Origin of the sequence: Streptomyces sp. NPDC059169, from assembly GCF_042755225.1 — a bacterium.
Lineage (GTDB): Bacteria > Actinomycetota > Actinomycetes > Streptomycetales > Streptomycetaceae > Streptomyces.
Genome location: NZ_JBHZCF010000029.1, coordinates 1 through 50,450, shown reverse-complemented (window position 1 = coordinate 50,450; position 50,450 = coordinate 1). Strand labels below are relative to the sequence as shown.

At 71.0% G+C, this 50,450-nt stretch carries 44 protein-coding genes and 1 pseudogene; 19 read left to right on the top strand and 26 right to left on the bottom strand.

The features are described from left to right. The 6 genes and pseudogenes from ACFXOM_RS34570 to ACFXOM_RS34545 form a co-directional block, all read left to right on the top strand. Positions 1-260 (top strand): annotated as a pseudogene (locus tag ACFXOM_RS34570) (glutamate dehydrogenase); the annotation flags it as partial. A 146-nt stretch (positions 261-406) separates the two neighbouring features. Further along, complete coding sequence (locus ACFXOM_RS34565; protein WP_384943229.1) at positions 407-1,171, top strand: SDR family oxidoreductase; 765 nt, start codon at positions 407-409, stop codon at positions 1,169-1,171. Positions 1,172-1,205: 34 nt separating this feature from the next. After that, complete coding sequence (locus ACFXOM_RS34560) at positions 1,206-1,385, top strand: hypothetical protein (RefSeq protein WP_384949282.1); 180 nt, start codon at positions 1,206-1,208, stop codon at positions 1,383-1,385. A 572-nt stretch (positions 1,386-1,957) separates the two neighbouring features. Next, on the top strand, positions 1,958-2,914 hold the full coding sequence (locus tag ACFXOM_RS34555) for an aldo/keto reductase (RefSeq protein ID WP_384943233.1): 957 nt from the start codon (positions 1,958-1,960) through the stop codon (positions 2,912-2,914). Further along, entirely contained in the window at positions 2,907-3,527 is a 621-nt protein-coding gene (locus ACFXOM_RS34550; RefSeq protein WP_384943235.1) for a hypothetical protein, read from the top strand. The genes ACFXOM_RS34555 and ACFXOM_RS34550 overlap by 8 nt, the downstream gene beginning before the upstream one ends. Before the next feature lie 338 nt (positions 3,528-3,865). Beyond that, complete coding sequence (locus ACFXOM_RS34545; protein WP_385041368.1) at positions 3,866-4,822, top strand: aldo/keto reductase family oxidoreductase; 957 nt, start codon at positions 3,866-3,868, stop codon at positions 4,820-4,822. A 721-nt stretch (positions 4,823-5,543) separates the two neighbouring features. Here ACFXOM_RS34545 and ACFXOM_RS34540 read toward each other — a convergent pair. Further along, a complete protein-coding gene (locus ACFXOM_RS34540) occupies positions 5,544-6,314 on the bottom strand; it encodes a LysR substrate-binding domain-containing protein (protein WP_384949284.1) in 771 nt (256 codons plus the stop codon). Positions 6,315-6,371: 57 nt separating this feature from the next. On the opposite strand from ACFXOM_RS34540, the gene ACFXOM_RS34535 reads away from it, so the two are divergent. The 3 genes from ACFXOM_RS34535 to ACFXOM_RS34525 all read left to right on the top strand — a co-directional run bounded on the left by ACFXOM_RS34535 (position 6,372) and on the right by ACFXOM_RS34525 (position 9,688). Next, on the top strand, positions 6,372-6,767 hold the full coding sequence (locus ACFXOM_RS34535; RefSeq protein WP_384949287.1) for a DUF5997 family protein: 396 nt from the start codon (positions 6,372-6,374) through the stop codon (positions 6,765-6,767). A gap of 307 nt (positions 6,768-7,074) precedes the next feature. Next, positions 7,075-9,012, top strand: coding sequence for a DUF1996 domain-containing protein (locus tag ACFXOM_RS34530; RefSeq protein WP_385041374.1), 1,938 nt, complete (start codon positions 7,075-7,077; stop codon positions 9,010-9,012). Between the two features lie 196 nt (positions 9,013-9,208). Further along, positions 9,209-9,688: a VOC family protein gene (locus tag ACFXOM_RS34525; RefSeq protein WP_384942284.1), complete on the top strand. Its 480-nt coding sequence runs from the start codon at positions 9,209-9,211 to the stop codon at positions 9,686-9,688. 306 nt (positions 9,689-9,994) lie between these two features. Here ACFXOM_RS34525 and ACFXOM_RS34520 read toward each other — a convergent pair whose 3' ends face one another. The 6 genes from ACFXOM_RS34520 to ACFXOM_RS34495 all read right to left on the bottom strand — a co-directional run bounded on the left by ACFXOM_RS34520 (position 9,995) and on the right by ACFXOM_RS34495 (position 18,638). Continuing rightward, a complete protein-coding gene (locus ACFXOM_RS34520) occupies positions 9,995-10,489 on the bottom strand; it encodes a peptidylprolyl isomerase (protein ID WP_384942286.1) in 495 nt (164 codons plus the stop codon). Between the two features lie 434 nt (positions 10,490-10,923). Continuing rightward, complete coding sequence (locus ACFXOM_RS34515; protein ID WP_384942288.1) at positions 10,924-12,051, bottom strand: substrate-binding domain-containing protein; 1,128 nt, start codon at positions 12,049-12,051, stop codon at positions 10,924-10,926. 38 nt (positions 12,052-12,089) lie between these two features. After that, complete coding sequence (locus ACFXOM_RS34510) at positions 12,090-13,145, bottom strand: ABC transporter permease (RefSeq protein ID WP_385041365.1); 1,056 nt, start codon at positions 13,143-13,145, stop codon at positions 12,090-12,092. Continuing rightward, positions 13,142-14,692, bottom strand: a complete 1,551-nt coding sequence (locus tag ACFXOM_RS34505; RefSeq protein WP_384942291.1) for a sugar ABC transporter ATP-binding protein — start codon at positions 14,690-14,692, stop codon at positions 13,142-13,144. The genes ACFXOM_RS34510 and ACFXOM_RS34505 overlap by 4 nt, the downstream gene beginning before the upstream one ends. Before the next feature lie 166 nt (positions 14,693-14,858). Further along, positions 14,859-17,690: a SpoIIE family protein phosphatase gene (locus ACFXOM_RS34500; protein WP_384948867.1), complete on the bottom strand. Its 2,832-nt coding sequence runs from the start codon at positions 17,688-17,690 to the stop codon at positions 14,859-14,861. Between the two features lie 402 nt (positions 17,691-18,092). After that, positions 18,093-18,638: a flavoprotein gene (locus ACFXOM_RS34495; protein WP_385041362.1), complete on the bottom strand. Its 546-nt coding sequence runs from the start codon at positions 18,636-18,638 to the stop codon at positions 18,093-18,095. A 98-nt stretch (positions 18,639-18,736) separates the two neighbouring features. On the opposite strand from ACFXOM_RS34495, the gene ACFXOM_RS34490 reads away from it, so the two are divergent. Together ACFXOM_RS34490 and ACFXOM_RS34485 are read left to right on the top strand one after the other, a co-directional pair. Further along, positions 18,737-18,865: a hypothetical protein gene (locus ACFXOM_RS34490; protein WP_384942296.1), complete on the top strand. Its 129-nt coding sequence runs from the start codon at positions 18,737-18,739 to the stop codon at positions 18,863-18,865. Positions 18,866-19,003: 138 nt separating this feature from the next. Continuing rightward, entirely contained in the window at positions 19,004-19,342 is a 339-nt protein-coding gene (locus ACFXOM_RS34485; RefSeq protein ID WP_384942298.1) for a DUF6415 family natural product biosynthesis protein, read from the top strand. 530 nt (positions 19,343-19,872) lie between these two features. Here ACFXOM_RS34485 and ACFXOM_RS34480 read toward each other — a convergent pair. The 8 genes from ACFXOM_RS34480 to ACFXOM_RS34445 all read right to left on the bottom strand — a co-directional run bounded on the left by ACFXOM_RS34480 (position 19,873) and on the right by ACFXOM_RS34445 (position 31,886). Further along, the gene (locus ACFXOM_RS34480) at positions 19,873-20,577 is read right to left on the bottom strand and encodes a formyltransferase family protein (RefSeq protein ID WP_384942300.1); all 705 of its coding nucleotides are present in this window, start codon (positions 20,575-20,577) and stop codon (positions 19,873-19,875) included. Next, positions 20,574-23,705 carry an amino acid adenylation domain-containing protein gene (locus ACFXOM_RS34475; protein WP_385041359.1) on the bottom strand — a complete coding sequence of 1,044 codons (3,132 nt, stop codon included), beginning with the start codon at positions 23,703-23,705 and terminating at the stop codon, positions 20,574-20,576. Before ACFXOM_RS34475 ends, ACFXOM_RS34480 begins: the two co-directional genes overlap by 4 nt. A 2-nt stretch (positions 23,706-23,707) precedes the next feature. Continuing rightward, positions 23,708-24,742 carry an NAD-dependent epimerase/dehydratase family protein gene (locus tag ACFXOM_RS34470; RefSeq protein ID WP_384942304.1) on the bottom strand — a complete coding sequence of 345 codons (1,035 nt, stop codon included), beginning with the start codon at positions 24,740-24,742 and terminating at the stop codon, positions 23,708-23,710. Then, on the bottom strand, positions 24,739-26,706 hold the full coding sequence (locus tag ACFXOM_RS34465) for a fatty acid CoA ligase family protein (protein ID WP_384942306.1): 1,968 nt from the start codon (positions 26,704-26,706) through the stop codon (positions 24,739-24,741). The genes ACFXOM_RS34470 and ACFXOM_RS34465 overlap by 4 nt, the downstream gene beginning before the upstream one ends. Continuing rightward, positions 26,706-27,671: a hypothetical protein gene (locus ACFXOM_RS34460; RefSeq protein WP_384942308.1), complete on the bottom strand. Its 966-nt coding sequence runs from the start codon at positions 27,669-27,671 to the stop codon at positions 26,706-26,708. The genes ACFXOM_RS34465 and ACFXOM_RS34460 overlap by 1 nt, the downstream gene beginning before the upstream one ends. A 2-nt stretch (positions 27,672-27,673) precedes the next feature. Then, complete coding sequence (locus ACFXOM_RS34455; RefSeq protein ID WP_384942310.1) at positions 27,674-28,723, bottom strand: 3-oxoacyl-ACP synthase III family protein; 1,050 nt, start codon at positions 28,721-28,723, stop codon at positions 27,674-27,676. Between the two features lie 751 nt (positions 28,724-29,474). Next, positions 29,475-30,578, bottom strand: a complete 1,104-nt coding sequence (locus ACFXOM_RS34450) for a mechanosensitive ion channel family protein (RefSeq protein WP_384942311.1) — start codon at positions 30,576-30,578, stop codon at positions 29,475-29,477. 321 nt (positions 30,579-30,899) lie between these two features. Further along, positions 30,900-31,886: a LysR family transcriptional regulator gene (locus ACFXOM_RS34445; RefSeq protein ID WP_385041357.1), complete on the bottom strand. Its 987-nt coding sequence runs from the start codon at positions 31,884-31,886 to the stop codon at positions 30,900-30,902. A 315-nt stretch (positions 31,887-32,201) separates the two neighbouring features. On the opposite strand from ACFXOM_RS34445, the gene ACFXOM_RS34440 reads away from it, so the two are divergent. Further along, positions 32,202-33,251, top strand: a complete 1,050-nt coding sequence (locus tag ACFXOM_RS34440) for an alpha/beta hydrolase family protein (RefSeq protein WP_384948862.1) — start codon at positions 32,202-32,204, stop codon at positions 33,249-33,251. 424 nt (positions 33,252-33,675) lie between these two features. Here the strand turns inward: ACFXOM_RS34440 and ACFXOM_RS34435 are convergent, their stop codons facing one another. Beyond that, entirely contained in the window at positions 33,676-34,692 is a 1,017-nt protein-coding gene (locus ACFXOM_RS34435; RefSeq protein WP_384942317.1) for a DUF5937 family protein, read from the bottom strand. Between the two features lie 75 nt (positions 34,693-34,767). On the opposite strand from ACFXOM_RS34435, the gene ACFXOM_RS34430 reads away from it, so the two are divergent. Next, on the top strand, positions 34,768-35,997 hold the full coding sequence (locus ACFXOM_RS34430; RefSeq protein ID WP_385041354.1) for an MFS transporter: 1,230 nt from the start codon (positions 34,768-34,770) through the stop codon (positions 35,995-35,997). A gap of 253 nt (positions 35,998-36,250) precedes the next feature. Here ACFXOM_RS34430 and ACFXOM_RS34425 read toward each other — a convergent pair whose 3' ends face one another. Beyond that, the gene (locus ACFXOM_RS34425; protein WP_384942321.1) at positions 36,251-36,796 is read right to left on the bottom strand and encodes a hypothetical protein; all 546 of its coding nucleotides are present in this window, start codon (positions 36,794-36,796) and stop codon (positions 36,251-36,253) included. 625 nt (positions 36,797-37,421) lie between these two features. On the opposite strand from ACFXOM_RS34425, the gene ACFXOM_RS34420 reads away from it, so the two are divergent. The 4 genes from ACFXOM_RS34420 to ACFXOM_RS34405 all read left to right on the top strand — a co-directional run bounded on the left by ACFXOM_RS34420 (position 37,422) and on the right by ACFXOM_RS34405 (position 42,158). Continuing rightward, entirely contained in the window at positions 37,422-38,639 is a 1,218-nt protein-coding gene (locus tag ACFXOM_RS34420) for a PP2C family protein-serine/threonine phosphatase (protein ID WP_384942323.1), read from the top strand. A gap of 29 nt (positions 38,640-38,668) precedes the next feature. Then, entirely contained in the window at positions 38,669-40,330 is a 1,662-nt protein-coding gene (locus ACFXOM_RS34415; RefSeq protein ID WP_384942346.1) for a CHASE3 domain-containing protein, read from the top strand. Beyond that, positions 40,327-40,767: a response regulator gene (locus ACFXOM_RS34410; RefSeq protein ID WP_384942325.1), complete on the top strand. Its 441-nt coding sequence runs from the start codon at positions 40,327-40,329 to the stop codon at positions 40,765-40,767. Before ACFXOM_RS34415 ends, ACFXOM_RS34410 begins: the two co-directional genes overlap by 4 nt. A gap of 155 nt (positions 40,768-40,922) precedes the next feature. Next, entirely contained in the window at positions 40,923-42,158 is a 1,236-nt protein-coding gene (locus ACFXOM_RS34405; RefSeq protein WP_384942348.1) for a PP2C family protein-serine/threonine phosphatase, read from the top strand. 59 nt (positions 42,159-42,217) lie between these two features. On the opposite strand, the gene ACFXOM_RS34400 is transcribed toward ACFXOM_RS34405, so the two are convergent. Continuing rightward, complete coding sequence (locus tag ACFXOM_RS34400) at positions 42,218-42,730, bottom strand: MarR family winged helix-turn-helix transcriptional regulator (protein WP_385041351.1); 513 nt, start codon at positions 42,728-42,730, stop codon at positions 42,218-42,220. Between the two features lie 186 nt (positions 42,731-42,916). Next, a complete protein-coding gene (locus tag ACFXOM_RS34395) occupies positions 42,917-43,354 on the bottom strand; it encodes an STAS domain-containing protein (RefSeq protein ID WP_385041371.1) in 438 nt (145 codons plus the stop codon). 170 nt (positions 43,355-43,524) lie between these two features. Here ACFXOM_RS34395 and ACFXOM_RS34390 point away from each other — a divergent pair, with 170 nt between their 5' ends. Next, on the top strand, positions 43,525-43,842 hold the full coding sequence (locus tag ACFXOM_RS34390) for a hypothetical protein (RefSeq protein WP_384942331.1): 318 nt from the start codon (positions 43,525-43,527) through the stop codon (positions 43,840-43,842). A gap of 151 nt (positions 43,843-43,993) precedes the next feature. Here the strand turns inward: ACFXOM_RS34390 and ACFXOM_RS34385 are convergent, their stop codons facing one another. The 4 genes from ACFXOM_RS34385 to ACFXOM_RS34370 form a co-directional block, all read right to left on the bottom strand. Then, entirely contained in the window at positions 43,994-44,404 is a 411-nt protein-coding gene (locus tag ACFXOM_RS34385; protein ID WP_384949319.1) for an ATP-binding protein, read from the bottom strand. A gap of 127 nt (positions 44,405-44,531) precedes the next feature. Then, positions 44,532-44,705, bottom strand: coding sequence for a CsbD family protein (locus ACFXOM_RS34380; RefSeq protein ID WP_384942334.1), 174 nt, complete (start codon positions 44,703-44,705; stop codon positions 44,532-44,534). Positions 44,706-44,839: 134 nt separating this feature from the next. Continuing rightward, positions 44,840-45,211: an STAS domain-containing protein gene (locus ACFXOM_RS34375; RefSeq protein ID WP_384942336.1), complete on the bottom strand. Its 372-nt coding sequence runs from the start codon at positions 45,209-45,211 to the stop codon at positions 44,840-44,842. A 146-nt stretch (positions 45,212-45,357) separates the two neighbouring features. Further along, on the bottom strand, positions 45,358-45,792 hold the full coding sequence (locus ACFXOM_RS34370) for an ATP-binding protein (protein ID WP_384942338.1): 435 nt from the start codon (positions 45,790-45,792) through the stop codon (positions 45,358-45,360). 232 nt (positions 45,793-46,024) lie between these two features. On the opposite strand from ACFXOM_RS34370, the gene ACFXOM_RS34365 reads away from it, so the two are divergent. Further along, complete coding sequence (locus tag ACFXOM_RS34365) at positions 46,025-46,900, top strand: RNA polymerase sigma factor SigF (protein ID WP_384942340.1); 876 nt, start codon at positions 46,025-46,027, stop codon at positions 46,898-46,900. A 139-nt stretch (positions 46,901-47,039) separates the two neighbouring features. On the opposite strand, the gene ACFXOM_RS34360 is transcribed toward ACFXOM_RS34365, so the two are convergent. The 3 genes from ACFXOM_RS34360 to ACFXOM_RS34350 all read right to left on the bottom strand — a co-directional run bounded on the left by ACFXOM_RS34360 (position 47,040) and on the right by ACFXOM_RS34350 (position 50,303). Further along, entirely contained in the window at positions 47,040-48,380 is a 1,341-nt protein-coding gene (locus ACFXOM_RS34360) for a helix-turn-helix domain-containing protein (protein WP_384942342.1), read from the bottom strand. A gap of 460 nt (positions 48,381-48,840) precedes the next feature. Next, complete coding sequence (locus ACFXOM_RS34355) at positions 48,841-50,085, bottom strand: cytochrome P450 (protein ID WP_384943244.1); 1,245 nt, start codon at positions 50,083-50,085, stop codon at positions 48,841-48,843. Then, positions 50,082-50,303 carry an amidohydrolase family protein gene (locus ACFXOM_RS34350; protein ID WP_385041349.1) on the bottom strand — a complete coding sequence of 74 codons (222 nt, stop codon included), beginning with the start codon at positions 50,301-50,303 and terminating at the stop codon, positions 50,082-50,084. The genes ACFXOM_RS34355 and ACFXOM_RS34350 overlap by 4 nt, the downstream gene beginning before the upstream one ends. Positions 50,304-50,450: the final 147 nt, after the last annotated feature.

The window sequence follows — 50,450 nt, the reverse complement described above, 5'->3', positions numbered from 1 at the left end:
GAGTCGCCTTCGGCCCGGCGAAAGCCGCCAACGCGGGCGGGGTGGCCACCAGCGCCCTGGAGATGCGGCAGAACGCCGGACGGGACAGCTGGCCCTTCGCACGGGTCGAGGACCAACTCGCCGTCATCATGCGGGACGTCCACCGCACCTGCTACGAGACCGCCGAGCGGTACGGTGCCCCGGGCGACTACGTCACCGGTGCCAACATCGCCGGCTTCGAACGCGTGGCGGACGCGATGCTCGCGCAGGGCGTCGTCTGAGACGCCTTCCCACTCTCGCGCGGAAGGGGGAACGGGACCGGCGCCGACACCCGCCCGGGATCGGGATCCGACGCGCAATGAACCGCGTCACCGGTCGGGCCGTCCTCAGAGTTGCTGCGCAGGGGAGCGCAGGGGAGGAGAAGCACATGAACGGATTGCAGGGGAAGACCGCTCTGGTCACGGGAGCCAGCCGTGGCATAGGGAGGGACATCGCCCGTCGACTCGCTGCGGACGGGGCACTCGTCGCGGTCCACTACGGCAGCAGTGAGGCAGCGGCACACGACACCGTGGCCCGGATCGAAAAGGACGGGGGGCGGGCCTTCCCGGTCCCGGCCGAGCTCGGTGTCCCGGGCGATGTCGAGACGCTCTTCGAGCGCCTGGACCGCGCGTTGCTGGAAAACGGTGAGGAACCGGCGGTCGACATCCTCGTCAACAATGCCGGGACCAGCGGTTCCGCTTCCGTCGCCGAGGTGACACCGGAACTGTTCGACCGCCTCGTCGCGGTCAACACCAAGGCACCGCTGTTCCTCGTTCAACACGGTTTGAAGCGGTTGCGTCACGGTGGCCGCGTCATCAACATCACCTCGGCCGCCGCCCGAGTGGCATTCCCGGAGTCGATCGCCTACGCGATGACCAAGGGAGCCGTAGAGACCCTCACCCGGGCATTGGCGAAGGACCTCGGCCCTCGTGGCGTCACCGTCAATTCCGTCGCCCCCGGCTTCGTGGCGACGGATATGAACGCGCGTCGTTGGTCGACTCCCGAGGGCGAGGCCGCCTTGGCCTCCTTCTCCGTGTTCAACCGCATGGGGCGCCCCTCCGACGTCGCCGACATCGTCGCCTTCCTCGCCTCGGACGCCTCGCGGTGGGTCACCGGACAGTGCATCGACGCCACGGGCGGCTCGATGCTCTGACGGAGCGACCGTCGGGGAGCCGGGTGCGGGGGCGATGTCCGACACGGGCTCGCGCCGTGAAGTCCGGGTGACGGAGCCGCGCCGTTCTCGGGGCACGTCCGTCACCCGGGCGACCGGATCGGCCGACCAGTGCAGTGAGAGTGGCGAGGACCGTCCCGTGCTGTACGCGGACGCCGAAGGACGTGCGGCGCTGATTGCGGTGGTCGAGGGTTGAGCCGAGCCATGGTGCCGAACACCGGCGTTGTGGTCGACTCCTGAACTGCCCTCGCCCTGTACGGGTTTCGTACCGCACCGGACTCGTATTGACTTACGAATTCCCGCTAGTAAAGTTGCGCAAGATCGCGAGATGCTGGGATGGGGCGAGGTGGCGACGGCTCACGCGGAGGGGAAGGGCTGGACTGGGTGCTGCAGCCATACGAGCAACGGCTCCCGCAGTGACCACGGATCCTCCCGCCTCCTGCCGGAGCACGCGAGAGGCCTGCCCTTTCGTAGCGGTGTGAGCGTGACCGGCTGGGTGCCCGCCGGGAGTCACCCCCTTGCACCGGTCCGGCGGACGCACCGCGGGAACTGTCGTGCCGAGCCGGCGCCCGAACCCTCGGCACCCGTGACCCGGTTGCCCGATGCCTTCGCGTCAGCGACGCCGACCGTGGTTTCCCGCGGCGGAGGCGATGGCCGTCGGATCCACCGCGCGACGCGACCGACCCGATCGCCCCGCCTCGCGTCCGCAGGCATCCCGCTCCTCGCGTGCGCGCGATTGCGGTGGACTACCCCAGATAGGAACCCAACGTGACATTAATACCCGAAACCGACCTCGACGTGTTCCCCCTGTGCCTCGGCGGCAACGTCTTCGGCTGGACCGCGGACGAGCCGACCTCCTTCGACATCCTCGACGCGTATGCCGAAGCCGGCGGCAACTTCATCGACACGGCGGACTCCTATTCCCAGTGGGCGCCCGGAAACGAGGGGGGTGAGTCGGAGACGATCATCGGCCGATGGATGGCGTCGCGCAAGAACCGGGACCAGGTCCTCATAGCCACCAAGGTCGGCCGCCTCGGAGGGCTCACCGGTTTGGGCGCGAAGGTCATCGAGGAGGCGGTGGAAGCCTCGCTCAGGCGTCTCGGGACCGACCGGATCGACCTCTACTACGCGCACGCCGACGATCCCGGGACGCCGTTGGAGGAGACGCTATCGGCGTTCGACGCACTGGTGCGCGCCGGGAAGGTGCGCCACATCGCCGCCTCCAACATCAGTGGCGCGCGGCTGGCGGAGGCGATCGAGGTGGCCGACCGCCTGGGAGTGGCCCGCTACGTGGCGGTGCAACCGCCGTACAACCTCTTGGACCGCACCCCGTTCGAGACCGACCTAGCGCCGGTCTGTTCCGACGAAGCAGTGGCGTGCGTACCGTACTTCGGCCTGGCCCAAGGATTCCTCACCGGCAAGTACCGCAAGGGCGCACCGCAGGTGGAGAGCGTACGCAACGCCGCTGCCTCCCGCTACGCGACCGTCCGAGGCCACGAGGTGGTGGCGGTGCTGGACGCCATCGCGGCGCAGTCCAACACGACCTGCGCCGCCGTGGCGCTCGCATGGTTGGCGGCCCAGCCGCACGTCGTCGCTCCCCTTGCGAGCAGTCGGACACCGGGCCAGCTCGCCGAGATCCTGCCCGCGGTGGACCTGGTGCTGTCGCCGGCCGAACTGCACGCACTGGACGTGGCCTCACGCGGTGGGGAAGAGAACCGTGACTGACGCCGTCCCCGGGCACTCGGCGGACGACGTCACCCCGACGGCCGTCATGCTGAGCTTCGACACCCTCAAGTCCTTCATCGGGGTGGCGCGCGACGAGTACGACACCTGCACACCCGCGGAACCGCCGTGCTGCTTCGCCGTGTTGATCGGCCGGGTGCAGAACAGGTGCGCCAAGGTCACCGGAATGGAGTTCGCCAGCAACGTGCGCGCCGTCGACCCGGCGGCCGTCGAGGAGTTCAACACGGCCGTCGCTCCCTGTTTCGGGGCGGCGTACCGGAACACCCGCAGGGGCTTCTGGTGCAGTCCGAAGGATCTGTTGCGCATCTACCGGCAGGCGGAACGCGAGGACGTCGACGTCCTGGGCTCGATCCACCTCCACCCTGATTGGCACCGCATAGGCCCGCCCGCCGAACGGGGACTGACCATCAGTGAGCGACCCACGCCGATGGACCGCTACATGTTCCACAACACGCGCTATCCGCTGAACATGATCTGCTACCTGGAGTCCGCGGCGGACGACGTGGCTGCGACCCTGGCCGCCTGGGGCCCTCCGCCGGAGGACGAACCGGACGGCCCCTGTCCCGAGCTGACGGTGCGGTTCAGTTCGTCCTGAGCACCGCGACACACAGCGGGACCGCACGCGTCCGCGTCCGTACACAGGGCCCAACGCCGCCGGGCAGCCGTGGTCGGCGAGCCTCCCGTGGTCGGTCCGGTTCGCTGCACCCTGCCCGACGACGCGATCGGTGCCGGGCCGCCCCCGCTGTGCACCGGTCCTCTCCAGCGCGAACGTCGCCCGGCGGCCGTGACCGGCTACCGACGGAACGCCTCCTGGGTCCCCGCGCGCGGTGGACGAGGCGGTACGCCGCGGAAGCGACGGTGGCCGGTACGCCCGCGGAACGACCGTGCTCCCCGCCGGCCGGCCGCCGGGAGCGCCCCCCGTAAGGTGGTGTGGTGACGACGAACACGGGCCAGAGCGGCGGACGCCTGCTGTACGGATGCATGGGACTGGGCGGGAGCTGGACGCCCGATCCCTACGGGGCAGAGGACATCGCCGAGGCGGAGGCGGCGGTCGTCGCGGCGCTGGAGATCGGTGTCACCACCTTCGACCACGCGGACATCTATCGCCACGGCAAGTCCGAGGCGGTCTTCGGCGAGGTCCTCGCCCGTGCGCCCGGACTCCGCGAACGCATCGTGGTGCAGACGAAGTGCGGTATCCGCCTACCCGACGGCGTGCGTCCGGGGATCTACGACCTGCGGGGGCCCACCATAGAGCGCCGCGTGGAAGAAAGCCTCACACGGCTGCGCACCGACGTCATCGACATTCTCCTCCTGCACCGCCCGGACCCCCTCGCCGATCCCGACGACATCGTCGAGACGCTCACCTCACTGCACCGGCAGGGGCTGGTACGGCGGTTCGGCGTGTCGAACATGTCCGGCGAGCAGATCGCCCCGTTGGCCGCCCGTCTGGACGTGCCCCTCGTCAGCAACCAACTGGAGATGAGTCTCGGACGTCGTGACTGGCTCGAGGCGGGCGTCCTGGTGAACACCGGCGCGGCGGCTGCCAACGGATTCCCGCTCGGCACCCTCGAGTACTGCCGTGCGCACGGCATCGAACTCCAAGCCTGGGGCGCCCTGGCGCAGGGGCGCTTCACGGGACGCCAGGAGACGCCGCAGGAACGAGCCACCGCGCAGCGGATCGCCTCCCTGGCGGAGGAGAAGGGCACCACTGCGGAGGCCGTCCTGCTGTGGTGGCTGATGCGCCACCCGGCCCGCATCGCCCCGGTCGTCGGTACGGCGAATCCCGATCGCATCCGCGCCTGCCGGGACGCCGCGCGCCGGGAGCCGGACCTCGGCCACGAGGAATGGTACGAGCTCTGGCTGGCGGCACGTGGCGAACCGCTGCCCTGAGCCGGGGCGACCGCCTTGCGCGGCCACCTCCCGGGCAGCACGCTGCGGCCGGACCGTGTCGGAGGGGAGCGCCCTACCGCCCGCAGGTAGGTGTTGTGCCGGTGGGATGGACCATGGCGCAACGGCGACCGGACGACGCCCCGGCCTCCTGCAACGATGCGGGCGGCGCCGGTCGAGGCCGTAGGGGCGACGGCGTGCCGCATCCGCCCAGACCACCGAGGGTCGGGCGGGACGACGGCCTGCCGGGGCGGGGCGGGCGGTCCCGGAGCCGTCGGGTTACCCGTCCGCTGCCACGCGCGCGATCCGGGCGGGACCTCCGCCGGCCGGAGCCGTCAGCTCCCGATGCCCCGGGTGAGCGTGCTTCCGCAATGATCTCGGGAGCCGTCACCCGTGGCGTTCGCCCATGCGCGCTGCGTCCCCGGTGGCACGAGAGCGGTCCCCAGCCGCAGCACCGGCCGGCCGACCGTCGCGTGCCGCGTGCTCGCGACCGCACCGCGACGCTCGACGAGAACGAACCGGTCGCGACCGTCGGGTATCGGGTGCCTTTCCGTCGCCCCGCGATCGGCCGGGTGACGGCGTGGCCGAACTCCACGGCAAGGGACCGGGCCGATCGGCGCGGCCCACGGGCCGGGGGAGGAGGCGCCGAGGGGAGACGTCACCCCGACGGAAACCACCTCCTCGGCCACTCGGGTGCCGCCGCCCGCCCGCGGGGCACTTCGGGCTACGACCGGCGGCGGGGCTTGCCGCGCCTGGCGCTCCGTGAGCCGCCACTCCGCTGGCTCCTACCGGCCGACGTCCCGGACGACCTCCCGGCCGCGGGCTTGCGGCGGGCACCGCCGGCGGCCTGGCGTTGCTCCTGCGGCTGCGCCGGAGCAGCGGGACGGCGTCCCCGGGTGCTGTTGACGGTCCGCCCGCGCACGATCCCGATGAACTCCTCGACCTCGTCGGTGGTCTCGTCCTCGGGCCACGACAGCGCCACGCGCGATTGGGGGGCGTCCGTCAGCGGACGGTACGTGAGGTCCCGCCGGTGGTGCAGACGGGCGAGCGACTGGGGGACGACGAGCACCCCCACTCCCGCCGCCACCAGTTCGATGGCGTCCCCGGTCGTGGCCGGCCGCTCGATCGCGGGCCGACCAGGCCTTCCCCCCCAGTCCAGGGTGTCGTCGAGGGGGTGGAGCACCACGTCGTCCGCGAGGTCCTCGGGGGACACCTCGTCGACCGCCGTCACGACGTGGTCCTTCGGGACCACGACCACGGTCGTCTCGGTGTAGAGAGGGATCGCACTGAGGCCCTCCCGGTCGATGGGCAACCTTACGAGGCCTGCGTCGGCGTCCCCCCGGCGCAGGACATCGGGCGCCTCGGCCGCGGACACCGCCACGAGGTCGAGTGGGACGTCGGGCATCCGCTCGTGCCAGGTCCGCACCCACTTCGTGGGTGTCACGCCCGGGACGTACGCGAGCCGGAACGAACGGGGTGCTTCCGTGCCTGTCACCCGGCCAGGTTACCGGGCGTGGTCAGCGGTCGCGCACACGCTCTATATCCTGGGGTGATGAAGTCGCAGCAGAGCTCCCAGACCATGAAGCCCGCAACGGCGGCGAAGAAGCTGGGCGTGTACCTCGAAGCCACTCCCGAAGAGTTCCGGAAGGGCGTGGTCTCGCGGGACGAGCTGAGCGCGCTGCAGACCGACCCGCCCGAGTGGCTCCAGGAGCTGCGGCGCAACGGCCCCCACCCCCGTCCGGTGGTCGCGGCCAAGCTCGGCATTTCGATCTCGGGCCTGGCGCGCGGAGGAATCACCGAACCCCTCACCACGGAGCAGATCGACGAGCTGAAGCGGGAGTCCCCCGAGTGGCTCGAGAAGGAGCGCGCCACCCAGGCGGAAGTCCGCAAGGAAGCAGTCCGCATCAAGAAGAAGCAGGCCGAGCGCACCGACCGGCCCCGCTCCTGAACCCCGCCCGCTCGGAACGCTAGCGGTACGACCGCTCTCCACACAGGCAGCCCCTCCCCAGGGTGGGGCTGCCGTCTGATGCCGTCTCATGCGCCTTCGATTCTTGGAGGTTGCTACGAATTCCTCTGCTCGCTGAACGCGCCGTGCGCGTCCTCCGTATTCCACTCAGCTGTAGCTCAGCGCTTCTCCCTCACCCGGTGCGGCGCACACGGCGGACCGGCAACGAAGCATAGGAGTTCCATTGAGACATTCAGTTCGGAGACGCTCAAGGAAAGGCAGAAGGGCCGTCGTCGCCTCGATCGCCCTGATGTTGGGCGGGGGTGGTCTCATCGGGGTCAACACCTACGCCTCCGCCGGCGAGGGTTGGGGGCAAGGGTCCGGTGACGGCAACGAGCAACAGCAGAACCAGACGCTGAACGCCGGATCCGCGTCGACCATCAAGTGCCCCGAGGTGGCGAACGGGCTGCCCGCGGTGCCGGACGGCGCCAAGCAGCAGGTCGACCGCGAACTGGCCACCCTGGACAGCCAGATCACCGAGGCCTACAAGCGGTTCGCCGACGAAAAGGCGCGGATGGTCGAGGACCCGTCGTACGCCGAGAAGACCGTCCTCGGCCCCCTGGAGGACAAGCGCTCGGCATCCATCGAGCGCATCGTCGGCACCATCAGTCGCGCGGCGGGGAAGAGTCCCAAGGGGATGGAGTCCATGGCTCCTTGCACCCTGCAGGTGGACCGCCCCGACAAGGGTGACGGCGGGCAGAACAACGACCAGGGGCAGGGACAGAACGACGGCGGTCAGAACAACGGCGACGGCGGAGGGAACCAGGACCAGGCACCGGGTCAGGCCGGTAACGGGCCCGACCAGGGCGACTTCGTCGACATCCGGTCCGTACGGCCCAACGTCCAGGAACCGCGCAAGCTCCGCAACGCCTCGCGCGGTACGTTCACCACGGACTGCGGCACCAACCAGAACGGCAAGTTCAACCCGGACAACGTGATCGTCGCGCCCGGTGTGAGCAACGGCGCCCACCACGTGCACGACTACGTGGGCAACCAGGCCAACGACGCCTTCGCCAGTGACGACGACCTCGCGGCCGGTCAGACCACCTGCCAGGACCAGGGGGACAAGTCGACCTACTACTGGCCCGTGCTGCGCCTGCAGAACGGGCAGGAGGAGGACGACGCCCAGGAGGACGGCGGCGGCAAGGACAAGAACGTCGGCGAGATCCAGAAGCCGTCGCAGGTGACGCTGAACTTCGTGGGAAGCCCGGTCTCCAAGGTCACGGCGATGCCGAAGTTCCTGCGCATCATCACCGGTGACGCCAAGGCATTCGTCAACGGCGACAAGAACGCCAACGCCTCCTGGAGCTGCACCGGCTTCGAGAACCGCCAGCTGAAGGACAAGTACCCGATCTGTCCGCAGGGCAGCAAGGTGGTTCGCAGCTTCAAGTTCCAGAGCTGCTGGGATGGTCAGAACACCGACAGCGCCAACCACCGCACGCACGTGGCCTTCGCGGACCAGAACGGCCGCTGCCCGAACGGCTTCAAGGCCATTCCGCAGCTGGTGCAGCGCATCGTCTACGACGTTCCGCCCCCGTCCTTCGGCGGCAACAACCCGAGCGTCTTCGCGGTCGACTCCTTCCCGGAGCAACTGCACAAGCCGATCACCGACCACGGCGACTTCATCAACGTCTTCGACGACAACCTGATGCAGACCATGGTCACGTGTGTCAACGAGGGGCGCCAGTGCGGACCCGGAGGCGCCGGCGCGCCACCTGCCAATGGTGGTGATCAGCAGACTGGTGGTGGTGACGAGCAGGCTGGCGGTGGTGATCAGCAGGCTGGTGGTGGTGACGAGCAGGCTGGTGGTGGTGACGAGCAGGCTGGCGGTGGTGACGAGCAGGCTGGTGGTGGTGACGAGCAGGCTGGTGGTGGTGATCAGCAGCCTGGAGCCGGGTCGGATGCCGACACCTTCGGAGCCACGGCCAAGCCGGACGCTGCGGACAGTGGGCAGAAGTCCGAGTCCGAAGCCGGGACCACCGCCGATACGACCGCCTCGCAAGGCACGTCGGGCAGCGGCGGCAGCAGCCTCGTCACGGACGGCGGTGGCAAGCCGCAGGCCGTGGAGGGCGGACTCGCCTCGACGGGCGCCCAGCTGTGGCCCTCTGCGGCCGGTGCGGTGCTGCTGATCGCCGGCATCGTGCTCCTCCGGACGCGCAACCGGGCGGAGCCCTCCGGCCGCCGGTGACGCACACCCCGCTCGGCCCCGGTCGGTCCCGCCTCAGGGGCTCCGACCGGGGCCGAGCAGTGGGGCGGCGGCCGTGTACCCAAGCCGGCGAGTGCGCCGATCTCGATCGTGGGAGTGTGCGACGCGGAGGTGGGCGATGACTTTGCGACCCTGGACCGGTCGACAGTGGTACACGCCCGACTGCGAGGAGGTACCGATGAGCACTGACGGATTCACCACGTGCCTGTGGTTCGATGGGCAGGCCGAGGAGGCCGCGCACCACTACGTCTCCATCTTCAAGAACTCCAGGATGGGACGCATCGGCCGTTACAACGAGGCCGGCCCGGGTCCCGCGGGATCCGTCATGGTCGTCGAGTTCGAGGCCAACGGCCAGAAGTTCGTGGCCCTCAACGGCGGGCCGCAGTTCGTCTTCACCGAGGCCATCTCGTTCCAGGTCTTCTGTGACGACCAGGAGGAACTCGACCACTACTGGAACAAGCTCGCGGAGGGAGGGCAGGAGGTCCAGTGCGGCTGGCTGAAGGACAAGTACGGCGTCTCCTGGCAGCTCATCCCCAAGGGCCTCATCGAGATGATCAGTGATCCCGATCCCGAGAAGGCGAACAGGACCACGCGAGCCATGCTCTCGATGGTGAAGCTCGACTTCGCCGCCTTGCAGAAGGCCCACTCCGGGGAATAGACCCGGCGCAGCGCCCCGCGTGCCAGGACGTCCGTGCCGTCCCACGCGGTGCCTGCGCGTGATCGCCGTGCGGCTCGGAGCGACGACGGCTCGGGCCGCACGTCACGATGCGTAGCGGGACGAGAGGGGCGGTTGGGAGCGTGAAACGTCCAGACAGCCCAGACAGCTCCAGACCGCGGCGGGCGCGTCGACGAGCGTGTGCGCCGTTGTCGTGCGTGCCCCGGCGAACCGCGGTGGACGGTTGTGGGCCGCGGCACGCCCGGGCCGGGCGAGCTTCCTCGCCCGGACCTGAGCGCCCTGCCTCGATCAGGCTTCCACGACACCCGACTTGGCTATGGTGATCTTCGCCTTGGTCGCGCCGCTGCGCGAACCGAGGGTCTCGATCTGCTTCACGACGTCCATTCCCTCGACGACTTCGCCGAAGACGACGTGCTTGTTGTCCAGCCAGTCGGTGACGATGGTCGTGATGAAGAACTGCGAGCCGTTGGTGTTCGGGCCCGCGTTGGCCATGGACAGCTGACCCGGCTTGGTGTGCTTGATCTGGAAGTTCTCGTCGGCGAACTTCTCGCCGTAGATGCTCTTGCCGCCCGTGCCGTTGCCGGCGGTGAAGTCGCCGCCCTGCAGCATGAAGTCCGGGATGACGCGGTGGAAGGAAGATCCCTCGTAACCGTAGCCGTGCTCGCCCGTGGCGAGCTCGCGGAAGTTCCGCGCGGTCTTGGGGACCACGTCGTCGAACAGGGTGAAGACGATACGGCCGGCGGGCTGGTCGTCGATGGTGATGTCGAAGAACACATTACTCATGTCGTTCATCCTGACACTCTCAGCCGCGGAACTCACATCGGGCCGAGCGGACGGTGTTCCGATCGCGCCGTGATGGGCCCTGCACGGCCCGGGAAGCTGTGGTTCTCAGGAGGCCCCGCAGGCCGCACCGGCTGCGGTGGACCCTCGCAAGAGGGCGACGGAGTCCTCAGCAGTCGAGCGCGTGCCGCCACGGTCTTCGGTGAGCCGCCGATGCCAGTGGCCAGGTGCCGTCAGCCATCTCGTGGTCAGGTGGCGACCGTGCGCCCGGGCGTTGGCGTCAGCGGAGAAGCGCATTCCGCAGTCGGCGGTTCCTCGGGTCCCGGACCAGTTGCGGCTATGGCGGTGCCGGTCCCCTCCCGCCGCCCCTGGTGCGCGTCGGGTGATCCCTGACACGCCGGGAGTCCGACCCCTCGCGCACCGCCCGCACCGGAGCCTCACCCGCGCCAGATCCGCCGGTACGCCTCGCGGTAGCCTTCCGGGTCCCATGCCGTGGCTCCGACGCTGTTGGCGGCCGTGGCGACGTGGACGGGTGCGACGTAGCCGCTCGGCGGCCGACCGGCGAAGGAGCGGTTGAACTCGTCGACGATCTGCCAACCCTGTTGGTTCAGCGGTTCGGGGACGGTGGCGGACTGGTACTTCCTGCCGTTGATGCGCTGGAAGGCGGAGGGATCGCCGTCCCCCGCACCGATGTTGAAGGGAGGCCCTGAGCCGGGCTTCCCGGCCGCGCGCAGGGCCGGAGCGGCGTCGGCGAAGTACAGGTCGTTGATGGCGACCGAGTACGTCCAGCGCCCCCCGAAGCGGGAGAGGAGGGACGAGACCTCCTGCGGGGTGCGCTGGCTGGCGTCCGGGATCGGAATGTTCTCGTAGGCCAGGACTCTGACGCCCGCGCAGGTGCCGAGCTCCCGCTTGATCAGCTCGGCCTTGTTCCTGGCGAACGGGATCGAGTCGTCGGTGAAGAGGACGGTCCCCGCATCGCCCCCGGAGCGGGCGATCACCCAGTCCGCACTGATCCTCGCCACGTCCTCCACCTTGGTGGTGATGTTGGTGAAGAGCTTCGGGTCCGCGCTCGGGCCGGGCGACGGGACCGCGTGCCAGCCGATGAGCGGGATGCCGGCCGCTTCGGCCCGCGCCAACTGCTGAGCCGTCAGGAGGGGGTCGAAGCCGCCGACGACGATCCCCGACGGCTTCAGCGTGATCGCCTGGCTGAGGGCGGCCTGGATGCCCGCGGGCGTACCGTCGCCGTCGATCACCCGCACCTTCCACCCGACCACGCTCGCCGCCTCCAGCAGACCGCGGGCCACGCCGGCGACGCCCGGGTTGGTCATGGTCTGCGCGACGTAGACCAAGGACCTTCCGGGAGCCGCAGCAGGGCCGCTGGTCGGGCCGTTCCAAGCGGTACCGGGTCGCTCCGCCTGCCGCACGGCCGCGGTGGCCTTGGCGAGGGCGGCGGGGCAACCGGTCTCGGACGTAACGGTGTTGGGCGACGGGCCGCGCTCACAGCCGGCGACAGCGGCCATGACCCACACCAGGACCACGGCCTCGCGAGTGGTCTTGCGCTTCATGTACACGGTGCTCCTGACCGGGTGGGGTTCGAAGGTTCCTAGTCGGTGCCGCCGTTCACGGGGCCGGCGGGGGGCTGTGTACCGGCCGGCCGGATCGTCCGCGGGCCCACGCGCAGTCGGCGGCGCGCGGAGTATCCGGCCAACCCCACCGCGATGAGCAGGGTGGCGCCGTTGAACAGCGGGGTGGCCCAGAACTGCGCGCCCAACTGGCCGATGCCGGCCAGGCCCACGGCGAGCACGGCGACGGCGACCAGGGTCCCCCAGGCGTTCGCGCGGCCCGGCTTGATCGCGGTGGACCCGAGCAGCGCACCCACGAACGCGGGCAGCAGGTAGTCCAGGCCCACGCTGGGGTTGCCCGTCTGCTGCTGTGCGGCGAGGAGCACACCGGCGAAGCCGACCACCAGGCTCGAACCGGCGAAGGCGTAGACGGAGTACCGGTGGGTGCGGATGCCGAGGATGCCCGCGGCGCGGGGGTTGGACCCGATGACGTACAGGTACCGGCCGAGCGGCAGCCGCTCCAGCACCAGCCAGAGCACCACGACCACGGCGAGGACGTAGAAGGCGGGTAGCGGCAGGCCGAGGAAGCGGGAGTCGTAGACGTCGGTGAAGCCCGGTGGCAGCCCCTGGGGACCGGGGACGATACGGGTGCCGTCGGTGATCCAGCCGGTGAAGGCGTACATGATGCTGCCGGTGCCCAGGGTGGCGATGAGCGAGTCGATCCGTGCGAACTCGACGATGACCCCGTTGAGCGCACCGACGACCGCTCCGCCGAGGACCACGGTGAGGCAGGCGAGCGGCCACGGCCATGCTTCGTTGACGATCAACTGCATCACCATGACGTGCGCCAGCCCAAGTCCGTAGCCGATGGACAGGTCGAACCTGCCGGTGACGATGGGCAGGGTGGCACCGAGCGCCAGGATGGCGGGGATCGACTGGTTGGACAGGATCGAGGAAACGTTGTCGACGGTGGGGAAGGTCTCCGGCAGCGCCAGGGAGAAGACCAGGAACAGCAGCGCCGTGAGGGCCAACAGGCCGTACGTGCCGAGGACGTGCCCGCGCACGGTGCCCGGCGGGGTTCGGGGTGGGCGGGTCATCGGCCGGTCGTGGTTCCCGTGATGGGGGGCATGGCAGAGGCGGTGCGGGTGAGTTCGGTGACCGTCAGGGCCGCTCCGGTCAGCTCGGCCGCAACGGTTCCGCGGACGAACACCAGGGCGCGGTGGCACACGTCGGCGACCTCCTCGAAGTCGGTGGAGATGAGCAGGACCGCCAGTCCGGCGGCCACGGTGTCGTCGAGCAGCCGGTGGATCGCGGCCTTGGCTCCGACATCCACGCTCGCGGTCGGCTCCTCGAGGATCAGCAGGCGTAGGTGCGCACCGAGCCACCGACCGACCATCACCTTCTGCTGGTTGCCTCCGGACAGCGTGGCGATCGGGGCCTCGGTGTCCGCCGGACGCACCGCGAAGCGCCGAACCAGGGCGGCGGCACCGGTGCGTTCCCGACGGGGACTGATCCACTGCAGCGCGGTCACGCCCGCTGCCCGCGGGTTGGCCAGGAAGTTCTCCCGTACGGTCAGGTCGGCGGCGCAGCCCTCCTCCTGGCGGTTGGCCGCCACGAGCCCCACGCCGGACGCGACCGCGGCAGCGACCGTGCGGGGACGGTACGGCCTGTCGTCGAGCAGGGCCCGCCCGCCGAGGAACGGCCGGGCACCGGCGATGGCGCGCCCGAGGTCCATGTGGCCCGCCCCGGTCAAACCCACCGCGCCGAGGATCTCCCCCGCGTGTACCTCCGTGGTCACCGGACCCGCGTACCGGGTCCGCACGCCGTCGAGGCTGAGGACCGGTGGACCGCAGGGAGGGCGGGTGGCGGGACGCCGGCCGGCGGGCTCGTGGCCCACGATGTCCCGCACCAGAAGGGCGGGCCCGCGGTCGGCGAGACGGCCCCGGCTCACGACGCGACCGTCGCGGAGCACGGCGAAGGCGTCCGCGACCTTGTAGACCTCGTCGAGCCGGTGGCTGACGTAGAGGATGCCGTTCCCCCGGTCGCGCAGCGCGTGGAGGACGTCGAACAGCCGGGCGCTGTCCGCCGCGGGGAGGGTCGCGGTCGGCTCGTCGAGGACGAAGAGCTCGGCCCTCCTGGCGAGGGCGCGGGCGATGGCGACCAGCGAGCGCTCGGCCGGGGCGAGATCCGCCACGGGTGAGTCCGCGTCCAGGTGCCCGGCGACGATTCGCAGTGCCTCGGCGCAGCGTTCCCGGGTCCGTCGCCACGAGAGCAGTCCGCACCGGCGCGGGTACCCCGTGCCCAGGGCGATGTTTTCGGCGACCGTCATCCACTCGACGAGACCGAGGTCCTGGTGGATGAACGACATCCGCTGCGCTGCGGCCTCGGAGCCGAGCGGGTGCCCTGCCACGGTCACCTCGCCTCCGTCGGCGTGGTGGACGCCCGCCAGTACCTTGATGAGGGTCGACTTGCCGGCCCCGTTGGGACCGAGCAGGGCGAGGACGCTGCCACGGTGGACGTCGAGGTCGACGCCGTCGAGCGCGACGGTACCGCCGAACCGCTTGCTGAGACCACGCACGCGGACGAGGGGAGTCCCGCCGGGGCGCGGGTGCTCGCTCAGCGAGGTACCGGGAGCGTCATGCACGGACTTCTCCGGGGGTCGGCCTCCGAGTCCTTCCCTGTTGCACGAGGGATGCTACTGGGAGCGGTCACCGCATCCGCGGCACGTCGTCGCCCTCGGTGATCCCAATGGCGGATTCGGTCGGCGTCGGGACCCGCCCGGCCCGACTTCCGTGCCCGCCGAGTGGTGCTCACGCGGCCTCCAGGGCGCACTCGGCCCAGATGACCTTCCCGTCGGGGGTGTAGCGGGTGCCCCAGGCCTGCGCGAGCTGGGCGACGAGGAACAGCCCGCGGCCGCCCTCGTCGGTCGAGGCAGCCCGCCGAAGCCGGGGAGCGGTGCTGCTGGTGTCGGAGACCTCGCAGATGAGCGTGCGGTCGTGGATCAAGCGGACCCGGATGGGTTCGGCCCCGTAGCGAACGGCATTGGTGACCAGCTCGCTGAGCAGCAGTTCCGTGGCGAACGACGTCTCCTCCAGGCCCCACCGGTCCAACTGCCGGAGGGCGGCGGCGCGGACGTCGGCGACCCGCGCGGGGTCGGCGGGCAGCTCCCAGGTGGCGATCCGGTCGGGCGGTAGTGCGTGGGTCCGGGCGACGAGGAGGGCGATGTCGTCGCCCGGGTGGTCGGGTGCCACAGTGCCCATGACCGCGTCGCACGTGTCCTCGGGATCGCGGCCGGGTCGGGCCAGCGCTCCCCGTAGCCGGTCGAGGGCCACGTCGACGTCGCGATGGCGGTCCTCGATGAGCCCGTCGGTGTAGAGCACGAGCCGGCTGCCCTCGGGGAGGTGGATCTCAGCCGTCTCGAAGGGCAGTCCGCCCAGGCCGAGCGGGGGCCCGGCCGGCACGTCGGGGAACGTCACGGAGCCGTCGGGGTGCACCAGTGCCGGCGGGGGGTGGCTGGCACGGGCCATCGTGCACAGCTGCGAAGTGGGGTCGTAGACGGCGTAGAGGCAGGTGGCACCCACCATGCCGGTGCTGCCGGCGGAGGCCGGGTCGTCGTCGCCCTCCTCCCGGTCCAGGCGCACCAGGAGGTTGTCGAGGTGGGTGAGGAGCTCGTCGGGGGCCAGCTCGAGTTCGGCGAAGTTGCGGGCGGCGGTGCGCAGGCGGCCCATCGTGGCTGCCGCGTGCAGCCCGTGGCCCACGACGTCGCCGACGAGGAGGGCGACCCGGGTGCCGGGGAGCGCGATGACGTCGAACCAGTCGCCGCCCACTCCGGATTCGGCGGGCAGGTAACGATGGGCGACGTCGACGGCGCCCTGCTCGGGGAGGCCGCGCGGCAGCAGACTGCGCTGCAGCGACAGGGCGAGGGCGTGCTCGCGGGTGTAGCGCCGCGCGTTGTCGATGCACAGGGCGGCCCGGGCGGCGAGTTCCTGGGCCAACGCGAGGTCGTCGTCGCCGAAGGGCGCGGGGTCCTGCGAACGGTAGAAGGTGGCGATCCCGAGGACGACGCCCCGGGCGAGCAGCGGGACGCTGATGAGGGAGTGCACGCCCCGGGCGAGCAGCCGGTCGGTGTGCTCGCCGCCCTGGGCGAGCCAACCGGCGGCGGCCTCGAGGTCGGGTTCGAGCACCGGCTGTCGGCTGTCCAAGCAGCGCAGATGGGGGGTGCTCGGCCGCAGGTCCACCCGCTCGCCGACCGGGTAGAAGGGACAGTCGTCGCGGATGCCGTGGACCACCGTTCGGTGCAGGTTGGTGCCGGGGTCGGGGGACTCCTCACCGCGCAGCACGGCTTCGGGCAGGTCGATGGTGACGTAGTCGGCCAGGCGCGGTACCGCAGTCTCGGCGAGTTCCCAAGCGGTGCGGCTGACGTCCAGCGTCGTGCCGATGCGGGTGCTGGCCTCTGCCAGCAGTTCGAGTCGGCGTCGGGCGGCGACGGCGTACTTGCCCACCTCCGGCTCGCCCACCAGGACCAGCCCCCGCACCGGTGCGTCGGCCGAATCGTTGGTGCCGGTGGACGTGTCCGCGGACGGGTCGGGATCGCGGAACGCAGCGGGGGTGCGGCGGGGGTCGGCGGCGGCGTGGTGGCCGTGCGGCGGGCCCGCGGAGGGTGCCGGTCCCCGCGGAAGGGTGCGCGACGACCGACCGACGCGGGCCGGGACGGCGGCGCGGTGCTGCTCGGGGTTGCCGGGCAGGACGGCTTCGACGGCGACGCCCTGTACCCCGGAAGGGCTGGTGACGGGGCGGCTCACCAGGGTGGCCCCCCGCCCCCGGGACAGTGACACCTCGACTGCGGCCCGGTGCGCCGACGAGATCAGCTCGGTGGCCTTCTCCTTGAGGATCACCAGGTCCCGCGGGTCGAGCGAGCTCCCGGTCAGGGCGTCCACTCCCGTCCGCCCGTCGTCCTCGGCGTCCCTTCCGGTCCGAGGGCGGAGGCCCGCCTCGAGGTAGGCGCGCAGCAATCCGCGCTCGCGGGCGGACCGCTGTGCCATCAGCCGCCGTTCGACCGCCTCGGCGGCCCGGCGCACCACTGCGTCGAGCGCGGGATCGGCGTACGAGCGCGGGTACCCGAGGCAGAGGACGCCTTCGATGCGCCCGCTGAGCTGGTCACGGATGGGTACGGCGGAACAGGCGTTGGCCTGGGAGCGTTCGGCGAAGTGCTCGGCGCCGTACACGTGGCACGGTTTCCGTTCCGCGAGGGCCAGGCCGATCCCGTTGGTCCCGGCGAACCGCTCGGCGAAGACGAATCCGGGCACGCTCTGGATCGGGGGGAGGCTGTGCGCCAAGGACTCCTCCCCGAAACGGCGTTGGAGGACGGTCCCGTGCTCGTCGGCGAGACAGATGTTCATCATGCTGCCCGCGAAGCGGGACTGCAGTCGCTCGAGAACGGGACCGGCCGCGCGTACGAGTCGGCTGTCCGGATCGAAGTCCGGCTGGTACGGGAGCTCCACCTGATCCGGTGAGAGCCCCAGCAGTCGGCTCCGCTGCCAGGAACTCAGGATCGGGCCTCTGACGTCTTCCTGGAGCGGCTCGCCCAGCAGGAATCGCTCGCGGGAACGTGCGGGGCCGGTGCGGTCCCCGGCGACCCCCATCTGCACCACTTCCCTCACTGGGACGCCACTCTCCCCATCCTCTTTTTGAGTATATGACCCTCTTTTCAGGCCATCGGGTGTCTTCGTGTGGGGGGTCGGCTCGGGCGGCACGGAATCACCGCAGGTCACCGCGGGTGACGTCGGGACCCTCCGCAGGGTGCGGGCGCGCGACGGGCTCCGCTGCCCGCGCGACGGCGATCTCGACTTCTGCGAGGCCGACCCCGGAATGCCGGAGTTTCGCGGAGCGTCGCCGCACGCATCCCCGGCGTGATCGCGTCGCAGGAGGCGGCTCTCCATCCTTGGCACGGCTGCCGGCAGCGCAGGGGAGGATGCCACGTACGTTCGTCCGGCTCCCGTGGGCAGCCCTTGCCGGCGAGTCGATAGCCGGCGGGCTCGGCCCGGCTACTCCGCTGCGCCGGCTACCCGTTCGACCGCATCGAGTGCCGCCGGCCAGGGGTACTCGGACGGGCATCCCTGCCCCGGCCGGTTGGGGGTGAACCCGCCCTTGCCGTACAACACGGTCACCCCCATGGACCGGAGCTCTGTCAGGCTGCGCCCGAATGCTCGGTGTTGCACGTATGCCGTGTTCACGCACGGCATCGCCACGATCGGGATGCCCTTGCCGACGCCCTCCGCCACGACACCGACGACGAACCGATCGGTTAGTCCCAAGGCCCACGCGTTGATCGTGTTGAAGGTTGCCGGCGCCACCAGGATCACATCTGCCGTCGGCCACGCGTCCGGCGTCCCCGGCCGCTTGTAGGTCGACCGCACCGGGTGTCCGGTCAGCTTCGCCAGATCGGGTAGTGCCGCCTCAAGCCACGAAGCCGCGGTTGGCGTCAACCCCAAACAGACGTCCCAGCCCTGGGACTGCGCACCCTCGATGACTTCCGCGATGTCGAAAACGGGCGGTGCGGCACTGGCGAACAGGTACAGCGTCCTCGTCATGCGCCCATCCGATCACATGCCGTGCCTCCGAACCGGACGTCTGACTGGGGCGATCGCGAGTACCGTTCCCCGTGGGCCGCAAGGAGACGGAGACCAGTATGCCGAGACGGGACGACCATCACACTGGCGTACGCATCAAGGAGCAACGCAAGCTCGCCCGGCTCACCAACATCTCGCGGCGTACCCCAGAAACTCTCGGCCACTTGGCAGCGTGGATCGGGCTCTGAGGCTCCCCGCTCGTGGGCAGCACTCACCAAACTGTGAGCATTTCCCGCTTCCCCGTCCACCAGGCTGGTCACGTATCGACCAGCGACGAGCCGGGGACAACGATGACACACCTCAGAAACGCACCTGACGCAGCCTGCGTGACGGAGAGGGAACCGCTCGATCTCACCACGATGCGCGCCACCGCCCGGCGCGTCCTGGAATCGGGCCAACCGCGGCCGCAGATCGAGGACCTCATCGACGAGATGCGGTCGATGGTGAGCCGCCTGGCGCCGGAGGTCCGGTTGCTCATCAGCCGCCGCCCGTCGGACGACGCCCCTGTGAGGGTCGCTCAGATCGGCGTGGACGAGGCGTGGCGCCGTCTGACCACGCCCCGCGGCTTCGGGCCGGACGCCGTCCACGGGCAGGCCCGGAGGCTGGCCTTGTCGGTGCTCTCCTTGTGCGACCACGTCGAGAACCTCAACGGGAGTCGACCGTGAGAGCAACAGCGCGCAACCGGCCGGCACCCCAGGTCGGCCCATCGTCACTCCTCGCCGGACCACTGAGCACCGAGGTGATCGCGGACGTGCTCGCCGACCTCGTGTGGCTCCAAGCCACCCGGCAAGAACGACTGGAAAGCGCACGGGGCCGGCCCGAAGGTCCCCCGTCTGCCGCCGTGCGGCGAGGTCGGGGTCAGCGGCAGGATCACCGGGACGCGGCATCGGACCCCCTGCCGTGACCCACCGCGGCTGACTGGCGGCCGGCTCTCCGTGCTGCGCCTGTGCGAGCGCTTGGACCGTCCGAGCAGGCGGGACGAAGACGGAACGTGCTCCCGGGCTGCCGACTCCGTCAGTCGTACGCGGACGGGGTCCAGCGGTGCGCCTCCGTCAGGCGCTGCTTGCCCTGCCAGTCCGTGCGGCCGGTCACGTCACCCGGGCCGGTCGGGACGCCCGCGTACGCGGCTGCCGAGAGCGGCGCGCCCGCGGGCGCGGGCGTTGCACCGCCGGGCGCGGTTCCGCAGAAGGGGACGTCACTCCAGAGCCGCGGCGAGCTCGGGGAGGTAGCCGGCCAGGAAGCCCAGGTCGGTGGCCCGGGCGAACTCCGGGTGCCCGCGGTGGTCGCGCAGCCGGGACAGCGCCGCGCGGCCGAAGTAGCCGCCGCGCGTCTCCGGGCCGGGGTCCGCTTCGCGCTGGTCGTCGATCTCGCCCGGCCAGCCGGGATCCGCCGCCAGCCGTGGCAGGCAGCGAGCGAAGAGCTGGTGGCAGGCATGCAACCCCCGGCGCATCACCACGTGGTACGGATCGTCCACGGCCATGGGGTAGCGCTCGACGGCCAGCCGCGGGCCGGTGTCGATGCCCCGGTCCACGTGGTGGAGCGTCGCCGCGAACTCCCGCTCTCCCCGCAGCATCGCGTACACCAGGGCCACTTCGGGCAGACCGCGGTAGGCGGGCAGCGGGCCGTGGTGGACGTTCAGGATGCGCAGCCCCGTGGAGAGCACCGGCTCACGGAAGATCATCCGGTTGTTGATCGACCAGACCAGACCGTCCGTGCAGGACGCGGCCAACTCGTCGGCCACCGCGTTGACGTCTGCCGTGCCCAGGTACGGCACGTCGGGCCGATTGCCCGTGGGGGCTCCAGCCGGTGCGGGGCCGCAGACCAGGTCCACGGCCAGACCGCCGTCCAGGGCGTGCCGCACGGCGCGCCACAGCAACGCGCCTTGACCAACGAAGATCACGATTCGCCCCGCACCTCATCGACCGCGGCCACGACCCGGCTCAGCGTGAGCCCCTCGCTCAGCGGTCCGAGCCGTTCCAGCAACTGCTGTTCCGCGGACCGGCCGAGTACCTCCGAACCGAGTGCGGCCAGCATCTCCAGGACGGCGAGCGAGTCCCCGCCGAGCGCGTGGAAATCGGAGGAGGCGTCGAGCTCTGCCGAGTCGCAGCGCAGGACGCGGGACCAGATCTCGGTCGTCACCGCGGCCGTTGACCCGTGGCCGTCCGGCCCGTGCGCCCGGTCGGCGGCAGCCTCAGGCCGGACCGGCACCGGGTCCGCCGGCGCGGCGGCGTCATCGAAGGGGTTGGGCAGCGCCTTGCGGTCCGTTTTGCCGCTCGTTGTCTCCGGCAGGGCGGAGAGTTCCCGGACCACGGAAGGAACCAGGTGCGGGGGAAGCGACCGGGCCAGCTCGGCGCGCACCGTGGCTTCGTCGAAGGCCTCCGCTCCCTCGGCCAGCACCACGAACGCGCACAGTGCCTGCGCCCCGCCGTCGTTCCTGGCGCGGGCGACGACGGCGGCCTGCGCGATGTCCGGGAGCCCGGTGAGCGCCGCCTCCACCTCCGCGGGCTCCACCCGGTGTCCCCGGACCTTCACTTGGTCGTCGATCCGTCCCGCGTACTCCAGCTGTCCGTCCGGAAGTCGCAGGACCAGGTCACCGGTGCGGTAGGCGCGGCGGCCGTCCGGCAGGTGGACGAACCGCTCCGCCGTCAGGTCGGGCCGGCCCAGGTAGCCGCGGGCCAACTGGACACCCGTCACGTAGAGCTCGCCGAGGCGGCCCGCCGGGACCTCCCGCTGGTGTTCGTCCAGGACCACCACCGAGGTGCGGTGCACCGGAACGCCGATCGGCGCCGAAGGCCGCTCGGTGCTGCCGTCCACGACGGCGGTCGTGCAGGCGAGAGTGGCTTCGGTGGGTCCGTACGCGTTGATGATCAGGCAGTCGGCACCGAACGCCTCGTGCACCCGGCGCGCGGTGGAGGCCGTGAGGTTCTCACCACCCACTTGCAGCGCACGGATGCCCGACGGCCGGATGCCGAGCCGTGCCGCCAGCTCCAGGTGCGTCGGCGTGAGTGACAGGGTGTTCGCCCGGCCGCCCGAGAACATCTCGCGGAGCTTCAGGTGGTCGAGCTCGCCGGGGACCGGTACGACGGCACCGCCGTGCATCAGCGCCGGGAAGATCTGCATCAGCGACAGGTCGAAGCCGGGTGAGAACGAGTACGCGGCACGGGTCTGCGTGTCGCACCGCATGAGTGGCGCCAGCCAACCGACGGCGTTGACCAGGCTGCGGTGTTCGACCTGAACGCCCTTGGGCCGGCCGGTCGATCCCGAGGTGTAGATGACGTACGCCAGGTCGTCCGGGCCGGGAGCGGCGGCGGGCAGAGCGTCCAGGGCGTGCTCGTCGAGCGGTTCGTCGTCGGCCGTGAGGTCCTCCAACAGGAGCGTCGTGCCGTCACCGCTCCCCGTCCGCCCGGCCGACGCGGTCTCGGCGAGACAGAACCGGGCGCCCGCGTCGTGCAGCAGTTCCGTGACGCGCTGCGCCGGGTTGCGGACGTCGATCGGCAGGAACGCGGCACCGGCCTTGAGGACGCCGAACACGGCTGCGAGGCCGGACGCCGAGCGGTCCGCCAACACGCCGACGACTTCCCCGCGGGCGACACCCCGGGTCAGGAGCCCGGCCGCGACCGCGTCCGAGCGACGATCCAGATCGGCGTACGTCCAGTGCGCCCCCGCACCCGTCACGGCGGGTGCGTCGGGGCGCCGGGCGACTTGGGCGCGGAACAACTGCACCACGGTGGTCTCCAGCGGTGGCAGCCCTTCGCTTCCCGGCGAGAGCAGCCGCTCTGCGGCGGTGGGCGTGCCCGGCGGCGTCCCCCGCCGGGCGGTGGGGTTCGGTGACGAACCGAACGCCGCGGCGATCCGGTCGAGCAGGGCGTCACAACGCGCCTCGACGTCCGCTGAGCCGCGTGCGGACACCACGACCTCGGTGTGCTCGGGAAGTTCCAGCAGCACCACGCTGAAGGGGACCAGCGGCGCGTGCACCGGCAAGGCGTACACCGTCGTCGCGGTGAACTCGTCGATGCTGAAGTCCGTGAGCTCCGGGCAGCCCGCGTGGGAGACGATCGCCGAGGCGAGGTGGCGGTGGCTGGTCTGTGCCGCAGCACGTGAGGCACGGACCAGGGCCGTAGCCGCGGTCAGCGGCAGCCGGGACAGGGCGGCCTCGGCCCCCGACGCCAGCTCCCGTCGGTCGGCGAGTGCGCCCAGCAACCGCCGGTGCACGGTGTCCGCCCCCTGTCCCGGGGGCACGTCCAGGAACACGGGCAGCGTCAGGTTCGCCGTGGAGGACACGGCCGGGACGTGCCGTCGTAGGTCCACCGGCACCATGATCCGGGCCGGTGCTGCCATCGCCCCGGCGAGCGCCGCCGCCACACGTGCGGTGGGTGCCGCGGGGCGCCCCGGTATCGTGCGCCGCCGCCATACGGAGACGGAACCAGCCCGGCCGCCCAACGGCGAGCGCCGGTCGAGCCCGAGGCGGGGGCGCCCTCCCGTCCTGCCCAGTGTGTCCAACAGCTGATAGTCCGTCAGTGTGGCGGAGGCTTCCCGGAGGGGCTCGCCGCGCAGCGCACGGAAGACCTCCGCGGCCCAGGTCTGCAAGCCCTTCAGGTCCATCACCGCGTGCGCGGCACGGAACACGACGGTGCCCGGGTCACCGGTCAGCAACAGCACTTCGCAGCCGGGTCGACCTTCGCCGTCCGCCAGTGGATCGCAGAGCTCCGGTGCTCCCGTGAGTGCGGTGCGGTCGAACGAGCCGCCGTCCCCGACCACCACCCTGGCCGGCGTGCCGCCGTCGACCCACAGGCGTCCGCGCCGAACCAGCCGGGACCCGGGGCAGGACTGCGATGCCTCCGTGACCGCGCGGCGGAGCGCCCGGGCGTCGATCTGCCCGGAGCCCTCGACGACGAGCTGGATCACCATGAGCTCGTCGAGACGGGCGAACGCGAGGTACGACCACTCGGTCGGGGAGACGGGTCGGCTGAACGCGGAGGGACCACGGGACCCGGCGTCCCTGACGATGGGGGAGTGTTGCACGGTCATGGCTACTTCACCTTCCGGATGTACTCGTCGACGCCACCGATGCTGTCGATCCACTCCGTCAGCCGGACCATCCCGGTGTGGTGGTCCACCTCCGGTGCCACCAGGTCGCGCTGCGCCGCCGACGTGTCGTACGTCGCCGAGCGGGTCAGCAGGGCAAGCGAGTAGCGCGAGAGCGGCGGTGACGCACGCCTGGCCAGGGGCGGCAGCTTCCAGAGCATGTCCGCCGCGAACGCCGCGGCGTGCAGCAGGCCGAGGGGAACCCGCTTGGTGGGCGGTGCGGCGCCGAAGCGCTCCGCCAGGTCGGCCAGCGTGCTCCAGACCTCCACCGGCTCCGGGTCCGCGACGAAGTACGCCCTGCCGCCGACCCCTTCGGCACGTGTGGCGCGGACACTGGCCGCGGCGGCGTTGTCGCAGTGACAGAGGGAGGCGTGGACCTGCCGGCCGCCCGAGAGGTCGGGCAGTTTCCCGGTCATCATCTGCGCGAGCAGCCGCGGCATGAACCCGGAGTGGTCGCGCGGGCCCCACACGGCTCGCGGACGCAGCGCCACCGTGGTGAAGTCCGGCCGGTCCGCGGCCAACACCATGTGCTCGGCGGCCGCCTTGGTCTCCGAGTAGAGATTGAGGAACCGCCGCGGGTAGGGCTCGCTCTCGTCGATGCCGAGCCGGTCGCCGTCGCGGACGCCCATCAGCGCGCTCGGACTGCTGATGAAGACGAAGCGTCGGGCTCCCGCCCGACGGGCCGCCGCCATCAGGCGCCGGGTGCCCTCGACGTTCTCGTCCCGGAACTGGGACCGGGTTCCGCGGTCGGTGACCCGGGCCGCGCTGTGGTGAACCGCCTCGACACCGTCGGCGGCAGCGCGCAACGAGTCGGTGTCCCGGAGGTCCCCGTAGGCGAATTCGATGCCCGGAACGGTGCGCAGGTACCGCATGTCGCTGTCCCTGCGCACCAGTACGCGCACGTCGTCGCCGGCGCGCCGGCAAGCGTCGACGATATGGCTCCCCAGGAATCCGGAAGCGCCCGTCACCAGTACCTTCATGCCGAAGCAGCCTTCCTCCTGCGGAGGGCCGTCCGCCACCACGTCGCTCCGAAGAGCATGGTGAGCGCGGCGGTGGCCCGCGGTGTGCGTCCGGTGGCGAGTTCCTGTTCCGCGCGTAGGGCGGCCGGTACCTGCGCCGCGTGGACCACGACGCTGAGGAAGAGGTCGACCCACCACAGTGTGGTGAGGACCGGATGCGCCCAGGGCAGGAACGGCCAGGCCACGAGATAGGCCCAGCCAGCCAGGGGCACGGCCCGCAGCGCGAGGTCCCCGGCCGTCGGTCGGAGCCGACCGGTGATCTGGTCCTCGGCCCAGCCCGCCAGCAGTTCCCTGCGGATCTTGGCGTTGTGCCGGATGTCCACCGGGAAACCGGGGTGCGGGAGGAAGTGGGCGATCGGCTTGGTCATGGGGTTCTTCGCCCCGAGGTCGCGCAACTCGGCTTCGATCCTCGGCCATTGCCCGGGGTCGGTGCCCGGTGCCAGTTCCACGCACAACACCGGTCGCTGCTCACCGTGGGGTCCCACGCCCACCAGGGCGGTCCGCTGCACCCGGGGGTGGGCGTTGAAGACGTTCTCGCAGCGCACCGTGTACAGGTCGCCGTCGGCGGTACGGACCCGGTGGCTCTTGCGCCCGCAGAACCAGATCCGTCCCTCCTCGTCGATCCACCCGACGTCACCCGTGCGGTGCCAGCGCTCCTCCCCGTCCTGGATCTTGTGCTCTGCGTCGGCCCGCGGCGAGCGGAAGTACCGGGGGCTGACCGCCGGGCCGCGTGCGACGATCTCGCCCGGTTCCCCCGGTGCCGTCGCCAGTCCCGCGGTCCAGCGGGGCACGGGTCCGTCACTGACTCCGATGGTGCGCAGGGTGATGCCCGGGGCCGGACGGCCGAGGCACACGCCGAGTCCCGCCGCCGGGCCGTCGGCAAGCTCCCCGAGCGCCTCCCGGCTCTCCAACAATGCCATCGGTAGGGCCTCTGTGGCCCCGTAGGTGCTGTACACCCGCGCCTCGTCGACCAGTACCGTGCGCAACTCCCGCATCAGGGCGGGGCTTACCGGGGCGCCACCCGAGATGACCAGGCGCAGGGAGGGCAACGGGGTGCCGTCTCCGACGAGATGAGTGGCCAGCGGCGCCAACAGTGCAGGGGAGGCGAACATGGCGTTGACCGAGAAGCGCCGTATCGCGTCCGTCAGGGCGGCCGGGTCTGCGGCGCCGACCCGTGCCATGTCCATCTTCGGGACGACCACTGTGCGACCGGCTACCAGATCGAAGACACCCATCAGCGGCATGGTGACCAGGGTGGTCGTCAACTCGCTGGTGAAGTGGCCCTCCTCGACGCTGTCCGCCATACCGCGCAGCATGCCGACGGTGAGTTCCACCGGCTTGGCCGGACCCGTGCTGCCCGTGGTGTAGCCGATGAGCGCCAGGTCGTCCGGCCCGGTCTCCGCGGCGGGAAAATCCCCGCGCCCGGCGCCGAGGGCGATCAGCTCGGTGAGGCCCGAGCCGTCCTTGCGGCCCACGGTGACCCGGGCCCGCACCCCGGCGAAGGCGCGCGGACGCAGTCTCCGCAGCACGTGTGCCGCGGGTACGCCGATGAAGGCCTCGACCCCGACCCTCTGGAGGCAGTCGAGCATGCGGACCAATCCCATCCCGGGATCGACCACCACCGGCACGGCGCCGAGGTGCATCATGGCGAAGACCAGCGTCAGCAGGTCGCCGCCCGGCGGCACGAGCAGGGCGGCACGGGTGCCGCGGCGGATGCCGTGCGCTTCGAGCCCCGCCGCGCAGGCCGCGACCCGGGAGGCGAGCTCGGCGTAGTCGAGCGAGGCGTAGGCCGCCCGTCCCGAGGCTTCCTTGCGGTCGCCGTCCGGGTGGATGACGGCCGGTGCGTCCGGCGTGCGGGCCGCGTGGCGGGCGAACAGCCGGGCGAGGGACGCCTGCTGGTGGGCCTGCGGCGATCCGGCGGGCATCAGCGGGTTCCGTCTGCGGTGTCGCGCAGCCGGTAGAGGGAGGCCGCCGAGCTCGGGCCGGCGCCGGCGGCGACGAACAGGATCGCGTCGTACTCCCCGAGCCGCCCGGAGTCCTGTGCCTGCCGGAACCCGTGGACGAGTGCTGACGTGTGCGGGTCGCCTTCCACGTCCGCGACGGTCACGGCGGCATCGGAGGCGAGTCCCAGTCGCTTGGCGAGCCGTGCCGGGAACTCGGGTGACGGCTGCGAGGTGACGAGCAGGGTGCGGTCGAGGGCGAAGGGCGCACGGTCGGTCCCCCCGGCGTTCCCGGCCCGTTTCGCGTCCTGGTCCGCGAGCGCGGTGCGCACCGAGTCGACCGCGAGGTCGAGCAGCCGGTCCGTCCCGTCGTGGTCACGATCGACGACGACGGTGTCGCGGCCCCGGGGACCGACCTCCCGCAGCGGCAGGTAGCCGTTGACCCCGTATCCGCCGGACGCGGAGGAACGATGGTGGACGCGGTCGAAGCCGCGGGCGTCCCGACTGTGCTCCAGCAGGATCGCGGCTCCGGTGCTGGCGTAGGGGAACGCGTCCGTCCCGGCCCGGGCGGGGTCCATCGACGGGTGGGTGTCGGAGGAGACCACCATCACCCGGCGGGCACTGCCGGTGGACAGCAGGGCGTCCGCGGCCTGTACGGCGTTGAGGAGGCCGCAGGCCCCGTTCATCAGGTCGAACGAGAACGCAGCCCGCTTGTCGGGCGAGTGGAGGTAGTCGAGGTTGATACCGATCCGCTTCTGGATGAGCGCGGCGACGGACGGCTCGACGATGTTGGAGTCGCGGTAGACACCGACGTTGATGAGGACGTCGACGTCCCCCGGTGTGATCGCGGCCCGCTCCAGGCATGCGAGACCTGCGGCCGCCGCGTGGCCGATCGAACTCCCGGTGCCGTCGGCCGGACTCAACGCGGCCGAGGTGATGACGGTCGCCATGATCACACCTCCAGGGAAGAGACGGTGGCGGACAGGAAACCGGTCACCACACCGGACGCGGCGGGCACCATGAGGACCTTCGAGCCCTCGGGTACCCGGCCCTCCGCGAGGGCTCGGTGCAGTACCAGGTAGTGGGAGGTGGTCGCCGTGTTGGCGAACCTGTCGAGGACGCTGAGCGACTGAGGCATCGGCGTGCCGAAGATGCCCTCGCCCACCGTGTTCATGAAGTCGACGAACCGGCTGCCGACCTGGTGTTGGATGACGAAGTCGTACCCCTCGTCGGCGAAGGTGCCGCCACGCTCGGCGAGCTTGTCGCGATGGAAGGTGGGCCACAGGGAGAGCCGGTCCTGCGCGTGCATCTCCTTGTTGTTGGTGTACATCGCCATGTCGCCGGTGTCGTCACTGGGCATGCCCAGGCACAGGTGGGAATACTGCGAACAGGTCATCAGCTCGACGTCATGGATCACGTCCCGCTCGTCGGTGGCACGGTCCATCACGACGGCGACGGCCGAGTCGCCGACCGACATCGATGCGAACTGGGGGTCACGACTGTCCTCCATCTCGCGCGCCGCCGTGAAGGCGATGGGGGTGATCTGCTCGCCGCTGAGCACCAGCCCGTTGCGCACCGCGCCCGAGCGGATCATGCGGTCCAGCAGTTGGACGCCGGTCATCATCCCCGCGCAGGCGTTGGACACGTCGAAGTGGATGGCGTCGGAGGCGCCGAGCTCCCTGGCGATGCGGAAGGCGAACGAGGGCTCGAACTGCAGCCGACGCCCGTCGGTCGTGCGGCTGATGGAGCAGGAGATCACGATGTCGATCTCCCCGGCGGTGTAGCGCGAGCGCTCCAGACAGTCCCGAGCCGCTGCGACCGCCATGCTCAGGCTGTCTTCGGGGCTCTCCGCGGCGTCGTCAGCGACACGCCGCTCGGTCATTCCAGTGATCTTGAAGAGGTCGAACTCCGGCGCCTTGTCCAGGCGGTCGAGGAGTTCTCCGGTACTCATCACCGTCGTGGGCAGATAAGCCCCGATGGCTTCTAACCGGCTGTTGTTCACAACACTCTCTTTCGAAAGTACTCATTCATGCATCGGTCCGACGAATGAATGGTGCGGAAAATCAGTCACGGTGAATCTGCGTCACCACTCCGCAACGTCGGACATTACTGAAGCCACGGCTCCGTTGCCGACTTCTCCCTGATCAGGGCGTACTGACGCCAGAGGCGGGCCCGTCACTCAGTGAGACTATCGCATCACTCAAGTGCCCCCGCGTCATCGAGGTGTGACGATCGCCACCCCGGCCATTCCGTTGATTTGGAAAGCCCGTTGCAGCGCCTCCGACGATTGATGAGCCGTCAAATATCCATATCGCAAACGACGTCGCACAGGGCCGGATCACACCGGCGGGCCGGTGCAATGCGGGCCGGGGGTCGGGCCGGTACTACCGCCCCAGCGGCTTGTCACCGGTGCAGAGTTCGGCTGCGTTCGTGTGCGACGGGCGGCGTCCGGGCCGTGCCCCGCACCGAGCCGTGGACGACCGCTTTCCGTTCCCGGCAACAGGCCCGCCGTGGCCCGTGGGGAACGGACGGGGCGGAGGCGGTGCCCCGGCGCCCGGTTCGCCGGTCGAACCGGGCCCGGGACGGCCCTTCTTCGGCGCGCGCCGTCTCCAGGGTTGGGCCGGAGCCGGGGCGACGCGTCCGTCAGCCGGACGGGCGGCCCACGGCGCTCCGGGCACCGCCACTCCCGCGCCGGGCGGGCCGGGTGGTGCCGCGGCCCGGTCCCACAGGGGGGCACCCGGCCGCGGACCCGTTCAGAGGGCTGAACCGTCCAGCTTTACCGGAGGGGCCAGCGGCTCGACGACGGCGCGCTGGTGGGGGATCGGGAGTCCTTCCGGCTGCATCGTGACGGACCGCGTGGGCGGGGGAATGCTGATGCCCTCGTCGCGGAAGCGCCGGTGCAGACGCTTGATGAACTCGTGTTTGATCCGGTACTGGTCGCTGAACTCGCCGACACCCAGGATCACGGTGAAGCCGATCCGGGAGTCACCGAACGTGTGGAAACGGACGGCGGGTTCGTGGTCGGGTACCGCTCCTGCGATGTCCACCATCACGTTCTCGACGACTTCGGTGGTGACCCGCTCGACGTGGTCCAGGTCGCTGTCGTAGCCGACCCCCACCTGGACGCTGAGCGTCATCTGCTGCTCGGGACGGTGGAAGTTCGTCATGTTGGTACCGGACAGCTTCGTGTTGGGGATGATCACCAGATTGTTGGAGAGCTGACGCACCACCGTATTACGCCAGTTGATGTCGACGACATAGCCCTCTTCTCCGCTGCTGAGCCTGATGTAGTCGCCCGGCTGAACGGTGCGGGAGGCGAGGATGTGCACACCGGCGAAGAGGTTGGCGAGCGTGTCCTGCAATGCCAGAGCAACCGCCAGACCTCCCACACCCAGCGCGGTGAGCAGCGGGGCGATCGATACGCCCAGGGTTTCCAGGACGACGAGGAATCCCATGGCCAGTACCACGACGCGCGTGATGTTCACGAAGATGGTGGCCGACCCGGCGACCCCCGACCTGGACTGGGCCAGGGCCCGTACGAGCCCGGCCACGATCCTGGCGGTGGTGAGGGTCGAGGCCATGATGAGCACGGCCGTGAGGACCATCGTGACGTGGTTCCCCACCCCCCTGCTCAGCGGCAGCGCCGACGCGGCGGCCGCCGCACCACCGGTGACGGCGGCCCACGGGACCAGCGCGCGCAGGGCGTCGACGATGACGTCGTCGCCGGTCCAACGGGTGCGGCGGGCGCGTATGCCGAGCCAGTTCAGGATCACGCGTGCCAGTAGCGCGGCCGCGATTCCCGCGGCCAGCGCGATTCCGGCGACGATCCAGTCGTGCAGCGTGAGGGCTCGGGTCACCTGCCACCCCCCGCTCCACCCGGAAGCGGAAGGGCGGCGGGCGCCGCTGTGGACCGGAAGCGATGTGTCGTCACCTTGTCACCTGTGCATTCTGGGAGCGCTGTTGTGCGGTCGCGGCGAGTCACACCGAACCCGTTCCGCCGCGACCAGACATCCTGCCGTACCCCGGACGGCCCGGCTGTGTTCGGGGAGTGCGGTGACGCGGCGGCCGTTGCTTCCTGAGTCCTGAGTCCTGAGTGCTGCGTTGGTGCGCGGGGCCGGCAGGCGGGCGGGGCCGCGCCGACACCCCGCGGGGTGGACTGGCGCGCTCCCGGGGTGCCGCTACCTCTCGAGGGCCTTTGCCCGACGCCCGGTTCGGGTTGCCGCACCCTGCCGGTCCGTGCCGGGAAGCCAGTCGCGCCGGGGGTCGAAGTCGAGCCAGCGCCGACGGCTCGCCACGCCGGCGAAGGCCGCCTCGAGCACGGGCAGGGACGGATGTCCGGCGCTGCGCAACCACAACAGCGACCACGCGTACAGCGGGGTGGGAGAGACCAACGGGATGAAACGCACGCCGTGGTTCCCGGCCGGCACGGCATCGGCGGGGAAGAGCGAGAAACAGCCGGGATCCCGGGCGACGAGGCGCAGGAAGGGTTCCAGACCCAGGTTCGGGCCGTCCGCCAGGTGCCTGATGTCGAAGCGGTCCGCGAAGCTGGTGAGGAAGTCCAGTCGTCCCGCGTCCGCGGGACAGCGCAGGCGGTCGTCACGCAGGTCCGACGGACGCAACTGCGCGGCGTCGGCGCGCGGATGCGCGGCACTGACCACGGCGTCCACGGGTTCGAGCCGCACCATCCGGTGGGCGAGGTCGGGGTGTTCGACGTCGTGTCCCCCCGGGACACGGCCGAAGCCCACGTCTGTCTCACCGCGTCGCAGTGAGGCGACCACCGAGGGGAAGTCGCGCCCCGTGCCCGGTTCCACGGCGACGCCGGGCTCGGCAGTGAGGACGTCGGCGAGCGTGCGCATCGGTGCGAACAGGTGCCCCCACACGTCGATCCGTAGGCGCCGGTGACCACCCGATGCGGCGGAAACCGCGCGTTCGCCCGCGGCCAACAACTGCTGTGCCGGTACCAGGAACCGATCCCCGGCGTCGGTCAGCCGTATGCCGTGACCCCTGCCGCGGTCGAACAGCCGCACCGCCAAGTGGACTTCGAGACGCGCCACCCGCTTGGACAGCGCCTGTTGGGTGATTCCCAGAAGCTCCGCCGCCCGACCGAAGTGCAGGCAGTCGGCAGTGGCGACGAACGCCCGCACCTGCGCCAGGTCCAGATCCATGCCCGTCACCATAGGCGACAACCGGTGGTTGTCGCTCTCAAGGGCGGGTTGTTGGACCGTGCCGGTGGGCTCGGGGTCTTCTGGAGCCCCCCAGCTCCCGTTGCGAAGGTGGTACTTCCCCTGCCCGTCCAGAAGGCGCCCCATGACGACCGGACACCGCCACACCGCGGGAAGGGCGCCCCGTTGGCCCGACCCGGGGGGCGACGCGACCGTCCTCACCTGCCCGTGGCCGGCGGGTCGGCGGCCATGCCGCCCGCGCCCCTCACGATCCAGCCCCCCACTCCTCGCCCAGCCGCACGAAGGACCGAACGACCGATGCCCTCCTTCTTCGACCTCCCCGACATCCTCGCGCAGTTCGTCGCCGTCAACCGGTCGCGGATCCACAGCGTGGGGCTCGACCCCCACGAGTACGACCGCGTCACCCAACGCCTCGGTTCCCTCGAGCAGTGGCCCGACGTCTTCCGGGCGACCGGCCACGCCCATCGAGCGGCTGCGGAGGAGTACGAGACCCAGGGGCGCACGGTGTCCGCCGGCGACTCCTTCCGGCTGGCCGCTCGCTGGCTGCACTGCGCCGTCCTGCTGCCCCACCCCGACGCGGCGTTGCTGGAACTCTGCGCAGCCGAGGCGGACGAAGCGATGCGTCGGGCGCTGGCACACCTCGACCCCGGGGCAGTGCGGCTGGAGGGTGAGGAATTCACCGGCTGGCTGCGCCGACCGGGCGGCGAGCCCCGCACGCCCGTCGTGGTCGTCGTCCCCGGTCTGGATTCCGGCAAGGAGGAGTTCCACGCACTCACCGAGGCGCTACTGCGCCGGGGCCTCGCGGTCCTCACCATGGACGGACCCGGCCAGGGCGTCCGAGCGGCGACCAGCACGCTCCGCGCCGACTACGACCAGGTCCTCACCGAGGTCATCGATGTCCTCGGGGCCCAGGACACCGTCGACGCGGACCGGGTGGGTGTGATCGGCCTCAGTCTCGGCGGGTACTTCGCCGCCCTCGGAGCCGCCCGCGAGCCGAGGATCCGGGTCGCCGCGACCGTCAGCAGCCCCTATCGGCTGGACTGGGACGAACTGCCGCCGTACGTCACCGAAACCCTGACCCAGCGCGGTGGATCCCGGGCGGCCGCCGAGGACTTCACCAGCCGCGTCGACCTGCACGACGTCGCGGGCCGCATCGCGGTTCCGCTGTACGTCGTCGACGGCGGAGCGGACCATATCCCGGGAGTGGCACACGGTGCCCCGCTGGCCGCGTCCGCTCCGCACGGGGAGTACGTGCTCGTTCCGCACGGGGACCACCTGCTGGGCAACGCGCACGCTGACTGGATGCCCGCAACCACCGACTGGCTCGCCCACCACCTCACCCGCTGACGCACGACCACGAGCAACCGCACGGGTACGGGGGTGCCGTGCGGATCAGGGAGCGGGGTCGTGGGAGACGTGGGGACGGGGGGCCCGTGGCGGGGCCCGTCGCGGTTGCAGCCCGACCGCGCCCGGCTCCGACCGCAGAACTGCCCCGGAGTCGCTCCCGGAAGGGCGCCGGCCTCGCCGCCCGTCGGGCGCCGGGCGGTGCGGCCGTGCCCCGCGGCGCCCGACGCGGTGCACGCGGGGGCGGCCGGAAGCCCGCTCCTCGCGCCCCTCCGCCCGCACTCCCCTGGGGTTGCGGGCGCGGGCCGCGTGTTCGCGCCGTGCGTGGCGTCGTCCGTGCCGGGCAACTCCCTTCCAGCGCCCGGGTGTGGGGCCAGCCGAGCACTGCCGCTCCGGCGTCCCGCGCCGGAGCGGCCGGCTCCCGACGTCAGCCGTCCGGCCGGGATGCGGCTCCCCACGCGTTCGACGCGTTCGCGGTGGCCGCCAGGGCGTCCCCCAACGAGGTGCGCCGGTATAGCACGGAGCGCCCCGACCGTGCGCGGCTGAGGAGACCGGCGTTGCGCAGCACCGACAGGTGGTCGCCGACCGCACCGGTCGCCAGCCGCAGCTGGCGGGCGAGCTGACTGGTACTGGCGGGTGTGTCCAGGGCGCTGAGGATCCGCGCGCGGGACGGCCCGACGAGCGCGGCGAGTGCATCGCGCGTGGTGGTGTGCGGTGTCTCCCACAGGGCGGCGGTGCCCCGCGCGGGATAGATCAGCGTCTTCGGCCAGGGGCCTTCCAGATGCGCCGCCACGCCGGGCCAGACGAAGACGGACGGAATCAGGAGCAGCCCTTCGTCGCCCAGGCGCACGGTGTCTTCGCCCAGCGAATCGAGTTCGATGGCGCCGTCGCGCCAGTGGACGCCGCCGTGCAGGTCGTCGATCACGGCCTTCCAGCCGTGCTCTGCGATCACGCCGACACGGTGCACCACGTCCCGTTCGCAGATCGCCCTCAGCTGCGGCCAGTCAGGGGCGAGGAGCGCGTGCCAGGCTTCGTCGAGTGCGCCGGCGACGCGCTCAACGACGTCGGGTGCGGACAGTGCGTCGCGCACGCGCCGGTCGTGGACCGGTTGCGCGGCCGTGATCGCGGCGATCTCGGCGCGCGCCTGCGCGACAGGGGTCGCCCGGATGGCCGCGAGGTCATCGGCCCACGTCTGGGCGAGACTTCTCGGCGGTACGGCGACGAAGTCCGCACCGGAGCGCGTCGTGTGCAGCGCGAGGGCCGTATCCAGGTCCGTTTCACGCCGCAGCCGGTCGAAGGCCGGACGCAGCCGTTGCACCCATGTCGCGGCCGCCTGCCCGCCCCCGCGCTGCAGCGTCCGCAGCACGTTGGCGAGCTCGAAGGCGGGGGAGAGGGCGAAGCGGCTGAGCAGGAGTGCCTCGGGGGCGACTTCGAAGCGGATCACGGTGGGAGCCTACGACCTTACGTGCAGGCGCGAAACTGTCGCCCGGAGCGCGTTCCCGGCGGAAGGCTGCGGAACATGACGAGTCCCCCCTTGGCACCGCCACACCGCACGACGTACCGGGAGGTATTGGCGGAGCGTAGGTTCCGGTTGCTCTTCCTCAGCCGCACGGTGGCGATCACCGCGGACTCCTTGCGCATCTCGGCGTTCTCCGTACTGGTCTTCGCGACCACGGGGTCCCCTCTGCTGAGCGCGGTCTCCTTCGGCGCCGGGTTCCTACCCCAGATGCTCGGCACCGTGCTGCTCGGCTCGCTCGCCGACCGGCTGCCGCCGAGGGCGCTGATCGCCGGCGGCTACCTGCTGGAGGCCGCCGCCGTGTCGGTCTTGGCACTGCTGCCGCTGCCCATCGCGGTGAGCCTGTCGCTGGTGGTGCTCGTCGCCCTGGTGACGCCGGTGTTCCACGGCGCCTCGGGACGGTTGGTCGCGAAGTGGCTCACCGGTGACGCCTACGTCCTGGGGCGGTCGTTGAACAACATGGCCTCGTCGGCCGCGCAGTTGGTGGGGCTCGCGATCGGCGGTGCCGCTGTCGCGGCCCTCGGCGCGCGTCAGGCACTCGTCGTCGGCGGGGCGCTCCACCTCCTGGCCGCGGCCGCGGTGCGGTGGGGACTGCCGGACGTGCCGCCGGAAGGCGGGCCGTCGGGCTCCCTCGTACGGTCCAGCATGAGCGGTGCGGGCGGCCTGTTCCGCTTCCGCGGCGCGCGACGGTTGTTGTTGGCCCAGTGGCTGCCGGGCGCGTTCACGGCCGGTGCGGAGGGGCTGCTGATCGCCTACGCGGGGCAGCAGCGCTTCGCCGCAGGAGCCTACGCCCTGCTGATGGCTGCGCTGCCCGTCGGCATGCTGTTGGGCGACCTCATCGTCGGCCGTCTCCTGCGGCCTTCGGTACGGGAGCTGCTGGTGGTGCCACTGGTCGCGGTCATGGGGCTGCCGCTGCTCGTCTTCGTGACGCGTCCCGAGGTGGTCCCGAGCATCGTGCTGCTCGTCGTCACCGGCACAGGATTCGCCTACGCCCTCGGTCTGCAGCGGGCCTTCCTCGACTGCCTGCCCGTAGGTGCCCAGGGGCAGGCCTTCGGCATGGTCCATTCCGGAGCCATGACGGGCCAGGGCCTCGGACCCCTCCTCTTCGGTGGGCTCGCCACCGCCGTCGGAACGGGTCCGGCGATGGCCGCGGCGGGGGGCGCCACGGTGCTCACCGCCTGCTGGATCGCCAGCTGGCGCTCCTCCGGCCCCACGACGCCCACCGGCCCCTGAGGAGGCAGGGCGCGCAGCTGGGCCCCTCGGGGATCGGGGAACGCGCCGGTTGTGCGGATCGCCGGCGGTTCCCTCCAGGTGCCCGTCCGAGCGCATCTCTTCTGCGGGCCGTCCGAGCAGACTCCCGCCGAGGCCGCAGGTGTTCGCCGACGGCAGCGGTTGCCTCCTGAGCCGTGACCGATGCCCTTTCCGGGAGCCGGCCACGGCTGCGGGGAGGAAGGGAGGCGAGGCGCGGACGAGAGGTGCCGCATGTTCAGCGGTGCGTGAGCCTGGTGGCCCGCTGCTGGGGAACGCCCCCGTGGTGCGACACGGTACGCCCCGACGGGGACGCCGACGTCTCGTCGCCCGGCAGGCCGGAGGTGAGGAGCGCCTCGAAGAGCTCTCGACCCGCGATCAGCGCCTGGCGCATGGACTCCATGTCGCGGTCCTGCGCGGGCTGACGGGAAACCCGGTGGAGCAGCCGCGCCCCCCTGGCTTGCCGGGGGAACAGCACGGACAGCCTCCGGAGCCTGCGGCCGGGTGATTCGGCGGGCAACCCCCTTTCGACGGCGAGCCGGTGCAGCAGCCGGTTGGCGTTGACCGTCGCCGCTCCGGGGTCGTCAACGAACCGCTCCTGGATGCCCGTCCACTGGGCGACGTACTGTTCCCGCGCGGAGTCGCCGATGGGCGTCAGCTTCGGGCGGCCGACCCGAAGGCGAAATCCGCCGCTCCTGCCGCTCCGCCGCACCGGGCGGGCCAGCAGGAGGGCGAGGATCATGGCCGCTGCGACCCCGAGGATGGCAAGTGCACTGGTGGACATCGCTTCCTCCCTTGCCGGGGATTCCTCTGTGGCGAGGCTTGCTGTGACTACGCGTTACCTGGTGCGGGCAGGGGCAAACGCCCCCGCGCACGGTCGGAGCGCCGTCCGCCACCGGACCTCGGGGAAGCACGATCCGGTGCCCGTGCCTCCGAAGGGGCGGGTGGCCAGGTCGCAGCGGATGACGGACGGTGCGCGCGACGGTCGGCGATGACGAGCGGTGCACGCGGCGCCGTGCAAGGGGAATGGGCCGTTCGGTGGGGTCCGTCGCGCCGGGGCGGCGGTCGAAGGACTTCCGGGCCTCTCTGCCGACCGGCCGGGACGTCTGATGCGGCCCGATGCCCCGGGAAGCGTCGCCACCGTGACCGCCGGCCGGGCGCGGGGCCGCCCGGGGCCGAACCAATCATCCGCGCGGCCACCCGGGCACTTCCGTGAACGGGTCGTCCGTGCTGTTCAGGGAGGTGCCTGCGGCAAGGAGTGCAGCGACTGCAAATATTGGTGAGCGGCAAGTATTCTGCTTGCGCCCGTCGGTCTGTGTACGGCCGGGGAGAAGGGGAGGTGGGCTGTGCGGAGCACGGTCGGTGCTCAAGGTGCTGGGGCGTCGGCTCCACGGGCGCCCGTTCTTCCGGTGCCGGAAGCCCGCGCGGTCCCTTCCGCCCCGGGGAGAGGCGTCGAGCCGCCCCTGACCATCCTGCTGGTCGAGGACGACGACGGTGACGCCCTGCTGGTGGAGGAGACGCTGCGGGACAGCGGTCTGACCGCACGGCTGACCCGCGCCCGCTCCCTCGCTGCAGCACTCCGCCTGCTCGGCGCCGAGGGCGGTGTGCCGGACCAGTGCGTCCTGCTGGACCTGCACCTGCCCGACGCGGAGGGCTTGGACGTCGTCCAACGGGTGCTACGGGCGGCACCGGCGACCGCGGTCGTGGTGCTGACCGGGCTCGCTGAGGAAAGGGTCGGACTGTCCGCGGTCGCGGCGGGTGCGCAGGACTACCTGATCAAGGGGGCCCTCGACCCGGCGGTCCTGGAGCGCTCCATCCGCTACGCCGTCCAGCGGCGACAGATCGAGCAGGCGGCCGTCGCGCTGGAAGCCGGTCGTCTGCGCGCCCAGGAGAACGCCCGACTCGAGCGGGGGCTCCTGCCTTCCCCGCTGCTCCACGAAGGGTCCGTGGACGTTGTGGCCCGCTACGAGCCGAGCCGTTCCCTGGGCCTGCTGAGCGGCGACTTCTACGACGTGGTCGAGACGTCCGACGGTACGGTCCACGCCGTCATCGGCGACGTCTCGGGCCATGGCCCGGACGAGGCGGCACTGGGTGTCTGCCTCCGTGTGGCCTGGCGGTCCTTCACTCTCGCCGGAGTCACGGGAACCGACGTGTGCGAGCTCATGCAGAAGGTCCTGGTGGCCGAGCGCACGGGGCCCGAGATCTTCGCCACCGTCATGACCGTGGAGCTGCCGCCCGGCCTGGCCCGGGCCAAGGTCGTACGCGCCGGGCACCCGCCCTTGTTGCTCCGCGAGGTCGGCGGCGTGCGGCTCGTGGAGACCGCTGCGGGTCCGGCCCTCGGACTGCTGCCCGGCGGGACGCACCCCTGGCGTGAGGACCTGATGGACCTACCGGCGGCCGGGGCGCTGGCGCTCTTCACCGACGGCCTCTTCGAAGGCAGGATCAGCGACGACGGGCGCAGACTCGGCGAGGAGGGCCTGCTCGCCCTGGCAGCGGCGCACGCGAACGGTACGGCAGAGGAGTTCGTCACCGCGATGATCTCCGACACCCGCGCGTTGTCGGCCGCGTACGGCGGACACAGCGACGACGTCGCGCTCCTCCACCTCGAATGGAAGCAGCAGAAGTGAGTGACCTGGAAGACCGCCGACGTGCCGGCATGGTACCCGCACCGGGTGCGCGCCGGTCGTGGCTCACCGTGCCCATGTGGTTCGGGCTCGCCTTCACCGCGATCCTCGTCGCCCTGTGCGGCTTCGCCGCGGTCGGGGCGCAGTTGCTGTCGCAGAACGCCACGGAGTCGGACGAGCTCGTCGATCGGATCCAGCCCGCCCGGGTGGACGCCTATCGGATGCAGAAGGCGCTCATCGACCAGGAGACGGGTGTGCGGGGGTTCGTCCTCAGCAGGGACCCCCGATGGCTGGAGCCGTACACCCAGGGCCAGCAGGAGGCGGAGTCCGCCGACCGGGCGCTCCGGACATCGCTGTCGGGGGACCCCGGGCTGCTCGCGACCCTCGCCCAGGTGGAGCGCACGGCCGGGGCGTGGCGGGAGAACCACGCCGAACCGCTCGTGGAACGGACCCGCAAGGGAGTCGTTCCGGCCGCGGGTACGACCGAACTCCAGGCGAGCAGGAGCACCTTCGACCGGCTGCGGGACCAGTTCGAGGAGCTGAACCAGGACCTGCTGGACAGACGGACCGTTGCCAGGGCCGACATGCAGCGCACCCGCGAGAGCCACAACTGGCTGTTCGCCGGCATGCTCGCTGTTTTCCTGGCCATCGCGGGCGCCCTCGCGGTGCTGTTGCACACGGCCGTGGGGCGACCCTTCACTGCGCTCCGCGAAGCGTCCCAGCAAGTGGCGGACGGGGACTTCGGCCGTCGCATCGAGGTAACGGGGCCGGCCGACGTCCGTGGAGTCGCCACGGCGGTGGAGGCGATGCGGGTGCGGGTGATCGCGGCGCTCGACGCATCGCGGGCGCGTGAAGAACTGCTGGAGCGGCGTACCGTCGAACTCGACGAGCAGGCCGTGGAACTGCGTCGCTCCAACGCCGAGCTGGAACAGTTCGCGTACGTCGCCTCGCACGACCTCCAGGAGCCGCTGCGGAAGGTCGCCTCGTTCTGCCAGTTGCTCGAGAAGCGCTACGGCGACCAGCTGGACGACCGGGCCAAGCAGTACATCGACTTCGCCGTCGACGGCGCCAAGCGCATGCAGGTGCTGATCAACGACCTGCTCACCTACTCCCGGGTCGGCAGGGTCAACGACGCGCGGGAAGCGGTCGAACTCGACGGAGTGGTCGACGGTGCTCTGGCCAACCTCGGCACGGCCATCGAGGAGGCCCGGGCCTCCGTCGAGCGCCCTGGGCTGCTCCCCGCCGTCACGGGCGATCCCACGCTGCTGGGCATGCTGTGGCAGAACCTCCTCGGGAACGCCGTCAAGTTCCGTGCTCCCGACCGCAACCCCGTGATCAGGATCGCCGTGGAGCGGGACGGCTCCGGCGAGGAGCCGACCTGGCACTACTCGGTGACCGACAACGGCATCGGGATCCCCGGGGAGTTCTCCGAGAAGGTCTTCGTCATCTTCCAGCGCCTCCACGGTCGTGACGCCTACGGTGGTACCGGTATAGGGCTCGCCCTGTGCAAGAAGATCGTCGAGCACCACGGCGGGCGGATCTGGATCGATGCCGCCCACACCGGAGGCACCCGGATCCACTTCACCCTGCCCGCCGCCCGACGAGGCTCCGAGGGGCCGCCACGACCGCGGTCAGCCGCTTCCGCAACCCGTACCGCGGGCTCGTCCGCGTCCCCCACAGGAGACCACGCATGAACGCCCCCGCCAAGCCCATCGAGGTGCTCCTCGTCGAGGACGACCCCGGTGACGAGCTGATGACCAGGGAAGCCTTCGAGGACAACAAGATCGGCAATACCCTCCACGTGGTCCGCGACGGACAGGAGGCACTCGACTTCCTGTACCGCCGGGGAGAGCACGGTGAGGCTCCGCGCCCCGATCTGATCCTCCTCGACCTCAACCTGCCCAAGTACGACGGCCGACAGGTCCTGGAGCGCATCAAGGCGGACGCCGACCTGACCCACATCCCCGTCGTCGTCCTGACGACCTCCGCGGCCGAGGAAGACATCCTCCGTAGCTACCGGCTGCACGCCAGCGCCTACGTCACCAAGCCGGTCGACCTGGAGCAGTTCATCGCGGCGATCCGTAAGATCGACGACTTCTTCGTCACGGTCGTACGACTTCCGCGCCCCTGACGGCCCCTGGCGGCTCCCGCACGGGCGGTACGCATGCCTTGTGGCATGGTTTGTACAGTAGGTGACGTTCGGTCCCACGACCCGTCCGGCGGTTCGGTGGGACCGGCGCCCGGCAGCACGGACGGCGTGCTCCCGTACCGAGAGGGCTGGTGCACGTGGACGAATTCGCCGCGGTCGAGCGGGCTCTGCGCAGTGCCGCACCGGATGACCTGCTCGGTGTGGTGACGCATGTGCTCATGCAGCGGTACGGCGCAGAGCGCGTCGAGTTGCGGCTCGTCGACTACGGGATGCGGTCGCTGCAGGCCGTCGAGAACGTTCCGTTCACCACGCGCCCCGTGTCGGTGCACGGAAGCCCCCAGGGCCGGGCCTTCGGGGCCCAGGAGCCGTACGTCGAGCGGGACGCCGACACGGGCACGGCCACGGTCCACCTCCCGGTCACCGTCCGCGGTGACCGCACGGGTGTGCTGTCGGTGGGCCTGCCGGAAGAGCGCTACTCGCCGCACCTGCTGCCCGGGATGGAGCACCTCTGCGAAGCGCTCGGTCACGAGATCCTGGTCGCCGAGCGCGACACGGACCTGTACGTCCTCGCGCGACGGGCGGCCCGGTTGACCCTCGCGGCCGAGATGCAGTGGCAGCTCCTCCCCGGCCGGGCCTGCGCGCGGCGCGAATTCGCCCTCGGTGCGCACTTGGAACCGGCATACGCGATCTTCGGCGACAACTACGACTGGTCGGCCTCCGCCGCCGACCTGACGCTGACGGTGACCAATGGCATGGGGGAGGGCATCGAAGCGGCGCTGCTGAGCAACCTGGCGGTCAACGCCCTGCGCAACGCCCGGCGGGCCGGCCTCGACCTCGCCGGTCAGGCTGCGCTCGCCGACCAGGCGGTCTATGCCCACTACCGGGGTCGCGCCTACGTGTCGGTGCTGTTGCTGCGCTTCGACCTCAGTACCGGTGAGGTGGAGGCCGTCGACGCGGGATCGCCACGTGCCTGGCGGCTGCGGGACGGCTCCGTCGAGCCGCTCGCGTTCGAGGCGCAGCTGCCACTGGGCATGTTCGAAGAGACGGTCTACGAGCCGGAGCGCTTCACGGTGCGCCCGGGTGACCGGCTGCTGTTCGGGAGCGACGGGGTGTACGACGCGGCGTCACCGCTGGGGGAGAAGTACGGGGACCGGGCCCTGGCCCGGGCACTCAACGCCACGCGGTTGCTCCCGCCGGCGCAGGTGCCGGGGGCGGTGCTACGCGAACTCGCCGAATATCACGGTGAGTCGCCCCTGGACGACGATGCCCTGGTGGTGTGTCTCGACTGGACGGGGCGCGACAGCGGTGGCGCCGCGGAACTCCCCGCGGACACGGGTGCGGACGGAGGTTCCCCAGAGACAGTTGCTGATTGACAATTGTTGTCGCATGGGGCATTCTCTTCGCGTGGTCTCCGGTCTCCGGTCTCCGGTCGTCAGGCCGGCCATGCCGGGGAGTCCGGCGGTGCCCCGCGATCGCGCGCGGGCCCTCTCCCTCGGCCGGCGGCATCGCGGAAGCCCGCCAGGCCTTCGAGCAGGGAGGCGCGAGCGGTGGGGCTCATGGCCTGGATGGCAGTGAGCAGGGCCCCTTCCCGCTGCGCCCGGAGGTCGGTGAGGTAGGACCTACCGCGGCCGGTGAGCCGGAGGGTCAGCTCCCGTCGGCTGACCGGGCTCGGCGTGCGCTCCACGAAGCCGACGGCTTCGAGGCGGTCGCAGAGGCGGCTCGCCGACGACGGGGCCGAGCCCAGCATGTGGCCGAGGGCGCGGAGGTTGATGCCGTCCTCGCGTTCGAGGCAGTACAGGACCCGCAGCTGGGAAGCGGACACGGGCGACGTGGGAGTGACCTCCCGGCCTCGTTCCCACAGCACCTCGAGCAGCTCGACGACCTCGCACGCCGCTCTGGCGGCTTCCTCGGACCATCGCGGCGAGGAAGGGGGATCCGCGCTCATATCTCTGACACTCCGCATCGACCGTCCTGCTGTCTGCCTCTCGCCCCTGGTCGCGGTTCGCTGCGTGGCGACGGTCCCACGTACGGAAATCGGCCGCCTGTACCCATGCCCTGACTGGCAGGGCATCCGTCCCGCAAGGTCCACCCTATCCCGCGCCCCGCCGTCACCCCGGTGTGCGCGCGGGGGTCAGTTCGGGCTCGGGGGCCAGGGGGGCCGATCGGTTGCCGGTGCGGCGTCCAGGGCGTGGCCGACCGTGGGGAAGCATGCGACGACCTGGTGCGCGCCGCTCACGGTCAGCAGGCGCATGACGCGGCTGCCGACCCCGGCGAGCAGGAGTCGGCCCTCCATGCGCAGGCACAGCCGGTTGAGCGACAGCAGGCAGTTCAGGCCGCGCGAGTCGCAGAAGGTGAGTGCCGTCAGATCGAGGACGAGGTGCCGGTGCCCGCCCCCGATGAGGCGGCCCGCGTGGATGAGGAGGTCCTGCTCGGTCTCCATGTCGAGTTCCCCGGACACCCGGAGTGCGGCGAACCCCCGTCCAGGAGGAGGTTCGTGACGGTGATCCGATCGTCGTCGCTGAACACCTGAACCTCCGCACCGTGGGGCGCCCGTGGTCCCCGAGTCCAGTTCTAGGTGAAACAGTTAGTAAATGGCAACTGTCCGGCGGGGACGGCCCGCCCGATCCGTCCGCTCCTCGATGCGTGGACGGCGCGTCCGCCACCGGATCTGCGCCGCCTGCGCGGGGTGATCGTCCGCCTCACGCGTGTCCGGGCCGTCATGGGGCAGGCTCAACACTCATGACCATCTACGTCATCACCATCCCCGGCACGCTCCGCACGGAGCTGACCGCCGACGCCCGCGCCGACCTCGTCCGCAAGCTCAAGCCCGCGGATCCCCGGGGCACCGGCTTCGGGGCCGCCGAAGACCTGGACATGCTCAGCTTCTACGGAGACTCCTCGGCCTTCAGCCTCCGCCTGGAAGTGGAAGCCGAGGACAACGCTTCGGCCGAGAGCAAGGCGCACGACCTCGCCGCCGAAGCCTTGAGGTCGGCAGGACTGACGACGGAGCAGGCAGTGCTCGGAGACCCGGTCATCACGGGCATCGACGCCGGATAGCGCAGGCCGCGAGGGCACGGGCGCGGCGGAAGTCCCGACGGGGATCGTGCCGCAGCGACCGGGCCCTCGCGGCGCCCGAGCGACCGTACCTCCCGGTCGGGAGTCCCCGCGCGGCGCCCAGGCCGCTCGCCCTGCGGGCGGCGGTTCCGGGCTATCCCAGCGGGACGAGGGCGGTGATGAGCTTCCCACCGTGGTCCCGACGGGTGATCGCGACGTTCCGGGCCAGCGTGAGGATGAGCCGCCAGCCGAATCCGCCGATGCGGACCCTGTCGCGGCCCTCCGTGCGGTTCGGCAGCTCCGGAAGCCGGTCGCTCCGGTCGCCGACGCTCACCCGGACTTCCGAGTCCGTGACCTCGGCGGCGAAGTCCGTGACGCCGCCACCGTGCCGAAACGCGTTCGTCACCAGTTCGGAGGTGACCAGCAGGGCATCGGAGAGACTGGTTTCCCCGCACGGGCCCGGCAGCGGGGAGGGGCGATCGTGCAACAGCACTTCCACTCGCTTGCGCGCCTGCGCCGGGCTGCTGGGCAGGGCCCGCTTCGGATTGCGACGTGTGCCTTTCATGTCACCGGTCATCACACTCATACACCCCCGGGGTGCGTATCGGCCGCCGGGGCGGCCTGTGGTCCGACAAAGGCAGCGGGCCCGCCGCACGACGAAACGGCAGCGGGCCCGTCAGCACGTGCGGAATTCAGTGCCGAAACGCGTCCTTGGTCTTTTCCTTCGCTTCGCGGAGATCGCCCTTGGAACGCTCCGCGCGACCCTCCGCAGCCATCCGTTCATTGCCCACGGCGCGGCCCACCGCTTCCTTCACGGCACCCTTGGCCTGCTCCACCTTCGACTTCGCCTTCTCGTTCCCGGTCACAGCACATCACTTCCCTCGTCGTGCTCGGCAACAGGTGTGCGCTGTTTCGCCTGACCGCTCGATCCGGAGTCAAACCTGGTGCGCCGGCGAACGCCGGTGGCGCCGCACGTACGCGGACGCGTACCCCGGTTCGGTCAGGAGACCGTAGCGGCGTCCAGCGTCGGCCGGATGTCGAGGACCTGGTCCCCGCCGGTGATCTCCAGCAACCGCAGCAGCTGAGCCTGGGGCGCTGCGACCCGCAGGGTGGTGCACCGGTGGATACGCAACACGAGGTTGAGGAAGCTGGAGTCGGCGAAGGTGATTCCGGAAGCGTCCAGGACCACGGTGGAATGCGATGCGGACGCCTCCGTGAGGGCGTCCGTCAGCGGCGGGAGGTTGTTGAGGTCCAGATCGCCGTGTGCGGCGACCACCCAGAGCCCGTCAACCGCGTACTGGTCGACGACTTGCCCCGTGGCGACCGGTTCGGCGCTCGGGGACGGGGACCGGTCTTCACTGCTCGCGTCCATGCAGGGGAGTATGCCCTGCCGAGGCGTTCGGCGTGAGAAGGGGAACAGCCCTTTTTGCCGCGCCTGCAGGGGCGATGACGTGTGGCGGAGCCCGTCGGCCGGCCACGGTCCGTTCCTTCTGCGACGCACCGTTGCGGCCCACTGCATCAGGCGAGGGGCAGCAACACGCTGATCCTCTTCCCTCCCGCGGCCAGAGGAGTGACGACGATGCGCGTGGCGAGCCGCTGGACCAGGGGCCATCCGTAACCGCCGACGGGAAACGCCTGCGTGTCAGGACGCTGCCGTACGGCAGGCATTCGATCGCTGTGGTCGCTCACGGACAGCTCCAGCCCGCCGTCCGTCACGCGCACGGAGAACTCCGCGACACCGTCCCCGTGTCGGATCGCGTTCGTGACCAACTCCGAGGTGACGAGCAGGGCATCGGTCAGCGCCATCCCCGCCCGGGGCTCCCCGGACCCCACGGAGTGGCGGGTGTGCTCCTGCAGACAGCACGCGACCAGGTCACGGGCGGCGGCAGCGCTCCACGGGTGGGGCGTCCTTTCGGACCCGCGTTCCTCGCCCGCCACGTCGGTCGGCGCCACGTCCACCCCCTGACCCGCTCGTGGTCCGGCCCCGGCCCGCCGCCGGTGGCCCCGCGCAGCCACCGACTGTTGGCCAGCGACTCAACCACCGTCAAACCGGGGCGGGTTCGGACCTCCGCTCGTGCTCCGTTCCGAACCGGGTGCATCCCCGGGGGCATGCACCGGTGGAACGAGGGTACCCGCAGACTGGCCGCGCACGGCGGGCCGCACGAACGACATGGGAGGGCACAGCATGGCAGCCGTTATTGCAGTGACAACGGCGGGGGCGGCACCGGCTTCTGCCACGGACTGCGGGACGGAGCTGCCGCAGATCAACGATCCGCTCACGGTCAAACCGGCGGACGCCCGGAGCATCTCGAGGGAGTTCTTCAACCGCCTGGCGCTACTCGAGGAAGGGACGCACGAGCACCAGTACGTGCGCAACACCCTCATCGAGATCAACCTGTCGCTGGTGAAGTACGCGGCATCGCGGTTCCGCCACCGCGGCCACGACGAGATGGAAGACATCGTCCAGGTGGGCACCATCGGGCTCATCAAGGCCATCGACCGGTTCGAACTGTCCCGCGAGGTCGAGTTCACCTCCTTCGCCGTGCCGTACATCGTCGGCGAGATCAAGAGGTTCTTCCGCGACACCACGTGGGCCGTCCACGTGCCGCGCCGCCTTCAGGAGGCCCGGGTCGAACTGGCGAAGGCGACCGAGGAACTGCGGACCCGGCTCGGCCGCATGCCGACGGTGCGGGAGCTGTCGGAGCTGATGAGCCTGTCGGAGGAGGACGTGATCGAGGCCCGTAAGGCCTCCAACTGCTACAACTCCGCCTCCCTGGACGCGGCTCTGAGCGGTGACGAGCACACCGACGGTGAGGCCGTCCTGGCCGACTTCATCGGCGAGGAGGAACGGGGCCTCGAGCTCGTCGAAGACTTCCACGCCCTCGCCCCGCTGATCTCCCAGCTCGACGAGCGGGAGCGACTGATCATCCACCTGCGGTTCGTCGAGGAACTCAGCCAGGCGGACATCGGCAAGAACCTCGGGGTCTCGCAGATGCACGTCTCCCGCCTGCTGGCCCGCATCATCAAGAAGTTGCGCAAGGGCATGCTGACAACAACATGACCCCACGTCACACAGTACGTCACCGGGGAAGTCGCCGTCCCCAGGAGGGCTGCGCGCCACCACGTACGGCGGCACACATGGGCCCGGTGCCGCGTTTCCCCTTTTGGATCGAGGCCCACGGCGCCACCCGAGCTGTTCGTCAGCGCGGTGGGACGGACGGTGCCCTGGGAGCGGGTCCCAGGGTCGTGGTGCCGGGCGCCGCCCTGTGACCCAATCCCGTGCGGTACACGTCGAGTGCGGCCTCGGTACGCCCGCTGCGCCGCAGCAGATCGCCCAGCAGTCGGCACAGGTCGGCGAGGTCCCCACTGGCTCCGCTGCGCTCGAGCAGCGCCAGCGCCAGCACGTAGTGCTCCTCCGCGCCCTCGGTCTCGCCCCGGTCCTCGGCGATCAGCCCGAGGAGCCGGTGCGCCCCGCCGGCGTGGACCGCGCCGTGCCGGTCGCCCAGCTCCAGCAGGGCGGAGAGCAGCTCGGCGGCCTCGTCGTGGCGTCCCAGCCGGCGCAGCACGTCGGCGAGTTCGACCTCCACCTGGGCGGTGAAGAGCACGGCGCGCTTGGCGGTGAGCATCTCCCGCGCCGTGCGCAGTTCCTGCTCGGCGAGGACGAGGTCGCCGTTCTGCGCCATGACGTATCCGCGCATCCAGTGGCAGTGGGCGAGGTCCGTCCGCAGCCGCAGTTGGCGGTAGATCGTCTGAGCCTTGGCCAGCGAGGCGTCGGCGTCCTCGTTTCGTCCCTCGGCGAGGAATGTCCGCGCCACCTGCCGGTGCATGCCCGCCACCAACGCCGGATCGTCGACCTGGGGCGCCAGCGCCAGCGCGAGCTCGGCGGCGTGCGCGGCCCGGGCGTGGGCGCCCATGTCGATGTACGGGCCGATGACTGCCGCGTACAGCAGCACCAGGGCCTCGGGGTCCACCAGCCCGCTCGCACCGAGCTCGTCGATGGTCGATTCGAGGAGGTAGCAGGCGTACCGCAGTTCCCCGGCCAGCAGGTGTGCGACGGCGCGGCCCCGGATCGCGCGGGCGCGCCGGGGCAGCGGTTGTTCGGCCAGGAGCCGTTCCGCCTCCTCGAAGTGCTGTCGCGCGTTGCCGAGTTCGCCGGTCTCCAGGGCGCACTCCCCGAGTCCGAGTAGCGCCTCGGCCTGCTCGGGGATGAGGTCGAGGTGTTCCGCGTCCGTGAGGAGCCTGCGGTAGCCGACCGCGGCCTCGTCGGCCGCGCCGGTGGCGAGCTGCTGCTGGGCGTCCGTGAGCGCGAGCCGCAGCTCGGTGGCCAGATGGGCGGGGCGACCCGTGGCCAGCTCCTCGAACGACGTTCCGAGCCGCTCCGCGAGGAAGCGCAGTGCGGTCTCCGAGGGCCGCACCTTGCCCGACTCCAGTGTCGAGACGTACGCCGGCGTGTAGGCCGGCTCAGCCAACTGCCTCTGCGTCAAACCGCGTTCACTGCGCAGTCGCTGTACTCGACGGCCGATCTCGGCCGGTTCGTCCATGGAACACCCCCTGGTTCTTCAACTCACCAGTATTCAGGGGGACTAGGCATTGCGCACCTCCTCGGCCGACTCCTCGCCCGAGTGAGGAATTCCATGCGATTCCCCGGCTGTTGTGTGCATAGACGGGGGAACGCATGTTCTCGGCACCGCGCGGAGCCCTGGCGGCTGTCGGTGTGACCGCCGCCCTCGCGGCTCAGCTGATCGCCGCACCCGGCACTGCGGCGGGAGGTCCGACCGGGCCGCGCGGGACCGTCGGCTACGAGGGGAGCCGACCGCCTCCGCGGGCCATGAGAAGTCCGGCCAGGTGGCCATCCACGCCCGGTCCGGACCGCCTCCCGCCGCCGGGGCGCCCGCCTCCGCTACCGGGACGTCGGCACCGAAGCCCGCCGCCCGCCCGGATCGATGCGGGGCCTGCCCCCGCGGGTGATGACACCCGCGGGGGCACCCGCCCCGGCCCGCGTCACGGTGCCGCGGGATCGAGCACCACGGACAGTTCCGCCAGGCCGCGGAACGCCGGGAACGGCACCTCCATCCACGGGGCTTCGCGCGTGGGATCGGCCAGCGCCACCCGGGGGAAGCGGCCGAACAGCCCGCCCAGCGCCAACTGCATCTCCAGTCTGGCCAGGGGGGCTCCCAGGCAGTAGTGACCGCCGTGGCCGAAGCCCAGATGGGCGTTCTGCGCGCCGACTTCCCGCGTCACGTCGAACTCGTCCGGGGAGTCGAACTTCCGCGGGTCGCGGTTGGCGGCCATCAGGGCGATCTGTACCAAGGCGCCCTTGGGGATCCGGGTCCCGGACATCTCCAGGTCCTCCGTGGCGTACCGGAACGTCGCGGTCTCCACGGAGCCGTCGAAGCGCACCACTTCCTCCACCGCCTGCGGGATCAGCTCCGGATCGTCGAGGACGGCGCGGAGTTGCGCAGGATGGGAGAGCAGGTGGTACACGGCGTTGCCGATGAGGTAGGCGGTCGTCTTGTGACCTGCGAACATCAGCAGGAACGCCGTCGAGACCAGCTCGTTCTCGCTGAGCCCGCCGTCGTTGTCGCGGACCGCGGTGAGTGCGCTGAGCAGGTCGTCACCCGGACGGCTGCGCTTGCGCGCGATGAGGTCGGCGAAGTACCCGTGCAGGCTCTCCTCCGCCTTGGCCTGGGCTTCCTTGGACTCCTTGCTGAACCCGGTCTGCGCCACCGTCGTCGACCAGAGCTGCATCTGCTCCCGCTCCTCCTGCGGCACGCCGAGCAGTTCGCAGATCACGGTGATGGGCAGCGGGAACGCGAAGGCGGGCAGCAGGTCGACCGGTTCGCGCACGGGGCACGCGTCCAGCAGCGTCTCGACGACCTTCTGGATCTTCGGGCGCAGTGCCTCCACCCGGCGCGGGGTGAACGCGGAGTTCACCAGTTTGCGGAGCCGGGTGTGCTTGGGCGGGTCGGAGTTGAGCATGTTGTCGTCCAGGGCCACGGAGGAATCGCCGAAGATCCTCCGATAGGCGTCCATGGCTCCGTACATGTCCTTGCTCAGACGCGGGTCCGACAGCGCGGCCCGGGCGTCCTCGTACCGTGTGATCAGGTACGTGTCGACGCCGTGCGGCGGTCGCATGGGGCACACCGGTGCTGTCTCGCGCAGGTGTGCGTAGACCGGGTGCGGATTGCGCCGGTACTCGGGGGTGCACCGCTCTGCTGCGGCGACGGGATCTTCCACGGTGGTCACGGGCGGCTCCTGAGGTCGAAGAGGGCCTCGGCGTTGCCGCCGAGGATCAGCTGCTGGGACGCCTTGTCCAGGGGCAGCTTCTCGATCATGTGCCGGAATTCCTTCAGCGGCACGGAAATCGGCGGTGAGTCGGTGCCGAACAGCATCCGCTCGGGCCCCAGCACTTCCGCGTTCAGAGCGAGGTGGGCCGCGCTGAACGGGCTGGTGTCGACGTACATCCGTTGCAGTGCCGCGACCGGGTCGGCCGGCGGCCGACCGGATGCCGGCGAGGGGGTCGCACCCCCGGGGGGGGGGGGGGGGGGAAGCCCCAAGACGAGGGAGGGGGGGGGGGGGGGCATCGTATAGGAGAGAAAAAAAAAACCTCA

What these genes read in the sequence shown, in the direction of transcription:
- ACFXOM_RS34565 (WP_384943229.1), top strand. Translation starts at nt 407, where the DNA reads ATGAACGGATTGCAGGGGAAGACCGCTCTGGTCACGGGAGCCAGCCGT.
- ACFXOM_RS34560 (WP_384949282.1), top strand. Translation starts at nt 1,206, where the DNA reads ATGTCCGACACGGGCTCGCGCCGTGAAGTCCGGGTGACGGAGCCGCGC.
- ACFXOM_RS34535 (WP_384949287.1), top strand. Translation starts at nt 6,372, where the DNA reads ATGAAGTCGCAGCAGAGCTCCCAGACCATGAAGCCCGCAACGGCGGCG.
- ACFXOM_RS34530 (WP_385041374.1), top strand. Translation starts at nt 7,075, where the DNA reads ATGTTGGGCGGGGGTGGTCTCATCGGGGTCAACACCTACGCCTCCGCC.
- ACFXOM_RS34525 (WP_384942284.1), top strand. Translation starts at nt 9,209, where the DNA reads ATGAGCACTGACGGATTCACCACGTGCCTGTGGTTCGATGGGCAGGCC.
- ACFXOM_RS34520 (WP_384942286.1), bottom strand. Translation starts at nt 10,489, where the DNA reads ATGAGTAATGTGTTCTTCGACATCACCATCGACGACCAGCCCGCCGGC.
- ACFXOM_RS34515 (WP_384942288.1), bottom strand. Translation starts at nt 12,051, where the DNA reads ATGAAGCGCAAGACCACTCGCGAGGCCGTGGTCCTGGTGTGGGTCATG.
- ACFXOM_RS34510 (WP_385041365.1), bottom strand. Translation starts at nt 13,145, where the DNA reads ATGACCCGCCCACCCCGAACCCCGCCGGGCACCGTGCGCGGGCACGTC.
- ACFXOM_RS34500 (WP_384948867.1), bottom strand. Translation starts at nt 17,690, where the DNA reads ATGGGGGTCGCCGGGGACCGCACCGGCCCCGCACGTTCCCGCGAGCGA.
- ACFXOM_RS34495 (WP_385041362.1), bottom strand. Translation starts at nt 18,638, where the DNA reads ATGACGAGGACGCTGTACCTGTTCGCCAGTGCCGCACCGCCCGTTTTC.
- ACFXOM_RS34490 (WP_384942296.1), top strand. Translation starts at nt 18,737, where the DNA reads ATGCCGAGACGGGACGACCATCACACTGGCGTACGCATCAAGGAGCAA.
- ACFXOM_RS34475 (WP_385041359.1), bottom strand. Translation starts at nt 23,705, where the DNA reads ATGACCGTGCAACACTCCCCCATCGTCAGGGACGCCGGGTCCCGTGGT.
- ACFXOM_RS34470 (WP_384942304.1), bottom strand. Translation starts at nt 24,742, where the DNA reads ATGAAGGTACTGGTGACGGGCGCTTCCGGATTCCTGGGGAGCCATATC.
- ACFXOM_RS34465 (WP_384942306.1), bottom strand. Translation starts at nt 26,706, where the DNA reads ATGCCCGCCGGATCGCCGCAGGCCCACCAGCAGGCGTCCCTCGCCCGG.
- ACFXOM_RS34460 (WP_384942308.1), bottom strand. Translation starts at nt 27,671, where the DNA reads ATGGCGACCGTCATCACCTCGGCCGCGTTGAGTCCGGCCGACGGCACC.
- ACFXOM_RS34445 (WP_385041357.1), bottom strand. Translation starts at nt 31,886, where the DNA reads ATGGATCTGGACCTGGCGCAGGTGCGGGCGTTCGTCGCCACTGCCGAC.
- ACFXOM_RS34440 (WP_384948862.1), top strand. Translation starts at nt 32,202, where the DNA reads ATGCCCTCCTTCTTCGACCTCCCCGACATCCTCGCGCAGTTCGTCGCC.
- ACFXOM_RS34430 (WP_385041354.1), top strand. Translation starts at nt 34,768, where the DNA reads ATGACGAGTCCCCCCTTGGCACCGCCACACCGCACGACGTACCGGGAG.
- ACFXOM_RS34425 (WP_384942321.1), bottom strand. Translation starts at nt 36,796, where the DNA reads ATGTCCACCAGTGCACTTGCCATCCTCGGGGTCGCAGCGGCCATGATC.
- ACFXOM_RS34415 (WP_384942346.1), top strand. Translation starts at nt 38,669, where the DNA reads ATGGTACCCGCACCGGGTGCGCGCCGGTCGTGGCTCACCGTGCCCATG.
- ACFXOM_RS34410 (WP_384942325.1), top strand. Translation starts at nt 40,327, where the DNA reads ATGAACGCCCCCGCCAAGCCCATCGAGGTGCTCCTCGTCGAGGACGAC.
- ACFXOM_RS34400 (WP_385041351.1), bottom strand. Translation starts at nt 42,730, where the DNA reads ATGAGCGCGGATCCCCCTTCCTCGCCGCGATGGTCCGAGGAAGCCGCC.
- ACFXOM_RS34390 (WP_384942331.1), top strand. Translation starts at nt 43,525, where the DNA reads ATGACCATCTACGTCATCACCATCCCCGGCACGCTCCGCACGGAGCTG.
- ACFXOM_RS34385 (WP_384949319.1), bottom strand. Translation starts at nt 44,404, where the DNA reads ATGAAAGGCACACGTCGCAATCCGAAGCGGGCCCTGCCCAGCAGCCCG.
- ACFXOM_RS34375 (WP_384942336.1), bottom strand. Translation starts at nt 45,211, where the DNA reads ATGGACGCGAGCAGTGAAGACCGGTCCCCGTCCCCGAGCGCCGAACCG.
- ACFXOM_RS34365 (WP_384942340.1), top strand. Translation starts at nt 46,025, where the DNA reads ATGGCAGCCGTTATTGCAGTGACAACGGCGGGGGCGGCACCGGCTTCT.
- ACFXOM_RS34360 (WP_384942342.1), bottom strand. Translation starts at nt 48,380, where the DNA reads ATGGACGAACCGGCCGAGATCGGCCGTCGAGTACAGCGACTGCGCAGT.
- ACFXOM_RS34350 (WP_385041349.1), bottom strand. Translation starts at nt 50,303, where the DNA reads ATGTACGTCGACACCAGCCCGTTCAGCGCGGCCCACCTCGCTCTGAAC.